This is a genomic window from Flavobacterium sp. CLA17 (assembly GCF_013112255.2).
GTDB lineage: Bacteria > Bacteroidota > Bacteroidia > Flavobacteriales > Flavobacteriaceae > Flavobacterium > Flavobacterium circumlabens.
Genome location: NZ_CP068294.1, coordinates 576,714 through 634,384 on the forward strand (window position 1 = coordinate 576,714; position 57,671 = coordinate 634,384).

At 37.1% G+C, this 57,671-nt stretch carries 48 protein-coding genes and 1 tRNA gene (2 of these 49 cut by a window edge); 23 read left to right on the plus strand and 26 right to left on the minus strand.

Translation table 11 applies throughout. The features are described from left to right. The 4 genes in view from HAV12_RS02430 to HAV12_RS22975 are tightly spaced (at most 54 nt apart) and all read right to left on the minus strand, a layout consistent with a single transcriptional unit that may run on beyond the window. Positions 1 to 1,255 carry the 5' portion of a GntP family permease gene (locus HAV12_RS02430; RefSeq protein WP_171568313.1) on the minus strand. 65 nt of this gene lie to the left of the window's left edge, so 1,255 of the gene's 1,320 nt are visible here — the first part of the coding sequence; its start codon is at positions 1,253 to 1,255; its stop codon lies off the left edge, out of view. A gap of 14 nt (positions 1,256 to 1,269) precedes the next feature. Next, the gene (locus HAV12_RS02435) at positions 1,270 to 2,799 is read right to left on the minus strand and encodes a SusD/RagB family nutrient-binding outer membrane lipoprotein (RefSeq protein WP_171568314.1); all 1,530 of its coding nucleotides are present in this window, start codon (positions 2,797 to 2,799) and stop codon (positions 1,270 to 1,272) included. A gap of 10 nt (positions 2,800 to 2,809) precedes the next feature. Continuing rightward, entirely contained in the window at positions 2,810 to 5,965 is a 3,156-nt protein-coding gene (locus tag HAV12_RS02440; RefSeq protein ID WP_171568315.1) for a SusC/RagA family TonB-linked outer membrane protein, read from the minus strand. Positions 5,966 to 6,019: 54 nt separating this feature from the next. Further along, entirely contained in the window at positions 6,020 to 6,142 is a 123-nt protein-coding gene (locus HAV12_RS22975) for a hypothetical protein (protein ID WP_255539501.1), read from the minus strand. A 56-nt stretch (positions 6,143 to 6,198) separates the two neighbouring features. Here HAV12_RS22975 and HAV12_RS02445 point away from each other — a divergent pair, with 56 nt between their 5' ends. After that, positions 6,199 to 6,969, plus strand: a complete 771-nt coding sequence (locus HAV12_RS02445) for a nitrilase family protein (protein ID WP_171568316.1) — start codon at positions 6,199 to 6,201, stop codon at positions 6,967 to 6,969. Here HAV12_RS02445 and HAV12_RS02450 read toward each other — a convergent pair. Further along, the gene (locus HAV12_RS02450; RefSeq protein ID WP_171568317.1) at positions 6,964 to 7,398 is read right to left on the minus strand and encodes a cytochrome c oxidase assembly factor Coa1 family protein; all 435 of its coding nucleotides are present in this window, start codon (positions 7,396 to 7,398) and stop codon (positions 6,964 to 6,966) included. The genes HAV12_RS02445 and HAV12_RS02450 overlap by 6 nt on opposite strands. A 9-nt stretch (positions 7,399 to 7,407) precedes the next feature. Beyond that, positions 7,408 to 9,096 carry an Ig-like domain-containing protein gene (locus HAV12_RS02455; RefSeq protein WP_171568318.1) on the minus strand — a complete coding sequence of 563 codons (1,689 nt, stop codon included), beginning with the start codon at positions 9,094 to 9,096 and terminating at the stop codon, positions 7,408 to 7,410. Between the two features lie 170 nt (positions 9,097 to 9,266). On the opposite strand from HAV12_RS02455, the gene HAV12_RS02460 reads away from it, so the two are divergent. From HAV12_RS02460 to HAV12_RS02480, 5 genes are all read left to right on the plus strand, one after another. Continuing rightward, the gene (locus tag HAV12_RS02460; RefSeq protein WP_240345224.1) at positions 9,267 to 10,271 is read left to right on the plus strand and encodes a hypothetical protein; all 1,005 of its coding nucleotides are present in this window, start codon (positions 9,267 to 9,269) and stop codon (positions 10,269 to 10,271) included. Further along, entirely contained in the window at positions 10,231 to 12,588 is a 2,358-nt protein-coding gene (locus HAV12_RS02465; protein WP_171568319.1) for a hypothetical protein, read from the plus strand. The genes HAV12_RS02460 and HAV12_RS02465 overlap by 41 nt, the downstream gene beginning before the upstream one ends. Before the next feature lie 20 nt (positions 12,589 to 12,608). Next, positions 12,609 to 13,013 (plus strand): methylmalonyl-CoA epimerase, encoded by a 405-nt coding sequence (gene mce / locus HAV12_RS02470; protein ID WP_171568320.1) that lies wholly within the window; start codon positions 12,609 to 12,611, stop codon positions 13,011 to 13,013. A gap of 146 nt (positions 13,014 to 13,159) precedes the next feature. After that, positions 13,160 to 13,233: transfer RNA gene (locus HAV12_RS02475), tRNA-Ile, on the plus strand. A 401-nt stretch (positions 13,234 to 13,634) separates the two neighbouring features. Continuing rightward, on the plus strand, positions 13,635 to 13,868 hold the full coding sequence (locus tag HAV12_RS02480) for a hypothetical protein (protein WP_171568321.1): 234 nt from the start codon (positions 13,635 to 13,637) through the stop codon (positions 13,866 to 13,868). 33 nt (positions 13,869 to 13,901) lie between these two features. Here the strand turns inward: HAV12_RS02480 and HAV12_RS02485 are convergent, their stop codons facing one another. Continuing rightward, complete coding sequence (locus HAV12_RS02485) at positions 13,902 to 14,492, minus strand: riboflavin synthase (protein WP_132037303.1); 591 nt, start codon at positions 14,490 to 14,492, stop codon at positions 13,902 to 13,904. A 57-nt stretch (positions 14,493 to 14,549) separates the two neighbouring features. On the opposite strand from HAV12_RS02485, the gene pdxA reads away from it, so the two are divergent. From pdxA to HAV12_RS02545, 12 genes are all read left to right on the plus strand, one after another. Next, positions 14,550 to 15,599, plus strand: coding sequence for a 4-hydroxythreonine-4-phosphate dehydrogenase PdxA (gene pdxA / locus HAV12_RS02490; protein WP_171568322.1), 1,050 nt, complete (start codon positions 14,550 to 14,552; stop codon positions 15,597 to 15,599). 106 nt (positions 15,600 to 15,705) lie between these two features. Beyond that, the gene (locus HAV12_RS02495; protein WP_171568323.1) at positions 15,706 to 16,248 is read left to right on the plus strand and encodes a DUF177 domain-containing protein; all 543 of its coding nucleotides are present in this window, start codon (positions 15,706 to 15,708) and stop codon (positions 16,246 to 16,248) included. 9 nt (positions 16,249 to 16,257) lie between these two features. After that, on the plus strand, positions 16,258 to 16,452 hold the full coding sequence (rpmF, locus tag HAV12_RS02500; RefSeq protein ID WP_007137315.1) for a 50S ribosomal protein L32: 195 nt from the start codon (positions 16,258 to 16,260) through the stop codon (positions 16,450 to 16,452). 172 nt (positions 16,453 to 16,624) lie between these two features. Next, positions 16,625 to 17,623 (plus strand): beta-ketoacyl-ACP synthase III, encoded by a 999-nt coding sequence (locus HAV12_RS02505; protein ID WP_132037306.1) that lies wholly within the window; start codon positions 16,625 to 16,627, stop codon positions 17,621 to 17,623. A 22-nt stretch (positions 17,624 to 17,645) separates the two neighbouring features. After that, positions 17,646 to 18,134, plus strand: a complete 489-nt coding sequence (gene accB / locus HAV12_RS02510) for an acetyl-CoA carboxylase biotin carboxyl carrier protein (RefSeq protein WP_132037307.1) — start codon at positions 17,646 to 17,648, stop codon at positions 18,132 to 18,134. Between the two features lie 110 nt (positions 18,135 to 18,244). Next, on the plus strand, positions 18,245 to 19,591 hold the full coding sequence (gene accC, locus HAV12_RS02515) for an acetyl-CoA carboxylase biotin carboxylase subunit (protein ID WP_171568324.1): 1,347 nt from the start codon (positions 18,245 to 18,247) through the stop codon (positions 19,589 to 19,591). 301 nt (positions 19,592 to 19,892) lie between these two features. Then, positions 19,893 to 20,189 (plus strand): hypothetical protein, encoded by a 297-nt coding sequence (locus HAV12_RS02520; RefSeq protein WP_132037309.1) that lies wholly within the window; start codon positions 19,893 to 19,895, stop codon positions 20,187 to 20,189. A 70-nt stretch (positions 20,190 to 20,259) separates the two neighbouring features. Then, the gene (locus HAV12_RS02525) at positions 20,260 to 20,556 is read left to right on the plus strand and encodes a hypothetical protein (protein ID WP_132037310.1); all 297 of its coding nucleotides are present in this window, start codon (positions 20,260 to 20,262) and stop codon (positions 20,554 to 20,556) included. A gap of 26 nt (positions 20,557 to 20,582) precedes the next feature. Next, complete coding sequence (locus HAV12_RS02530; protein WP_132037311.1) at positions 20,583 to 20,873, plus strand: hypothetical protein; 291 nt, start codon at positions 20,583 to 20,585, stop codon at positions 20,871 to 20,873. 32 nt (positions 20,874 to 20,905) lie between these two features. Further along, on the plus strand, positions 20,906 to 21,205 hold the full coding sequence (locus HAV12_RS02535; RefSeq protein ID WP_132037312.1) for a PepSY-like domain-containing protein: 300 nt from the start codon (positions 20,906 to 20,908) through the stop codon (positions 21,203 to 21,205). Between the two features lie 5 nt (positions 21,206 to 21,210). Continuing rightward, complete coding sequence (locus HAV12_RS02540; protein ID WP_171568325.1) at positions 21,211 to 21,507, plus strand: hypothetical protein; 297 nt, start codon at positions 21,211 to 21,213, stop codon at positions 21,505 to 21,507. 129 nt (positions 21,508 to 21,636) lie between these two features. Beyond that, entirely contained in the window at positions 21,637 to 22,980 is a 1,344-nt protein-coding gene (locus HAV12_RS02545; RefSeq protein ID WP_132037314.1) for a sigma-54 dependent transcriptional regulator, read from the plus strand. On the opposite strand, the gene HAV12_RS02550 is transcribed toward HAV12_RS02545, so the two are convergent. Next, the gene (locus HAV12_RS02550) at positions 22,977 to 25,397 is read right to left on the minus strand and encodes an ATP-binding protein (RefSeq protein ID WP_240345225.1); all 2,421 of its coding nucleotides are present in this window, start codon (positions 25,395 to 25,397) and stop codon (positions 22,977 to 22,979) included. The genes HAV12_RS02545 and HAV12_RS02550 overlap by 4 nt on opposite strands. Positions 25,398 to 25,640: 243 nt before the next feature. Continuing rightward, the gene (locus HAV12_RS02555; protein WP_171568327.1) at positions 25,641 to 27,542 is read right to left on the minus strand and encodes a S9 family peptidase; all 1,902 of its coding nucleotides are present in this window, start codon (positions 27,540 to 27,542) and stop codon (positions 25,641 to 25,643) included. Between the two features lie 758 nt (positions 27,543 to 28,300). On the opposite strand from HAV12_RS02555, the gene HAV12_RS02560 reads away from it, so the two are divergent. The 3 genes from HAV12_RS02560 to HAV12_RS02570 are packed head-to-tail and all read left to right on the plus strand — an operon-like array spanning position 28,301 to position 31,123. Next, complete coding sequence (locus HAV12_RS02560) at positions 28,301 to 29,413, plus strand: FAD-binding oxidoreductase (protein ID WP_171568328.1); 1,113 nt, start codon at positions 28,301 to 28,303, stop codon at positions 29,411 to 29,413. After that, the gene (gene mtgA, locus HAV12_RS02565) at positions 29,413 to 30,186 is read left to right on the plus strand and encodes a monofunctional biosynthetic peptidoglycan transglycosylase (protein ID WP_171568329.1); all 774 of its coding nucleotides are present in this window, start codon (positions 29,413 to 29,415) and stop codon (positions 30,184 to 30,186) included. The genes HAV12_RS02560 and mtgA overlap by 1 nt, the downstream gene beginning before the upstream one ends. After that, positions 30,176 to 31,123, plus strand: a complete 948-nt coding sequence (locus HAV12_RS02570) for a lipid A deacylase LpxR family protein (RefSeq protein ID WP_171568330.1) — start codon at positions 30,176 to 30,178, stop codon at positions 31,121 to 31,123. The genes mtgA and HAV12_RS02570 overlap by 11 nt, the downstream gene beginning before the upstream one ends. 27 nt (positions 31,124 to 31,150) lie before the next feature. Here the strand turns inward: HAV12_RS02570 and HAV12_RS02575 are convergent, their stop codons facing one another. The 13 genes from HAV12_RS02575 to HAV12_RS02635 form a co-directional block, all read right to left on the minus strand. Next, positions 31,151 to 31,666 (minus strand): hypothetical protein, encoded by a 516-nt coding sequence (locus HAV12_RS02575; protein WP_171568331.1) that lies wholly within the window; start codon positions 31,664 to 31,666, stop codon positions 31,151 to 31,153. Between the two features lie 7 nt (positions 31,667 to 31,673). Beyond that, complete coding sequence (locus tag HAV12_RS02580) at positions 31,674 to 32,630, minus strand: hypothetical protein (protein WP_171568332.1); 957 nt, start codon at positions 32,628 to 32,630, stop codon at positions 31,674 to 31,676. After that, a complete protein-coding gene (locus tag HAV12_RS02585; RefSeq protein WP_132037321.1) occupies positions 32,614 to 33,138 on the minus strand; it encodes a hypothetical protein in 525 nt (174 codons plus the stop codon). Before HAV12_RS02585 ends, HAV12_RS02580 begins: the two co-directional genes overlap by 17 nt. Beyond that, a complete protein-coding gene (locus HAV12_RS02590) occupies positions 33,131 to 34,318 on the minus strand; it encodes a PilN domain-containing protein (protein WP_171568333.1) in 1,188 nt (395 codons plus the stop codon). Before HAV12_RS02590 ends, HAV12_RS02585 begins: the two co-directional genes overlap by 8 nt. Then, positions 34,318 to 36,222 (minus strand): type II secretion system protein GspD, encoded by a 1,905-nt coding sequence (locus HAV12_RS02595; protein ID WP_171568334.1) that lies wholly within the window; start codon positions 36,220 to 36,222, stop codon positions 34,318 to 34,320. The genes HAV12_RS02590 and HAV12_RS02595 overlap by 1 nt, the downstream gene beginning before the upstream one ends. A 4-nt stretch (positions 36,223 to 36,226) precedes the next feature. Beyond that, positions 36,227 to 37,630: a GspE/PulE family protein gene (locus HAV12_RS02600; RefSeq protein WP_171568335.1), complete on the minus strand. Its 1,404-nt coding sequence runs from the start codon at positions 37,628 to 37,630 to the stop codon at positions 36,227 to 36,229. 3 nt (positions 37,631 to 37,633) lie between these two features. Beyond that, positions 37,634 to 37,963 (minus strand): hypothetical protein, encoded by a 330-nt coding sequence (locus tag HAV12_RS02605; protein WP_205423345.1) that lies wholly within the window; start codon positions 37,961 to 37,963, stop codon positions 37,634 to 37,636. A 152-nt stretch (positions 37,964 to 38,115) separates the two neighbouring features. Further along, complete coding sequence (locus tag HAV12_RS02610) at positions 38,116 to 38,550, minus strand: type IV pilin protein (protein ID WP_171568337.1); 435 nt, start codon at positions 38,548 to 38,550, stop codon at positions 38,116 to 38,118. A gap of 72 nt (positions 38,551 to 38,622) precedes the next feature. Then, positions 38,623 to 39,750 carry a type II secretion system F family protein gene (locus HAV12_RS02615; protein WP_171568338.1) on the minus strand — a complete coding sequence of 376 codons (1,128 nt, stop codon included), beginning with the start codon at positions 39,748 to 39,750 and terminating at the stop codon, positions 38,623 to 38,625. Next, on the minus strand, positions 39,747 to 40,250 hold the full coding sequence (locus HAV12_RS02620; RefSeq protein ID WP_171568339.1) for a type II secretion system protein J: 504 nt from the start codon (positions 40,248 to 40,250) through the stop codon (positions 39,747 to 39,749). The genes HAV12_RS02615 and HAV12_RS02620 overlap by 4 nt, the downstream gene beginning before the upstream one ends. Beyond that, positions 40,231 to 40,575 carry a hypothetical protein gene (locus tag HAV12_RS02625; RefSeq protein ID WP_171568340.1) on the minus strand — a complete coding sequence of 115 codons (345 nt, stop codon included), beginning with the start codon at positions 40,573 to 40,575 and terminating at the stop codon, positions 40,231 to 40,233. Before HAV12_RS02625 ends, HAV12_RS02620 begins: the two co-directional genes overlap by 20 nt. Continuing rightward, entirely contained in the window at positions 40,550 to 41,761 is a 1,212-nt protein-coding gene (locus HAV12_RS02630) for a polymer-forming cytoskeletal protein (RefSeq protein ID WP_171568341.1), read from the minus strand. The genes HAV12_RS02625 and HAV12_RS02630 overlap by 26 nt, the downstream gene beginning before the upstream one ends. A gap of 4 nt (positions 41,762 to 41,765) precedes the next feature. Then, positions 41,766 to 42,560: a toxin-antitoxin system YwqK family antitoxin gene (locus HAV12_RS02635; protein ID WP_171568342.1), complete on the minus strand. Its 795-nt coding sequence runs from the start codon at positions 42,558 to 42,560 to the stop codon at positions 41,766 to 41,768. Positions 42,561 to 42,740: 180 nt separating this feature from the next. On the opposite strand from HAV12_RS02635, the gene HAV12_RS02640 reads away from it, so the two are divergent. Together HAV12_RS02640 and HAV12_RS02645 are read left to right on the plus strand one after the other, a co-directional pair. After that, positions 42,741 to 43,829: an RHS repeat domain-containing protein gene (locus HAV12_RS02640; RefSeq protein ID WP_171568343.1), complete on the plus strand. Its 1,089-nt coding sequence runs from the start codon at positions 42,741 to 42,743 to the stop codon at positions 43,827 to 43,829. 1 nt (position 43,830) lies between these two features. Continuing rightward, the gene (locus HAV12_RS02645; RefSeq protein ID WP_171568344.1) at positions 43,831 to 44,484 is read left to right on the plus strand and encodes a hypothetical protein; all 654 of its coding nucleotides are present in this window, start codon (positions 43,831 to 43,833) and stop codon (positions 44,482 to 44,484) included. A 771-nt stretch (positions 44,485 to 45,255) separates the two neighbouring features. On the opposite strand, the gene HAV12_RS22980 is transcribed toward HAV12_RS02645, so the two are convergent. The 4 genes from HAV12_RS22980 to HAV12_RS02660 form a co-directional block, all read right to left on the minus strand. After that, entirely contained in the window at positions 45,256 to 45,390 is a 135-nt protein-coding gene (locus HAV12_RS22980) for a hypothetical protein (RefSeq protein WP_255539503.1), read from the minus strand. After that, positions 45,356 to 46,402, minus strand: coding sequence for a tyrosine-type recombinase/integrase (locus tag HAV12_RS02650; protein ID WP_171568345.1), 1,047 nt, complete (start codon positions 46,400 to 46,402; stop codon positions 45,356 to 45,358). Before HAV12_RS02650 ends, HAV12_RS22980 begins: the two co-directional genes overlap by 35 nt. A gap of 287 nt (positions 46,403 to 46,689) precedes the next feature. Beyond that, positions 46,690 to 47,151, minus strand: a complete 462-nt coding sequence (locus HAV12_RS02655) for a hypothetical protein (protein ID WP_171568346.1) — start codon at positions 47,149 to 47,151, stop codon at positions 46,690 to 46,692. Between the two features lie 2 nt (positions 47,152 to 47,153). Beyond that, positions 47,154 to 57,671, minus strand: the 3' portion of a protein-coding gene (locus HAV12_RS02660; protein ID WP_171568347.1) for a thrombospondin type 3 repeat-containing protein. Its footprint extends 813 nt past the window's final position; only the last 10,518 of its 11,331 coding nucleotides appear in the window; its start codon lies off the right edge, out of view; its stop codon occupies positions 47,154 to 47,156.

The window sequence follows — 57,671 nt, forward strand, 5'->3', positions numbered from 1 at the left end:
TGACGGTCCATGATTTAAAAGTATCTTTCAGGCTGATATTAAAATATTCTTTAAACATCCAGAAACTCGGATCGTTTACGTGGGAGCACATCAGACTTCCGGCTCCTACAGCTAAAACTAACAGATTGGGGTCGAGTCCGTTAGTTTGTAGTAAAGGTAATAAAACGCTGGCAGTCATTAATCCGGCGGCAGTTGCAGACCCTACACAAACCCGAATTATGGCGGCCATTATCCAGGCCAGTAAATACGGATGAATGCTGGTCTGTGTTAAAGTCGACACAATAGTTTCGTTGACACCGCTGACAATCATGACTTCTTTCAGGCTTCCCGCTCCTCCGACAATCAAAACAATAAGGGCCACGTCTTTAATCGCGACGGCATAATCATCCATAACAGAAGTCAGGCTCCGGTTCATGCGTATGCCTAAAGTATAGGTGCAGATAAGCAGTGAAATCAACATGATCATACTGGGTTCACCAACTGTTTTGCACAGGTTAAGCAGGGTTTCATTATTTGAAATCAGGGGCAATAAGGATGTTAATGTCAAACCAAAAACGGGAAATAAGGCAGAGAATAAGCTAATCGAAAAACTTGGAAGTGTGCCCGGATTAGCGATTTCTTCAACATTTAAAATTTCATGACTGGATTCAGTTTTGATATTTTTAAGCAAATTCGAAAATAATAAACCCGCAATAAAAATTGTCGGTATGGCGATGATAATTCCATAAACCAAAACAAGTCCAATATCGGCATTTAAAATACTGCTCAGTGCCATTGGGGACGGATGCGGAGGCAAAAAACCGTGTGCCACTGAAAGCGACGCCAGCATAGGAATTCCCAAATATACCTTTGATAGTTTAAATTGATGGGCTACTGAAAAGATCAGGGGTACTAACAAAACAAATCCAACACTATAAAACAGTGGTATCCCAACAATAAATCCGGTAATCATCAGGCCTAAGCGAACGTATTTTTTGCCCGTCCATCCCATCACTGTTTTGGCAATAACATTTGCAGCTCCGGACGAAACGGTAAGTTTACCAATGCAGGTTCCGAAAACAATAATTAAAGTAATAGAACCCAGCATTTCGCCCAAACCTTTTTGCACGGTTTGTGACAAAGTGTTTATTAGCAGGCCTAAAAAAAGGCCTGCTAATAAAGCTGTTATGATGAATGCAATAAAAGGATTGATTTTAAACCAGGCTATTTGCAGGATTAAAAAAGCAATGCATGCAGTAAGAATTAAAATGCTCATTTATCTCTTGTGTTTTATTTATCCCACCAGATTTTTGTTGTGAAAGTATCTTCGCCCTGGCGTTTGATCGCTTCAGCTAAGTTAGCGGAATTCACCGAATATTCACTCGTCGGATATTTGAAACGTCTTGGAATTGTGCCGTTTGTAACGTTCCCAGGAAAGTTTACAGGAACCAAAACAGGGTAGCCTGTTCTTCTCCAGTTGGCATACACTTCCTGTTCGTCTACAAATAAAGCAATCCAAATCTGCGTGTGTATCTGATTCATTTTTTGGTCTAATGATCCGGTAGCATTAAAAGGATTTGCCGTTAAATAAGGCGTAGCATCGGCAATGGTATAACCCGCTCCGTAAATTCCCATATTCAGGAAGGATGCTTTTATGCCTTTTTCGTATAAATCTTTATCAGTTTCCGTGGCATACCATCCTCTGGCTGCAGCTTCCGCCAAATAAAGATTGGTTTCCGCATTGCTGATCAGAACCAGAGGCGCATCGTATTTAAAAACGGTACTTTGGTTGGGTTCCGAATACGTAGCCTGCTCCGTTGGAGTAGGCGCTGTTTTAAGTCCGTTCGGGAAACCTTTTTGTACCGCCAGTGTTGTGTTTTGGGCTGTTCCCTGCCAAACTCCTGCATAAACACTAATTCTTGGATCTGCGGTGGCTTGCAATAAATCGATGAAGGTTTTAGCCAGTTTTCCGCCTTCCACATTTTTTTGACCAAATGATCCCTGGGTAAAGTCTTGTCTTCTGGAATCAAGGCCAACCGGATTTCTGTTGAAATCATTCGGACCGTCTGTGTATTTCATGATCGCATTATCGCTTCCGTTTAGGATTACTCCCCCGGCAATCGCTTTGGTTACCCATGTTTTGGAAAGATTAGCATCTACTTTTGATAATCTTAATCCAAGACGAAGCATTAACGAATAGGAGAACTTTTTCCATTTGTTGATGTCACCGTCATAAATAAAATCGGCTTTGCCAAAACTTGGTTTAGAGGCATCAAGTGCAGTTGCAGCTTCATCCAGTTCTTTTAAAAGATCTTTATAAATCGCTTCCTGAGAATCGTATTTCGGAAGAAAAACCTGCGTACTATTTGCTTTCGCAGCTTCAAAATAAGGAATGTCTCCGTACAAATCAGTAATTCGGTGGTACAAATACGCTTTCCAGATTCTGGCAATATTAAGTTTGTTTCTTTCATTCGGACTGTTTTTGAGGGCGTCAATTACAATTTCAACTTCATTTACACCCGTTGGATAAGCCTGATTGAAATAAGCGGAATAATACACTTCATTGCTCAGGTATTTGTCACCGGCGCCCGAAGCTTCTTTGTAGGTTGCATAATGTTGCAGCATTCCGCCGCATTCCAGAATATTGGTAGCAAAATAATTATTGTTTAAACCGTCTAATTGCGATTTGCTGAAAATGAAATTCGGAGTGGGTTTCTCCACAACATTCGGATTCGTGTTTATTTCTTCGAAATCCTTTGTACAGGCGGTCATACTCGCTAAAAGTATTCCTGTTATATATAGTATGGTTCTCTTTTTCATGTCTTTTAATTTAAAATTTAACGTTTAAACTTAAACCAAAACTTCTTGTTTTTGGTACTCCGAATTGTTCTACACCCTGAGCATTTCCGGCACTAAATACAGATTCCGGATCTACGTTTGGTGTTTTCTTGTAAAGAATGAATAAGTTTCTTGCCACAAATGAAACAGAAGCTCCCTGAAGTTTGGATAACCCTCTTATTTTTTCGATTGGCAATTGATAACCAAAAATAACCTGTCTTAATTTTACAAAACTCGCATCATAAACAAAGGTTGACGATATGTTTCTTAATCCGTCATAGTAGGTTCTCAGGTTTTCGGGGGCAATAACCATGTTAACCGGATTTCCGTTCGTATCTACACCGGAAATCGGTAATCCGTTTTCACGACCTTCCAGGGTAAGTTTGGTTAATCCCATACGGGTTCCGTACAAATCGGTTCCGGAATATAAGCTTCCGCCAAATTTTCCGTCAATTAAAAAGCTGAAGGATAAAGCTTTGTATTTAAATTCATTGCTAATACCCGCTGACCACGGGTGAACTCCCTGACCCAATTCCTCAAGAGGACCTTGCGCGATAGTGGCCGATCCGCCGCTTACGTTGTAAACCGTATTGCCATTGGCATCTTTACGGGGTTTGTATCCTTTTATAATACTGTACGGACGACCAACATCACTGGTAATCGTAACGTAACCATTTACAGAAGTTGCCATTGTAATCGAGTTTAGCTGTTCGGTAAGGGCTTCAACCGTATTTTCATTGTAAGATCCGTTGAAGCTGGCTTCCCAGGAGAAATTAGCATTGTTGATTATTTTTCCGCTAAGCAAAAGTTCAATTCCTTTATTTCTCATCTTTCCAAGATTCAATAAAGCTGTGTTTGCCCCTGAAGCGTTAGAGATTGTAGTTTCAACAATGTCATTGGTTGTAGCACGATTGTACCAGGCCACATCAAGATTCAGGCGATTATTGAAAAAGCCTAAATCTGTACCCACTTCAAATGTGGTAGAAGTTAACGGACTTAAAGTCGCATTTGGCACTCTTGAACTTGTTGGTCCCTGTAATTGTTGTCCGTTATGTCCGCCCTGAATCATGGAATAAGACGGGTTCAGGGCATAAGGGTCCGGAGTGGCTCCACCTACCTGAGCCCATGAAGTTCTTAGTTTGGTGAAAGAAACCCATTCCGGCATTTTTATAATATCCGAAAGGATTATACTGGTTCCTACCGAAGGATAAAATACCGTGTTGTTTTCTTTAGATAAAGTAGAAAACCAATCCTGACGGCCTGTCAAATTTAAGAAAACGATGTTTTTATAGTCTAAATCTACGGCACCGTAAACGGAGTTTGTTTTGGTTTTTCCGTAGGGATAAGTGTACGTCAGGGTAGATAAATTGCTTAAGGCATAGAAATCATCTAATACAAAATTCGATCCTTCCACTTTGGTTTCGTCTCTTAAAGTCGTGCGGGAATTGACTCCAACCAGAGCATTTAAAGAGAAATCCTCGTAAATGTTTTTCTTGCTGTAATTAAGAATTGCTTCAGAATTCAGGTTTTGTAATTTTACTTTCGAACCTTGTGCGTATCCAACCGGATTGTTTAAAGTTGTTTTTGGAATATATCCGAAGAAATCATAATTCGTGTAATCCTGTCCGATTCGTCCCTGAAGGAACAAGTCCGGTGTGAAGTTTAGTTTTACGTTCAGCATTCCGATGAAACGGTTTTTGGTATCGCTGTTTTTTATTTTATTGATTACATAATAAGGATTTGTAGCCACTGCAACAGGATTCCATGCCTGTTCAATACCATTTGCATCATAGCCAGGATCAAGATTTCTGATGTCAACGGTATTGGCAATCATATACGTTCCCCAGTTCGGATTGGCTTCTGCATCAGAAACGGTTACCCTGTTGTTTGCTTTATCAATGTTGTACTGCGCCACCACATCAAATTTTAGCCAGTTGGTTAAATTGACATTGGTTGCAATGTTGACACTTTTACGATTAAAATCAGAATTAGGTACTACGCCTTCATTGTCCATGTTCATGAAAGAAAGGCGTCCGGTTGCTTTTTCTGTTCCTCCGGATAAAGCAATAGAGTTTATATAAGTCGTTCCGGTTTGGTAAAAGTTTTTAATATTGTTTTTCTGAGGGGAGTAAGGTCTTGCCACTCCGTCAAACTGAATCACATCTGTTCCATCCATTTTGGCTCCCCAGGACCAACGTCCGGCAGCTATGGCTTCAGCTTGTGTGGTTGGTTTTTGACCTAGTGAGCCTGAACCGTATTCGTACTGCCAGTCCGGTGTAATAGACGGAGTTTCGAAAGTAAAGGAGGAATTATAGTCTACGCCAATACCTTTTTGGGCGGCACCTCTTTTGGTCTGAATCAGAATAACTCCATTGGCGGCACTTGCACCGTAAAGCGCGGCTGCCGTTCCCCCTTTAAGAACCGTAATGGTTTTAATATCATCAGGGTTGATGACAGAAGTTCCGTCACCTCGGTCTACATTGATTCTGGTGGATCCCGCTCCGTTACCAATTCCCGGTAAATTAAGCTGGGTATTGTCTATTGGTAAATCATTAACCACATACATCGGCTGGTTATTTCCATTAAGGGAACCATTACCACGAATCACGACGCGGGTTGATCCGTTTGGACCCGTTGAGGTACTGCTTACATTTACACCGGCAATTTTACCTACCAGCGCATTGGCGATATTGGTTTCTTTCGCCTTTGTAAATTCTGTTCCTTTAAGTTCCGTTACTGCGTATGCAATTGATTTACTGCTTTTTTTAACACCAAGTGCCGTTACTACAACCTGATCCAGAACATTTTCTGCCGGTTTTAGTCTAATCGTTAAACTTGTAGTTTTAATTAAAGCAAATGATAAAGTTTCGTAGCCCATATAGGTTACAATAATGTGGACTTCGTTTTCAGGAACATTTAATTTAAATTTTCCGTTTTCGTCAGAGATTGTTACTAATTTATTATTGCTTTCCGCATAAATAGTAGCTCCGGCAATTGGCATTCCGTCATCCTGGCCTAATACCTGACCTGAAATTTCGACCTGATTGCTTGTTTGTTCAAAAAGAGGCTTTTTAATTGCAGTCTCTTTTGCGCTTGCGGAAAGGATTATCCCTCCCATAAGCACGAATGAAATTAGCTTTGTTTTCATAATTCTTTGGTTTTCATGTTTTTTTGGTTTTTGTTGGCGATCAAATATAAATATTTATTTTTCACGTTTGCGTTTTTTTTGCACAAAATGCATATTTTTTGCAATATTTTTTCCTGAAGTATTTTTAAATTCCAAAAGAAGTACTGTTTTTGAAGGTATTTTGAGATTTTTTTGCATAAAGTGTTTTAGTATTGCAAAAATAAATTTTGGCTGAAAATTCGTATTTTTGAAGTATGAAAATTGCACTTATTCAATCCGATCTTTATTGGGAAGACACTTCTAAGAATAGAAATAACTTCGAATCGAAAATAAATCAACTCGATTCAGAAGTGAATTTAGTGGTGCTTCCTGAAATGTTTTCCACTGGTTTTACCATGAATGCCAGCGAAGTAGCCGAAACCATGCAGGGAGAAACGGTGCTTTGGATGCAGTCTTTGGCAAGGCAGAAAAAAATGGCCATTGCGGGCAGTGTCATTATTTCAGAAAAGGAGAAGTATTACAACCGCATGCTGTTTGTTTTTCCGAATGGACAAATACAACAGTATAATAAACGCCATTTGTTTTCACTGGCCGGAGAAGATAAGTACTACGAGGCCGGAACTCAGAAAGTAATCGTGGAGTATTTAGACTGGAAAATCTGTCTTCAGATTTGTTATGATTTAAGATTTCCTGTTTTTGCAAGAAATGCAGAAAATTATGACTTGCTTTTATACGTAGCCAATTGGCCGAAAGTTCGCACGAATGCCTGGGATGCTTTGCTGAAAGCGCGTGCCATTGAAAACCTGAGTTATGTAGTCGCCGTAAACAGGGTCGGACTGGATGCGAATGAGTATGAGCATATTGGTCATTCGCAGGTTATTGATTTTCTTGGAAATCCGGTTTTGGATCCCCAGGAAAACGAAGGTGTTTTTATAGTTGAAATCGATAAAAAACCAATGCTGGAAACGCGTAAAAAGCTGGATTTTTTAAGTGACAGGGATCAGTTTGAAATTAAAATACTATAAATCAGATTTTAAAACTGTAATTTCTTCTTTTGAGTTTTTGGTACGAACGGTAATTTTTTTGTACTCCCATTCAGTCCCTTTTTTGATAGCGGAAATATTTAATTTCCCTCTGCCTTTTGAACCCTCTATTCTAACAGATAAATCAACAGAATTATTATTGTTGGAATAGGAAGCATTTCCTTCTATAATGGCTAATTTATCAATTGGCTTGATTTCGCCCATAACTTCAAGGATTCTGGTATTTGAGTTTGCCTGATGTATTGCATTTTTATAAAGTGAGTTTTCTGTATAGGCCTGAGCCATATCACTAATCCCTTTTCCGGAATTTACAGATATTGAAACTATAAACAGTACAAAAAGGCATCCCGCTGAAAACCATTTCCAGTTTTTCTTTATCCAGCTTTCTTTTTGAACTACATCATTATCCATTTTTACGGTTTAAAAAGCTTTCCTTTTCTTGGCGTCCTCTTTTTTCTTTTTGTCTTCCAGTTTTTTCTCCACTTCAGGGCTGAAAGGAATGCTTAAATCTACTGTTTCATTTCGGTCCCAATTGGCTCGGACATCAAATTCCTGCTGATAATAGTAAACTTCCTCGGCAAGTCTTTTTTCCAGAAAACTTCCGGGATCGTACATTTTGTTTTTGTTATCATCGTAAATAACGCGAATTGTAAACGCATTAGGCTCTATCAGATTGAATTCAATTTTGGTCTCGCCTTCAGAATAATCCTCCGCCAATATGATATCTCCTTTTTTATTGGTCAATTGTACAATTATAGGAAAACGTTTTACATTTTTCAGATTCAATATTAAATTTCCGTAATCCGCCAGTTCTTTTGTAGTTAGCTTATACGATAACGTATCGTTTGCCTTTTCGTAAAAATCCGTTAAAGCGCCCGGAAAAAAGGTAAAATGATATTTTTCTAAAGGCTCTTTCTTGAAATCAACATACAGTTTTTGGTCAAATTCATCGTACTCTGTTGTGAAATCTACGGCTACGGAATCTTTATTGACTAATTTGATTTTAGATTTATCAAATTTCACCAAAGGCGTTTCGGTCTCTAAAGTGAAACGGTCCCTGAAATTGATAATTCCGTTTTGTACGGCTTTTATGTTTAAGGTGTCTTTTTTCTGGTCTTTAATTTTAACAGTAAACCTCTTTTTATAACTTTCTCTTTCTACTTCTAAAGATAAGGAGTCGGCTTTTAGGGGTTTATACCAAACCTGTAACGAATCTTTTTTCGGAAATTGGGTTACGATAGTCTCGAGAACTTCAGTATTGTTCTTCAGGACAATTTTTGGTTTCGAATTCTTAAAGTTTTGTTTGCCTTCATACGGAAGTAACAATCTGTTACCGGAAGCCTGTATGGGTTTGAAGGTTTTTAACGGAAGGGTTTCCTTAAATAATTCTACCTCAAAAACCGAGTCGTTGGGCACAGTGATGTAACTTTTAAGAAATCCGATTTTATCATCCTTCGGATTAAATTTATTGTTGCTCCCCTTGTCCTTTAAGGCAAGCAAAAGATATTTTCCGGCTTTTAAATTTTCAAATTTAAAAGTTCTCATACTGTCTAAGGTATTCGTAATATATCTCGGGTTTTCTTTGTAAATAACCGAATCTTTAAATTTGTCATTCACCTCATAAAGCATTACCGAAACAAAATTGTCTACATTTTTTTCGTAAGCATCTTTGATTTTTCCGTTAAGGCTAAGCGAGTCGATGTAAGATCCGGTCGAGAAAACATATTTGAACTGGTTGTAGGCGTTTCCTTCATTATTATCTGTGATACCCTGACCAAAGTTCAGGCTGTAGGTCGTGTTCGGCTGTAAAGTGTCTCTCAGTTTGATTGTGATAAATCTGCTGACATTTGTTGGAGTAATCAGCGGCTCATGTTTCATTGGAGGTGAAATAATCAGCTGCTTATTTATATTTTTAAGCTTTATATATTCATCAAATGTCAAAGTGATTTCATCTCCTTTAAAATCAGTACTAAGGTTTTTAGGGGAACTGGAGATCAGAACCGGAGCAAGAGTATCTTTTAATCCACCAGTAATACTGCCCCTCTTGGCGCAGCTCATCATTAGTAACAACAATAAAAATGAAATATATTTCAGTGTGTTTTTCAACATAACAGGTTTTGAATTTTATTCCACAAAATAACAATTATATTTGCTTTAATAGAAATTTTTTATGCCTTTATTAGTATTTACAGTTTTTATCTTTCACGGTTTCTTTGCCTGCAGATCCGAAAATGTGTTATAATTTCTTACTTTTGGTTTTGTTTTTAATTTAACTGGTTTTGAAAAAGAATATTATAGTGGGTTTCGTGTTTTTTTTGCTGCTGTCCTGTAGTAAAAAAGAAGCGCCGGTTGTCTCTTTTTATTATTGGAAAACCATTTTTAAATTATCCGAAACAGAAAAAGAAGTTTTAAAGGACAATGATGTCCGTAAACTTTATATTCGTTATTTCGATATTGGTTTACATCCTCAGAATCAGGAGCCCATTCCGATTTCCCCCATTCGTTTTCAGGAAAATGCGAGCCGTTTTACGGTCGTTCCGGTTGTTTTTATCAAAAATAAAGTCCTGTTAAAACCGAATCTCGATATTGATGATCTGGTTGAAAAAACATTTCGACTGATTGCCGAAATCAATAAAAAAAACAAAATGGATTGTCAGGAAATCCAGATCGATTGTGACTGGACACTTTCGAGTAAAGACAATTATCTGAAATTTATTGAAAAATTAAAAAAGCGTTCACAAAAGAAACTTTCGGCTACGATTCGGCTGCATCAGGTGAAATATTTTAAAAAGACAAAAATTCCAAACGTCGATTCCGGAGTTTTGATGTATTACAACATGGGTTCAATTGCGCCTGATTCGCTAAACTCGGTATACGATCCCAAAATCGCAGCACGATATTTGAAGAGTCTGAAAAACTATCCGCTCCCTCTTGATTTTGCTTTGCCGGTCTATTCCTGGGGCGTTCATATCAGGAATCAAAAGGTAATTGGCCTGCGTTCAAAAATGAATGTGAATGGACTGAAGAACGATAAAAATTTTGAACAAACGAGTGCTGTATTTTTTAAGGCCAAACATTCCAATTATAAAAACGGGATCTTTTACGAAGAAAATGACCTGCTGAAAATTGAGGCAATCACGGCGGAAGACTTAAAACAAATGGGCGAAGAGCTGCAGGAGAACATAGTGCAACAGCCAAAAGAAATTATATTTTACGATTTAGACGAATTCAATTTAAAAAACTATGAAAAGAATATTTTTGAACAAGTTATTTCTTGTTTCTAGTGCCTCTTTACTTTTTGCATACGGAATAATTTATGCCTGTGGAGGCGGAGACGATTGGGATTATTTTGGTTACAATTCGAATTTTACGCCGGAAACATTTGCAGATAAATCCTATACGCCACTTTTTTTATCAGGCGGAATATTTTACGGAATTGATTATGATACACAACATAATTCCCGTTTTAATGAAGATATAAAAACAGACTGGCAAACTTATCTGAAAGGAAAAGCAGCTGCGGCAACGGTAAATTATTTCCTGATTGGTCCGGATCAGCCAACTTCTTATGAAGACAGAGGCAAAACCCCGGAAAATAAACCCGAAATAGAACAGCTTCATGTTTTTTATAAAACTAAAAAAGAAAATAAGACTTCGTTGAAATGGGGTAAAAAAATCAGCCTGAAAGACGATAAAATCAAAAATTTCATTGAATTTCTGTACCTGGCGCAAAAAATAGAAACCGTTTCTATCGGTGATGATTACTGGAGTTATGATCCTGTGGTGGCGAAAACATTCGATGATCCAAAGCTGATTCAGTCTATTGAAAATGTTTATAATACAACCTCCGATCCCTTCCTGAAAAACAGATATTGGTTCCTGACCGTAAAAGCGCGTTTTTACAGTAATGACAAGCAAAAGGCAGTTTTGTTTTTTAATAAAACAGAGGCTTCAGTTCCTAAAAACACCTTGTATTACAGGGCACTTTCGTATGTGGCCGGAATCAATTACAAGCAAAAAAAATATGCAGTTTCCAATTATTTATATGCACAGGTGTTTGATAAATGCCCTGCAATGCGAGTGGTGACTGCGTATAGTTTTCATCCGCAAAACGATGCAGACTGGAATAAATCTCTGGCAATGGCCAAAAACAATAAAGAAAAAGCCGCGCTTTGGGCCATTCACGGCTATTATAAGGATGAGAAACAAGCGATCGAGATGATTTACGAATTAGATCCGAAAAGCGAACATCTGAATTATCTGGTCACACGATTGGTAAACAAACAAGAGCAGGAAATCAACAATTCTTTTCAGCAAAAGGCAGAAGAGAATATTCCGGTGAAACAGCAGACCATTGCAGAGAACAAATCGGAGAACCTGGCTAAGCTGAATAAAAGTGCTTTTGATTTAATTTCGAAAATTTCGGCTGCAGGAAATACAGAGCGTCCGTACGTATGGGATTTAGTGCTGGGATATTTACAGACTTTAAAAGGCGATTATGCAAATGCTGACAAGAATTTTGAAAAAGCCGAAAAAATACTGCCAAAAACAGAATTGGCAGGGTATCAGTTGAGGTTGCTTCGTTTTGTAAATAACCTGAGTAAAATTGACAAACTCACCGATAAAAACGAAAAGACAATCCTGACCGATCTGAACTGGCTGTATTACGAACTTCCAAAAACCTATAAAGGACAGGAATTTCGATACCAAAATGCAGTGTCGTGGAGCAGAAGTTATTTGTCGACCCTTTACCGGGAAAAAGGAAATCCGGTCATGGCTGAGATATTTGGCGAATCCCGCTATAGTTATTGGAACGACGGAAATGCTTTTTATGATAATGAAAAGGTTTTATTGGATATGAAAGCATTTTTAGCCAAACCTAATAAAACGGAAATTGAGAATATTGGTGCAGGAGTCTATAGTCTGAAATTAAAAGATATTAATAATTTTCAGGCGGTTCAGGCGACTTTCAAAAATAAAATTCCGGAAGCAATTGCTTTTTTACAGCAAACAGATTCTGTTCAGTATGCTCAATTTCTGGGGAATCCGTTTAACGGAAGTATAAAAGATTGTCACGATTGTGATCATGTGGCGTATCAGAAAAAGAAATATTCTCAAATTGATTTTCTAACTACCGTAAAGTCCATGCAGGATAAACTCGCTCAGAAAGAGGATGTTTACACCAATAGTTTGCTGCTCGGGAATGCCTTCTATAATATCACTCATTTTGGGAACGGCAGGACTTTTTACGAAACAAGCATTGTAGGTTCTGGTTCCAGTCCGTATACGTTCAGGGACTCCATGAAAAAGATGATCACCAATTGTGATATTCCAAAAATGTATTATCAAAAAGCATTCGAGGCTGCCACAACAAAAGAACAAAAGGCGAAATGTATTTACATGATAGCGAAATGCGAACGCAATGCCTATTATAATAACAAGTACAACAATTTGAAAAATTGGTGGGAAGCTGATGACGATAAAATCAATTTTATTGCCTGGAACGGTTTTAAAACCCTGAAAAAAGAATATTCGGATACTAAATACTATCAGGACGTAATTGCTGAATGTGGTTATTTCAATACGTATGTGAGTCAATAATTATAATTGAATTAGAAAAAATGGTAAATAAAATAGAACATATCGGAATTGCAGTTAAAGACATGGACGACGCCAATGTGCTGTTCGAAAAATTATTAGGCGTTCCGTCTTACAAAATGGAATCGGTCGAAAGTGAAGGAGTCCTGACTTCGTTTTTTCAAACCGGAACCAATAAAATCGAGCTGCTGATGGCAACTAGTCCGGAAAGTCCGATTGCAAAATTTTTAGAGAAAAAAGGAGAAGGAATTCATCACATCGCTTTTGATGTTGAAGATATTCAGGTGGAGATTACCCGCCTGAAAAACGAAGGTTTTGTATTGATAAACGAAGTTCCGAAAAGAGGTGCCGATAACAAACTGGTTGTTTTTTTGCATCCAAAGAATACAAATGGAGTTTTGGTGGAGCTTTGTCAGGAAATTAAATAAAAAAATCCTTTTTCTCACATTAAATAAGGTGTTGAAAATCAATTGGGTTTTTGAAAATACGCCGGCCTATTTGAAATTAAATGAAAATCATACTGTAAAATATTTGCAGTGAATAAAAAATAGTAGTAATATTGCATCCTCAAACCGGTCCTATAGCTCAGCTGGTTAGAGCACCTGACTCATAATCAGGTGGTCCCTGGTTCGAGCCCAGGTGGGACCACAGTCAATTCTTCAGAAGCCTTATAAACATTTTGTTTGTAAGGCTTTTTTATTTTCAGGACGAAAATTTTGGTATCAAGTTATCTTGTACTTTTTAAATTCTGCTGATTTTATTTTCTTTCAATGGAAGCTTTTTCAACCAGATTAAATTTTCATTAAATTTTCCGAAACTGCATTTTTTTTCAAAACCAAATAAGTAAAATTGCCGTATGTTTAACTAATACGATTTCGTTAAAGTGTTTTGTTTTAAAACTTTATTTTTTTTGTTTTAAAACTTGCATTTGAATGAAAATCTTATACATTTGTCAAGAATTTGAGCATAAAGCGTTGTTTTTGTGAGAATTGTAATAAGGAAAATGATTTTAATAATATATTATGCTGTTTTTCAGCAAATTAAAAATTATGAAGATATCAAAAACTATTTTTTTTGTGTTTTTTATAACCTTGATTAGTGTTTCAAGTGTTACTGCAGGTACTAATGCCCCTCCTAAGCCAGTAATGGCTAAATCGGCAGCTACACCAAAACCGCCTGGTGTTCCTATTGATCAGAGCTTAACACTTCTGATAATGGCTGCATTATTATTCGGAACCTATACTTTATACCAATATAATTTAAAAAGAAAAGCTTCAGTTTAAACTGAAGCTTTTCTTTTTAATAGAATTTTGTAACTATTTGTTTATAGAATAGAGTCTGGAAATGTATTTTCCTACGACATCAAATTCTAAATTAATTTTAGTTCCGATTTTAAAATCTTTGAAATTGGTATTTTCAAAAGTATAAGGAATTATAGATACGCTAAATTCATTTGTTTTTGAATTTACGACCGTAAGACTTACTCCGTTTACCGTTATAGATCCTTTTTCTATAGTGATGTTATTTAAGTTTTTGTCGTATTCGAAAGTGTAATTCCAGCTTCCGTTGGCTTCCTGGATGTTACTACAGGTTCCTGTCTGGTCTACGTGGCCTTGTACAATATGTCCGTCAAGACGATCTCCGAGTTTCATTCCTCTTTCCAGATTTACAATATCATTGACTTTCCAGTCGCCTATATTGGTTTTTAGGATCGTTTCATCAATTGCCGTTACGGTATAAAAGTTGTCTTTTATAGCAACAACTGTAAGGCAGATTCCGTTATGTGATACGCTTTGATCAATTTTTAATTCATTAGTGAAAGAAGATTCAACGGTGACATGAAGGTTGCTTTGTTCTTTTTGTATTTCGTGAATCCTTCCTAGGGTTTCTATAATTCCTGTAAACATTGTTGTTTTATTTTACTAAATTTGCACATCAAAATTAGTAATAAATAAACTGAGCACATGAATAAAAAAGCAGAAAATATTATTGTTGGAATTTCAATAGGAGATTTAAACGGTATTGGAAGCGAAGTTATACTGAAAACATTCGAAGATTCCCGCATGTTAGAACTGTGTACTCCGGTTATTTTTGCAAATGCCAAAATACTTTCGTTCGTAAAAAAAAGTGTTACCTCTGCCATTCAGTTTCACGGAGTGGATAAATTAGATCAGGTTGTGCCCGGAAAAGTCAATGTCTTTAATCTTTGGAAAGAAGGTGTTGATGTTAACTTTGGAGTCAATGATGCAAAAACGGGGGAGTATGCCATAAAATCTTTTGTGGCGGCAACCAAAGCCTTAAAAGAGGGACACATTGATGTTTTGGTTACTGCTCCTGTAAATAAGTATAATATTCAGTCTGAAGAATTTAAATTTCCGGGACATACCGATTATCTCGATCAGGAACTGGAAGGAAATGCGCTGATGATGATGGTTCAGGATAATCTTAGGGTGGGTCTGCTTACGGATCATGTGCCTCTGAATGAAGTTTCATCACATTTGACAGAAGAATTGATTACGCGAAAAATAGAAACGGTAAGAAAGTCCCTAATAGAGGATTTTAGTATTGTAAAGCCAAAAATCGCTGTTTTGGGATTAAATCCACATGCAGGAGATGGCGGTGTAATCGGCAAAGAAGATGATTTGATTCTAAAGCCTGTCCTGAAAAAAATATTTGAAAAAGGAACTATGGTTTTTGGTCCATTTCCGGCAGATGGCTTTTTTGGAAGCGGCCAATATGAAAAATATGATGCTGTCATGGCAGCTTATCATGATCAGGGACTTATTCCTTTTAAAACATTATCATTCGGAAAAGGGGTGAATTATACAGCAGGTTTAAACAAGATCAGAACTTCACCGGATCACGGTACAGCCTATGATATTGCTGGGAAAGACATCGCAGATTATAATTCATTTAAGGAGGCCGTTTATCTGGCAATTGATATTTTTCGCTCTCGTAATCTGTATGAGGAGATTAGTCAAAAACCTCTTAAAATAAAAGAAAAACAGTTATAAACAAAAAAAGGTGAATAAGATTATTAGTTTTATAATAATTTTATATCTTTGCACCCCAATTCAGGTATCTGAGTTTTAGATAGCGATTGGACAAATTGATGTTGAAATGAGCAAAACAAAAGAATTTTTAATTCCTTTCGCAGGATTAAAGCTGGGAAAACACCATTTTGAGTATCAAATAAGTAATGCGTTCTTTGAGAACTTTGATTACGACGAATTTCAAAGTTCGGATATCAAAGTAAATTTAGTTTTAGATAAGAAAAGCAACATGATGGAGTTGGATTTCAAACACAAAGGAACAGTAAATGTGCCTTGTGATCTGACAAGCGAAGATTTTGATTTGCCCTTAAAAGGAAAAATGAAATTGATTGTTCGCTTTGGAGATGAATTCAACAATGATAACGAAGAGTTGTTGATTTTGCCACACGGAGAGCATGAAATAGATGTAGCACAATACATTTATGAAATGATTGCACTTTCGGTGCCGCTAAAACGGGTTCATCCAGGAGTAAAAGACGGAAGTTTACAAACCGAAGCCTTGACAAAACTGAACGAACTAACAGTAAAAGAACAAAAACAAGAGAGTAAACAAGAAGAAGATATTGACCCGCGTTGGGACAAATTAAAAAAACTATTAACGGATAAATAATATAGTAAAATGGCACATCCTAAGAGAAAAATCTCGAAAACAAGAAGAGATAAGAGAAGAACACATTATAAAGCTACTGTAGCTCAAATCGCTACATGTCCAATTACTGGAGAAGCACATTTATACCACAGAGCTTACTGGCATGAAGGTAAAATGTATTACAGAGGGCAAGTTGTTATCGATAAATCTGTAGCGGTTGCTTAATACGTTTTTGTAAATAATACTGGAACTCTCACATAGTGAGAGTTTTTTTTGTTGGTTATAACTTTCGTTTTTTAAGAAAACAGATACAAATTCGCTTTGTTTTTTTTTGTAATTTTCAAGTCTTTTAAAAATTTTTCAAATAGAAATATTTGAAAGGAAATAATAGAATATAATGAATACAATCACAGCCGCAATTACCGCTGTTGGAGCTTATGTTCCTGACTTTGTGCTTTCAAACAAAGTATTGGAAACAATGGTTGATACCAATGACGAATGGATTACCACTCGTACCGGAATAAAAGAAAGAAGAATTCTTAAAGATGCTGATAAAGGAACATCTTTTCTTGCCATAAAAGCAGCACAGGATTTAATAGCGAAAGCTAACATTGATCCGTTAGAGATTGATATGGTTATAATGGCAACAGCCACAGCAGATATGCCGGTAGCCTCTACAGGAGTTTTTGTTGCAACAGAAATTGGCGCTACAAATGCATTTGCATACGATTTACAGGCTGCATGTTCCAGTTTTTTATACGGTATGTCTACCGCTGCAGCTTATATACAATCAGGACGTTATAAAAAAGTACTGTTAATTGGTGCTGATAAAATGTCGTCAATTGTAGATTATACAGACAGGGCAACTTGTATTATCTTTGGTGATGGAGGCGGAGCCGTTTTATTCGAACCAAATTATGAAGGTTTAGGTTTACAGGATGAATATTTAAGAAGTGATGGTGTAGGACGCGATTTTCTGAAAATCTCTGCCGGAGGTTCTCTGATCCCGACTACATTAGAAACAGTTCAGAACAAACAGCACAATATCATTCAGGACGGAAAAACTGTTTTTAAATACGCAGTGACTAATATGGCAGATGCCAGCGAATTGATTCTGAAAAGAAACAATTTGACTAATGAAGATGTAAATTGGCTAGTGCCGCATCAGGCTAACAAACGTATTATTGATGCAACGGCAAGCAGAATGGAATTGGAAGATTCTAAAGTATTAATGAATATCGAAAGATATGGTAATACAACTTCAGCTACATTGCCATTAGTATTAAGCGACTTTGAACACTTGTTTAAAAAAGGAGATAATATTATTTTCGCCGCTTTTGGTGGTGGATTCACTTGGGGATCTATTTACCTAAAATGGGCTTACGATAAAAAATAAATTAAACTAAAATCGAATCATTATGGATTTAAAAGAAATTCAAAACCTAATCAAATTTGTTGCAAATTCGGGAGTTGCAGAAGTGAAGTTGGAAATGGATGATGTAAAAATCACTATCAGAACAACATTGGAAACAAATGTAACAGAAGCTACTTACGTGCAACAATTACCTGCTCAGCCTGCATTGCAGCAAGCAGTTGCCCCTCAGCAAACAGCTCCGGTTGTTGTAAATGTTAACACTGAAGCACCAGCTGTGTCAGAGGATTCTAAATATATAACTATAAAATCTCCAATAATTGGAACTTTTTATAGAAAACCTTCTCCGGACAAATCCGTTTTCACTGAAGTGGGAAGTACTATTGCAAAAGGTGATGTTCTATGTGTAATTGAAGCAATGAAATTATTCAACGAAATCGAATCAGAAGTTTCAGGTAAAATTGTAAAAATTCTGGTAGACGATATGTCTCCTGTAGAATTTGACCAGCCTTTATTTTTAGTTGATCCATCATAAATAAATTTAGATTTTAGATTTTAGGTTTTAGAAGGATTCACAATCAAAAATTTGTTAATCATCTAGAATTATCTAATTATCAAATTGTCTAATTATCTAATTAAAATAAGATGTTTAAAAAAATATTAATTGCGAATAGAGGAGAAATTGCACTTCGTGTAATTCGTACATGTAAAGAGATGGGAATTAAAACTGTAGCAGTTTACTCTACAGCCGATGCTGAAAGTCTACATGTTAAGTTTGCTGACGAAGCGGTTTGTATTGGACCTCCTCCAAGTAACTTATCGTATTTGAAAATGTCAAATATCATTGCTGCTGCAGAAATTACCAATGCAGACGCAATACACCCGGGTTATGGATTTCTTTCTGAGAATGCTAAATTCTCAAAAATTTGTCAGGAACACGGAATCAAATTTATTGGTGCTGCACCCGAAATGATTGATAAAATGGGTGATAAAGCTTCTGCAAAGGCTACAATGAAAGCTGCAGGAGTTCCATGTGTACCAGGTTCCGAAGGATTATTAGAATCTTTCGAACAGACACAAAAATTAGCTAAAGAATTCGGTTACCCGGTGATGCTTAAAGCTACTGCCGGTGGTGGTGGAAAAGGAATGCGTGCTGTCTGGAAAGAAGAAGAGCTTTTGAAAGCTTGGGAAAGTGCACGTCAGGAAGCTTCCGCAGCATTTGGAAATGACGGAATGTACATGGAGAAACTTATTGAAGAACCACGTCATATCGAAATTCAGGTGGTTGGAGATTCATACGGAAAAGCATGTCACCTTTCAGAAAGAGACTGCTCGGTACAACGTCGTCACCAAAAACTTACCGAAGAAACACCTTCCCCTTTCATGACCGACGAATTGCGTAATGCAATGGGAGCAGCAGCCGTAAAAGCAGCTGAGTTCATTAAATACGAAGGAGCCGGAACAGTAGAATTTTTGGTTGACAAACACAGAAACTTCTATTTCATGGAAATGAATACCCGTATTCAGGTAGAGCATCCGATTACAGAACAAGTTATTGATTATGATTTGATCCGTGAGCAGATTATGGTAGCAGCCGGAATTCCAATTTCAGGAAAAAACTACTTACCGGAACTACACGCTATTGAATGTCGTATTAATGCTGAAGATCCTTATAACGATTTTCGCCCTTCACCAGGAAAAATTACTACGCTTCATATGCCGGGAGGTCATGGAGTACGTTTAGATACCCACGTTTATTCAGGTTATACGATTCCGCCAAATTACGATTCGATGATTGCGAAGTTAATTACAACAGCACAATCACGTGAAGAAGCCATTAGCAAAATGCGAAGAGCTTTAGATGAATTCGTTATCGAAGGGGTGAAAACTACAATACCTTTCCACAGACAATTAATGGATGATCCGAGATACATTGCAGGAGATTATACCACTGCATTTATGGATACATTTAAAATGAATCCAATAGAATAATAAAAAGGCTGTCGATTTCGACAGCCTTTTTTCGTTTACGACCTATTTTGAACCCGACATGTTTTTAAAACCTGTCGGGTTTCTGGTCTTAAATGCCGAAGTAAACACATTTCGTGTATACTTTTTACACACTATTTCGTAATAGTATACAGTTTTTTACAGTTTTAAATTTTGGCACATTTAGCTTAATGCTTTGTTTTAAAGGGCTTAAGGGGTTTGTTGGGCGATTTTGAAGTTGCGGCACAATAATTTCATTATCTAAAGCGTAAAACAACTATTAAATAATTTAAATATATACATTATGAAAAATTTATTTTTATCAGCCGCAATCGTTTTGGGAGGTTTAACTTCATTTGCTTCAACTTCTCCAATAACTACTACAATCGTAAAAACAATCTCAGTTCAGGATGAATATACTGAAATCAAATTAGAAGAATTGCCAGCTGCAGTTACAGAAGCTTTGAAAAAAGCATACCCGGATGCAGTACTTTCTAAAGCATACAAAAATGCAAAATCAGAATACAAACTGGACGTTACCGTAGGGGACAAAACAGGGAATCTTTTTGCTAATGCAGACGGAACCTGGATTAAAAAATAATTTAGTGTTCCCGTGAAAATTCAAATTAAGAATACTAAGATCAAATTAACAATATTAAAATATAACTACCATGAAAAATTTATTTTTATCAGCCGCAATCGTTTTGGGAGGTTTAACATCATTTGCCTCAACCTCGCCAATCACAAATACAATCGTAAAAACAATCTCGATTCAGGAAGAATATACTGAAATCAAATTAGAGGAAGTTCCGGCAGCAATTACTGATGCTCTTAAAAAAGCATATCCGGATGCAGTACTTTCCAAAGCATATAAAAATGCAAGTTCACAATACAAACTAGACGTTACAGTTGGTGATAAAGTAGGATCTCTTTTTGCAAATGCAGACGGATCCTGGATCAAAAAATAACCAACTTAACTAAAAAACTATAGATTATGAAAAAATTAATTTTATCTGCGGCAATAGTTCTGGGAACTATGTCAATGCAGGCTGGAAACACTTACGTTAAAAGTGCTGTTATTCAGTCAGAAATCACACAGGACGAATATAAAGAAATTGATGCTGTTCCGGCAGCTATTAAAACAGCTTTAGATAATGCTTACCCTGGAGTAAAGCTGGAGAAAGCTTATGTTAACGAAAAGAAAGAATACAAAATTGACATTATTGTAAGAGAAGAAAAATCTACTGTTTACACGGATGCCAAAGGAAATATTCTTAAAAAATAAACTAATTATCAATAACCCACAAAACAATCATTATGAAAAAGTTACTAGTATCAACAGCAATCGTTTTAGGAAGTTTAACTGTTAACGCAGCTACAGCTCCGGTAATAAAAACTTCAGTGAATCAATCGGTAACAATTCAGGATGAGTTTACTGAGGTTAGTGCAGATGCTGTTCCGGCAGCCGTAAAGTCAACAGTTGAAAAATCTTTTCCGGGTACAAAACTTGAAAAAGCCTATGTAAACGAGAAGAAAGAGTATAAACTTGAAATCTCTAAAGGAGATAAAAAATACACCGTATTCACAGATGCTGCAGGAAACATCATTAAAAAATAAATAAGATGAAAAAGATAGTTTTATCAGCAGCAATCGTTTTAGGAAGTTTGTCTATTTACGCCACATCAATGGTACATTCAGAAGAAGTAAAAATTGAGGCAGAGTACCAGACTGAATATACGGAGATCGGAGTAGATACTGTTCCGGTGCCAGTCAAAAAAGCACTGGAGACTGCTTACCCGGGTGCTAAATTGGTTAAAGCTTACGTAAACGATAAAAAAGAATACAAATTAGATATAGCAGTTGGTGACCAAAAGGCTACTGTTTACTCAGATGTCAATGGCAATTGGTTGAAAATATAATTAGGTGAATTAGATTTATGTTTTTGGTGAAAAAGAGATTGTTTAAATAACAATCTCTTTTTTTTTGCAAAATTTTGTGAAAATACAAGTTTAATAGTATTATTTTAGCAAAAAAGTACCAAAAAGCAAATGCCAAAGATATTACTAATAGAAGATGATATTTCATTCTGCAAATTATTAGAGAAGTTTCTGATAAAAAAAGAGTATGAAGTTATTGTTGCTTTTTCAGCAGCAGAAGCCCGGTTAGCAATTAAAAATCAATCTTTTGATTTGATTTTGACGGATCTTCGTTTGCCTGATTCTGATGGCATTGGACTGATGGCTGAATTTAAGGCCTCCAACCCTGAAACTCCTGTAATATTGATGACAGGCTATTCGGATGTAAATACGGCGGTAAAAGCGATCAAAAACGGTGCTGCCGACTATATTTCCAAACCGTTTAATCCGGATGAGGTTTTGCTGGTAATTACAAATGCGTTACAGACTCCGCAGACAGAAGCTCCCGCCAAAGAAAAGAAACCAATTAGGAAACCAAATAATACAAGCGAAAACGAATTTGTAAAAGGAATTTCTATTGCTTCCAAAAAACTATTGGACCACATTCAATTGGTCAGCCCTACCGATATGTCGGTTTTGATTATTGGAGAAAGTGGGACAGGTAAAGAAATCATCGCGAAAAGTATTCATGAGCAGAGTAACAGAAAAAACAATAATTTTATTGCTGTTGATTGTGGTGCCATTCCGAAAGAACTGGCGGCAAGCGAATTTTTCGGACACCTGAAAGGATCTTTTACCGGAGCAATCAGCGATAAAATGGGCTATTTTGAAGCCGCTAACGGAGGAACTCTTTTCCTGGATGAAATAGGGAATCTTTCTTATGAAAATCAGATACAGCTGCTAAGAGCACTTCAGGAAAGAAAGATTAAACCCGTTGGAAGTAATAAAGAAATAAACGTCGATATCAGAATCATTACGGCAACTAATGAAGATTTACGCGAAGCAGTCAAAAATGGTGATTTCCGTGAAGATTTATACCACAGGATTAATGAGTTTTCAATTCAGTCTCCTTCACTGACCGACAGAGGAGAAGATTTGATGGTTTTCGCCGATTATTTTCTGGAGAAAGCCAATCAGCAATTAAATAAGGAAATTATCGGTTTTGCACCTGAAGTAGTCCAGATTTTTCAGAACTACAGCTGGCCCGGAAATTTACGCGAACTTCAGAATTGCGTAAAACGTGCCACTTTATTGTCTCGAGGCGATTTTATTGAAAGTGACGTATTGCCGGCCGAATTTTTTCAGATTCAGAAGCAGCAGACTGCAACAGGGAATTTCTCCTTGTCAGATAACGAGAAAGAAACGATCATTCATGCGTTATCAAAAGCACAGAACAATAAATCCGAAGCTGCAAAAATGCTTAAAATTACCAGAAAAACACTTTACAATAAATTAAAGCAGTACAATATAGATTAAACGATTTCCTGTTTTAAAGAGGTGAACAGGATCTCCGTTTTGGTTTTTAATTTTTCCAAAACACCTTTCAGATCCTCATTTTTATAGTCCTCTTTCTCTAACGCTTTTAGAATATTCGCAATTTCATTCGACTGAATCTGCTTAAACATGGGTGCAATTCTGTGGGCAATAGCGCCAATTTGCGCGGTGTTGTTTTCAATAATAGCGGTGTCTAAATAAACCAGATTTTCTTCTGTACTCTCAATAAAGGAGTTTATAACATCCTTTAAGGATTCATTGTCATTTCCTAAAAACTCTTTCAGGGTTTCTAAGGAATAAAGTTGTGTATAGGAAATTTCTTCAATAGGTTTAATTGCATCCATTGGAAGAGGATTGTGCGCTAAAATTTGATGAATTGTTTCCAATAACACTTTTGGCGAATAGGGTTTTTTAATAACAGTTGTAAACCCGGCATTGCTGTAAACAGAAAAATCCAGATCGGTTCGTCCCGTCAGTGCAATAACCGGTTGGTTTTTGAATGTAGTAGTATTGGTGCTTTTTAATTTTTCAATAAACATAAAGCCATCCATTTCCGGCATCTGAATATCGGTAATGATAAAATCGAAATTGGTAGTAGCAATAGTGTCTAATGCTTTCGATGCCCTGTTGAAAGATAAAACATGATGTTTTTCCTGTTTTAAAACCCCGCTCGTTAAATTCAGTAGATTAATATCATCATCAATTACAATAAAAGTCTGTTTTTTCATCTTAGTGAAAACGGGCTGCTTTTTAATTTCTGAAGGAGTATGGGGGCTATTGTCAAATAATAAGGGAAGTCTGATTTCAAAAGTACTTCCTTCTCCAAAAGTACTTTCAAGGGTTAAACTACCTCCCAGAATAGTTATTATTTTTTGACAGATCGAAAGACCAAGACCGGTTCCTCCATATTTTTTTTCGATGTTTTCGTTGGCCTGGGCAAATTCCTCAAAGACCAGTTGTTGATTTGCTTTTTCAATTCCGATTCCGGTGTCTTCTATGGTAATCACAAAAAAAGCATCATCACTCACATAAGAACTGATTTTTATAAAACCTTCTTCTGTAAATTTATATGCATTTCCCACAAGGTTGGTCAGGATCTGTTTCAGACGAAACGGATCTCCGACAATCTTGCTGTTCAGTTTTTCATCAACATTAATAATAAGATCGATGTTTTTGTTTTTATAGACAGTCTGTATATTTCTGGCCGCATCCTCAATCACTTCCGGTAACACGAAAGGTACTTTTTCGATGCTGATTTTTCCGGCTTCGATTTGAGAAAAATCCAGTAAATCCTGAACTAACTGTGAAATATATTCAGAGGAGTTTTTTATGTTTTTAACGAAATACGATTGTTTGGTATTGACATCCGAATTGCCCAAAAGTTCGGTGTAACCTACAATGGTACTCAAAGGTGTTTTTAAATCATGGCTCACGGTCGAAATTAGCTGTTCCCGGCTTTTAAGCAGGTTTTTGGTTTTGAAGTTGGCAATTTCCAGCTGTTTTTTGTAAAGCTGTGATTTGGAGTAATCACTCACAATTAAGATAGAGAATAATACCGTTAAAAACAGCCCGATAATAGCAGAAACCGTTACAATTTCGTTGACTTTTTTAAGTGATTTTTCTTTTAGTGAATTGTTTTTTATTGAGTTAATGATAATTTCTCTTTCAATAATACGAAGTACTTTTCGGAGTTGTTCTGAGATGGCAATTTCATTTTTAAGCAGTTTGTTTTCTTCGAAATTCAGGGATTCCTTTTTCTTTTCTGCCTTTAGTTTTACGTTGCTCAACAGTTTTTTCGAATTGGCCAGAATAGAGTCAGAGGCTTGTTTGCTCAGCGTATTAGTGCTGTCGTCCGGAATATTCTGATTCAGGTAGTCGACATATTTCTGGAGCACATTTCGTTGGTAACTGCCTAAATCATTCGGATTTTTGTTAAAATCCCGTAGTTCTAATTTACGCAGTTTAAACTCCATTTTAGTAATTTCGTTAATAGCCGTATTCACCGAAACTTCGTCCTCGGCTTTGCTTTTTATGGCTTTTAACTGTTTTATATTATCTGTTTTTTCAGATAAGAAATACGTGACACTATCTAATAATACTTTCTGATATTCGGTAGTGACAATTTGTTTTAAGGTATCTATTCTGGATTTTAAGGAATCCGTTTCGATCAGGTAACTTTTAAAATCATTTTCAGAGTTGGTCTGAATCGTTTTTCGGGCCAGACTTTCCGTTTTGTATACATTCGAAAAAAGCTTACTCACTCGTAGGATTTTCGTTTTTTCCAAGGCGATTTTATCTTCCAGTTTATTGTAAACAGCATTTTCAGAATATAAAAACCATCCAACAGTAACGACTAGTCCCAGCAATGCAATATAACTGAAGAGTACTTTGAACGGCATGTAACTTTTTTTACTCTCCATAAATGATAGCGCGTAGGTGTTGAATGTTTTATTATAATTGAAACTCTCGCAATTTATTTAAATTTTTCCCTTTTTAGAAATATATTTTAGACTAATATTTTATATAATTAAAAGTTGTGGAAAACAAAATAGCTGCAGATTATATAAATCTACAGCTATTTGGATGAAAATACATCTAAATTGTATTATCGTTTAAAATTCAGGGTTTCAATTGAAATCTGACTAAAGGGTTTCTTTTAACCATTTAAAGAATTCACCTTGCCAAACCTGAGCATTCTGAGGTTTTAAAACCCAGTGATTTTCTTCCGGGAAATAAAGCAAACGACTTTTAATTCCTCTTAACTGGGCCGCCTGAAAAGCTTCTTGTCCCTGTCCGATCGGTACACGGAAATCTTTTCCTCCCTGAACAATTAAAATGGGCGTATTCCAGTTTTGTACCAGACTTGCAGGGTTGAAAGTAGTATATGTTTTTTGTGCCACAGCATTGTCTTTTTCCCAGTAAGCACCACCGAAATCCCAGTTGTTAAAGAAAACTTCTTCTGTCGTTCCGAACATACTTTGTGTATTGAAAACACCATCATGCGCAATAAAAGTCTTGAAACGTTTGTTGTGAATTCCGGCTAAATAAAACACAGAATATCCTCCGTAGCTCGCACCGACACAGCCTAAACGGCTTTTGTCAACATAGCTTTCTTTGGCAACATCATCAATGGCAGACAAATAATCGTCCATCACCTGTCCACCCCAGTCTTTACTGATTTGCTCGTTCCATTCTACTCCGTGCCCCGGCATTCCGCGACGGTTGGGAGCCACGACCACATAACCTTTAGCTGCCATTAAGGAAAAATTCCAACGGTACGAATAGGATTGTGTCAATGCAGACTGTGGCCCACCCTGACAATACAATAGGGTTGGATATTTTTTGGTGGCATCAAAATTTGGAGGTAAAATTACCCAAACCAGCATTTTCTTGCCGTCCGTAGTCGTTACATAACGTTTCTCTGTTTTGCTTAAGGTCAGTGTTTTATAAGTTTCTGTATTGACGTTCGACAATTGTTTCCAGGTATTTTTCTTTAAATTATAAGAAAAAATCTCAGCCGCATGATTCATATCCGTTCTGGTAACGATAATATCATCACCGGAAAAACCAACCAAATCATTCACGTCAAAATCACCATTCGTTAACTGACGCACCGTAATGGCAATTCTTGTCAAACCAGGGAAATTAACCGTAAAAAGCTGTTTGGTACCATCAACCGGTGCCACAAAAAATACATTTTTGCCGTCTTTACTCCAGATGAAATGGTCTACAGTGCCATCCCAGTTTGCCGTCAGGTTTGTTTTGATTCCTTTAAAATCGACAATAATATCGTTTTTGTCTGCTTCATAACCATCGCGTTTCATTTGCAGCCAGGTCAGCTTTCCCGTTGGGGAAAATTGCGGAGCCATATCGTAACCTAAGTTGTCCTCGGTTCTGTTGACTGTTTTCTGAGTCTCTAAATTGTACTCGTAAATGTTGGTGTTGGTAGAAATGGCGTAGGCAGTTCCCGCTTTTTTCTTGCACACATACAAAATGCTTTTCCCATCAGCAGACCAGATATAATCTTCGTCGCCGCCAAATGGTTTCTGCGGACTGTCAAAAGTCTCTCCTTTTAAGATATCGATTCCGGCCGCTCCTTCTTTGTTTTCCTTATAAAAAACATGATTGAATTTACCTTCATTCCAGGTGTCCCAGTGACGGTAATCCAAACCGTCGTAAATCTGAGCATCGGATTTGTCAAGGTTTGGATAAAAATCTTTTCCTAAAACTTTATCAATTTTTACTTCTTCATTGTACAACAAAAATTTCCCGTCAGGTGAAATATTTTTGTCTTTCAATACATCTTTAGTGTCTTTGATTTCAGTTGCATTTCCGCCATTTACGGGTAAAGTGTAAAATTTAGAATGCGATTTGTTTTCCTCTATCGAAGGGGTAGTAACCTTAAAAACAACATTTTTTTCGTCTTTCGAAAGGCCAAGCGGTGTCACTCTTCCTAATTTCCATAACAATTCCGGTGACATTACATTCTGTCCGATAGCGTTTAAACTCATCATTATTAAGGTTGTGAATAATACTTTTTTCATAATTGATAATCTGATTTTTGAGGAGCTAAAAGTACGAATTTTAAATTCCAATCTTTTAAATTCCAAATTCCAATTTATTGTTAAACTTTTAATTGTTTTGTCACCCTGACATCTGTTAAAACCATGTAAGTGATATAAGTTCATTTAAGCATGAGGTTTGTTTTGTTTAGTTAGCGAGATTGTCACCATGAGCGTAGTCGAAGGCTTGTGGAAATAAAAGGGTTCGACTGTGCTCAGCCTGACATCTGTTAAAACCATATAAGTGATGTAAGTTCATTTAAGCAGGAGGTTTGTTTGTTTTGTTTAGTTAGCGAGATTGTCACCCTGAGCGTAGTCGAAGGCTTGTGGAAATAAAAGGGCTCGACTGTGCTCAGCCTGACATCTGTTAAAACCATATAAGTGATGTAATTTCATTTAAGTATGAGGTTTGTTTGTTTTGTTTAGTTAGTGAGATTGTCACCCTGAGCGTAGTCGAAGGCTTGTGGAAATAAAAGGGCTCGACTGCGTTCAGCCTGACATCTGTTAAAACCATATAAGTGATGTAAGTTCATTTAAGTATGAGGTTTGTTTGTTTTGTTTAGTTATTGAGATTGTCACCCTGAGCGTAGTCGAAGGCTTGGAAATAAGAGGGGCTTCGACTCCGCTCAGCCTGACATTCGTTAAAAATTAAAATCGTTGCCTTAAAAAAACTCTTAAATGAACTTACATCACTTATATGGTAAAACAAAAAATCTGTACTTTTATAAAAAATTGAGGTCATGGAATTAAGTTACTGGGAGCTTAAAAATTGGTTCACGGATGTAGATTACACTATCGTTGGCAGCGGGATTGTTGGTTTGCATGCAGGCCTGCGCTTACGCGAAAGATTTCCAACAGCAAAAATCCTGGTTTTAGAAAGAGGCATGCTGCCGCAGGGTGCCAGTACAAAAAATGCTGGTTTTGCCTGTTTCGGAAGCCTTTCTGAAATTATGGAGGATCTGAAAACGCATTCAGAAGAAGATGTGGTCCAGCTGGTTGAAAAACGCTGGCAGGGTTTGCAGCTGCTTCGAAAAAGATTGGGAGATGCTGCAATGGATTTTAAGCCACATGGCGGATATGAAATTTTTCTGAAGGAAGATGAAAGAGGTTTCACAGATTGTCTGAGTAAATTGCCCTTTATAAACGAGATACTAAAACCACTTTTTAAAGCGGATGTTTTTAGCAAGGAAGTAGATCGTTTTGGTTTTGAAAACATTCAGGACTATTTGGTTTTTAATCCGTTTGAAGCGCAGCTCGATACCGGAAACATGATGCAGGAATTGCTGAAACAGGCTGTTGCCGCCAATATTCTGATTTTGAATCAGCAAACGGTAACCTCTTATCTCGATACAGGAAGTGGGGTCGAAGTGGTATTGGGTGATTTTAGTTTTACGTCCAAAAAGATACTTTTTGCAACAAATGGGTTCGCCAATACGTTAACAAAAGGAGCCGTGCAACCGGCAAGGGCTCAGGTTTTAATTACAGAGCCTATTCCGAACTTAGATATAAGGGGGACTTTTCATCTGGATCGGGGGTATTATTATTTCAGGAACATCGGCGATCGTATTTTACTGGGAGGAGGGCGCAACCTTGATTTTGAGACCGAAACCACAACCGAATTTGGTCAGACCAAAATTGTGCAAAATAAATTGGAGGATTTACTTAAAAATGTAATTTTACCAAATCAGGAATTTCAGATTGCCCACCGTTGGAGCGGTATTATGGGCGTCGGAAACAGTAAAACGCCTGTGGTTACACAACTGTCTGAAAACGTGTTTTGTGGAGTACGTTTAGGCGGGATGGGGGTAGCAATAGGAAGTTTAATAGGAACAGAATTAGCAGATTTAATATAATGGCAGTCAAAAAACCAGCACCAAAAAAAACAACCGCAAGTAAACCGAAGCCCAGAACAGCTTCAAAGAAATCAAATCGTTCTTTAGGAGAAAAAGTGAAATGGTTTTTTATCAAATTATTTCTATGGTTCTTCGGACTCTCCATTGGGTCGGTCATCTTTTTTAAATATGTACCCGTCCCTTTTACGCCATTGATGGTAATTCGGGCAATCGAAAATAAAATGGGTGGGAAAGAAGTATACTTTGATCATGACTGGGAACCGATTGACAAGATTTCGATGAATTTGCAGAAAGCGGTTATTGCCAGTGAAGACGGCACTTTTTTATACCACAATGGTTTTGACTTTAAGGCACTTCAAAAAGCCTATAAAAGCAATGAGCGCGGCCGCAGGATTCGTGGTGGAAGCACCATCTCACAACAAACGGCCAAAAATGTGTTTTTATGGCAGGGAAAAAGTTATTTCCGTAAAGGTTTAGAAGCTTATTTTACCGTTTTAATAGAAGTCATCTGGGGCAAAGAACGGATCATGGAAGTGTACCTGAACAGTATCGAAATGGGTGATGGGGTTTATGGCGCCTATGCCGCTACGGAACATTGGTACCGACGTGATGCTTCGAGTTTAACACCCATGCAGGCTGCCGGAATTGCAGCTATATTGCCCAATCCAAGAAAATTTAAAGCCACAGGATCGTCCAGTTATATCAACAGACGTAAAGAAAGAATAGTTCGTGAAATGCGCGCCGTTGGAAAAATAAATTACAATGGGAAATAAAAAAGCGCTTATTGTACTGCTGCTATTGACATCGGTATTCACTTTTGGACAGGGAAAAACGAGTGAAATCGGTTTTATCACAGACAATGATTTATATACATCTTCTAAAAATGATATGTATTATACCAATGGTTTAGAGCTGTTTTATCGCTTTTTGTCAAAAAATGAGAATTCGAAAATCAATAAGAAAATAACGGAGTTTCGGGTGGGTCAGTATATTTACAATCCGAGATACATTAATATTGAGGCCCGGAATAATAACAATCGCCCTTTTGCCGGTTATCTTTTTGCCGAGGCCGGCCGGAGTTTTTTCTATAACAGTGAGTCGGTTTTAAAAACAGATTTTCAGTTGGGTTTTGTCGGACAAAATTCGTTAGGGAAGGAAATGCAGGAAGCTTTCCACCATGTCATTGGATATAAAAGAGTTTACGGTTGGGAAAATCAGATTCACAATGCTTTGGGTGTTCAGGTACATGCGCTGTATTCGAAGAAATTATTTCCAAGCCGTCATAACGATTTTGTTGATCTGCATTTTCAGTCGGAAGGAAATCTGGGGACTATTTTTACAGGTGTTTCCACCGGTTTTCTGACCCGGATTGGTTTTAAGAAATTGCTTCCGCTGTATGATTCTAATTTACATGACGCGTCAGTGAGTGCTGTACTGCCCTATAAAGTGAGAGAGTTTTATTTTTATGCAATACCTAGTGTCAATTATCAGTTTTACGATGCTACAATCGAAGGAAGCTTATTCAATAACGAAAGTCCGTTGACTTTTAATTTGGAGCCACTTCGTTTCAATGCTGAGTTTGGCCTGAAATACCGTCACGATAACTTCAATTTTTCGTACTCTTTTATTTACCACGGAAGAGAATTGGACAGCCATGAAATAACAGGCTCTTTTTATGGCTCGATTCGTCTCTCGTATCTGCTGAACTAGCCGTTCTTTTAATATGGGAAAGAGGGATTAAATTTTAAATCGTTTAATTATTTTCTTCTCCTTGTTAAAATCTACCTCCAGGGAATCACTTGATATTTTTTTGATCATCAGTCCGTCCACAAGATCGTTTTTTCTCAGGCGAAACATTTTCGAATCAATTTTCAGGATGACCATTTCTCCACGCGAATCTTTTATATAGCCGTGATATGAGATAGCAGGCCATACGATCAAATGTTTAATTGTTGGTGCGGCTGTCGCTTTTTTGACTAAAGCACCCGAATGGTTAGAATTTGGCACATATTGTCTTTGTGGGCGGGAAACCACTTCCTGAACCTGCTTGTTCAGGAAAGGGTCTCTGTTTACGTTTTCTAAGGCAAAAGTATCTTTATTAATCTGATTGAATTTTACAGTAGCAGATCCCGCCGGGTTGTTAACCGCTAATTCTTTAGAAGTAAAAAACCGGTTGATCGTTTTGTAAAAAACAGAACCCCATAGCCCTAGGACTACGACGATTAAAATTATATTTATCTTTTTCTTGACCATCTCTGTACTAAATTACGGTGAACTTAAAGGGTACGCTGTAGGCACTTACATTTCCGGCAGCATCTGTCGTTTTAATTCTCCAGTAATAATCTCCTAATGTGGTAAAAATACGCTGATACGAGGTACTCGCATTATTAGTGGGAAAAAGAATGGTCGTAAAAGTACTGGTGTTGGAAAATTCTATCGTGTACAAAAGAGGAGACTGGATTGTTCCGGTATCCGTAGGAGAAATCCAGGTAAAAGTAGTCGACACATTATTGGTAATAACAGCATTAACAGCCGGAAGGGAATTGACAGGCACGGCCGGTACAACGGTATCGATGAAGAAATTCCTCGAAGAGAACTGAGCAGTCTGGCTCGTGCTGTTAATTCCTCGTACCTTCCATTGGTAATTGGCGTCTTTGGTTAAATTAGTGCTGTTTAAAACAACGGATGTTCCGGTAGTGCTTTCGGCTTTATAGACCGATTCACTGGTGGTCGTATTAATGACTTCAACAGAATAGCTGGTAGCAGCTGCCAGATTTTGCCATTTGATCGTCAGGTCTGTACTGTTTTTATACACATTGTTGTCCGGACTTGTTAATACAACCTGCTGATTGCTTAAGTCATCGGTTGTGACCATAGAAAAGTTGGAAAGTACCGAATAGTTGGATTCGTACGCAAAGTTTTCCCCTCTTACTTTCCATTGATAACTTCCGGTTAACAAAGGAATATTCAGGCTGGTTTTGGCTACTAAAGAGTCTACAACAATAGTTTCATTGAGGTCCAATACTTGCAAGCGGTATTTTTTGGCTCCGTCAAGTTCATTCCATTGAAAATTAACGACATTACTTTCAATCGTAGTGTCGTCTTTTGGAGATACCACTTCAATGATATCATCTGAAATGTCTTCTTCAAAAACATCTTCGCAGGACACTAGAAGGAGAACGAAAAGGAACGGTATAATTTTATTTAGTGTTTTCATAATTTTGAAAAATCATTTTTAAATGTAAAACTTCAGAAGTGTTGTTTTTTTTAACGGTGTAAAAATTCATGCTGACCATTCTTGAAAAATCAAACTTTTTTTCAAAATCATAGCCTAAGGCCAGCAGCTGGTTGCAATTTCCGGTAACGTCAAGCTGGTTGCTGATGATCCGGTAATTTTCATCAGAAAAAACATGTGTCGGCTGCAAATCATTGATAGAGACCTTAGGGTTTTCGGTAGAAGCAAAACTTATGATGCCCTGCTGTACCATCTCTTTTGTGATCCCTTCTTTTCCGATGACACGATCCAGATACTTGATTTCTTTGGTTAAACCCTCTGTGTTATTGGCTTTTTTGTTGATCTCATTCGTTTTTTCAGACAGAGTCCTGTATTCGGTGATGACCTGAAATAAAGTATGAAATGATCTTTTGTAGGCCGTTATCAGGAGCATCACAAAGACCAGGGCCAGTGCCGTAAATTTCTTTTTATAGGAATATTTCTCAAACATCTTTTATCGTGATTTTTATTTCAAATTGAGATTTATTTTTCTTGTCTTTTTTGAAACTGATGATTTCAAAATTTTTAAGCCAGCTCATCTTTTTTAATTTTTCCATCCAGTTGTTGAACGAAGTTTCATTAAAAGTCTCGCCTTTAATGACGATTGATTTGGCTTCAAAACTAATTTTCTGAGTGGCTTTTACTTCTTTGCTGACCGGAATAATATTCAGACCCGTTAAAGAAATGTCACCCGGAATTCCTTTTATAATTTCATAACTGTAAAAAGACAGAAACTTCGAGGATAAAAATCCCGACTCATTTAACAGCTGTTGTTTGTTTTCTTTTTGTTTTTCCAGATCCAGAATCAGTTGATACGATTGATTGGAATATACGTTCTGAAGATTGAGCTCCGCATTTTTGGAACCATAATATTGGATCAGCAGATAACTCAAAAGCAGACTCGATAAAAAACCGACAAGCATGGTAATCCCCAGGATATGGAATGCTTTTTTATAAATAATTTCCTCTGTGCTTAAAGTTTCGTTAGTTGTTTTCGAAACTTCTTTCTGCTGAATAAAAAAGTGAACGATAATTCCGTAAAGCGGAAGAAATTGATTTGAAATAACTTCTTTTCCAATCGTATAGTTCTGTTTTTGTACCGGTTCTGCCTGTTTGGTAAATTGAACAAGCTTACCATTGTCAAATTCTAACAGTAAATCGTTTGACGTTAGCGTCTCTTTTTTTACCGCATCATACAACAATGCCGCTAAAAAAGAACCGATGTAAATATCCGCTACCTGAAAACCTTTTTTAAGGAATTTATCCGTAATTTCATTGACGATGTTTTTCCTGCAAAAGCTCATGAAATTACTTCCCGAGCCAATGATGCTGGTATGGTAAATCGATTCAAAATCAATGTTTTTGTACCAGTTAACATCACTTTCGGTATTGAAATCTATTTCTTTATTTAAAATACCTTTTCCGTCAAGAGTCAGAAGCACCGGAATCTTAAGATCGATATTTTGGGCAACTTTTTCAAAAGTATCGAAAGAAGTACTGCTTACAATATCTATTTTGTTTCCTTTTTTCTTCACAGTAAGTACATTATAACTTTCCTCATCCTCTTTTTTGATGATTCCAATTACATGTAAGTTGTTTAGCTTTATTATTTTAGATAAAAATGTAATCATTAATATACCACTGTTGGTTTAATAAAAATGTGCAATTTCGAATTGGTTTTTGCTTTTTTCCTGCTGCTGAAAAACCATTTAATAATCGGTATTCTCGATAATAAAGGAGTTCCTGATCCGGCATCTTCTTTTTTCAGTTCATCCAGACCGCCCAATAATATCATTTCGCCATTTTTGACACGAACCAGAGATTCAAATTTCTGTGTTGCTTTTCCGGGAGGTGCTGTTTCTCCGGCTCTTCCAAGGAAAGAACTTTTTTCGACTACAATGGTAAGTGTTACATTTTCGTCTATCGAAACAAAAGGTTTTATGGAAAGACTTAAGTTCGCATCGGTTGATTTCCATGTTCCTGAATTCAGGATATCATTTCCGATGTTGCTGTTGATTAATCGATTGCTTTGTTCGAAATAATAGCTGGTTTCCCCAATAGATAATTTTGCCTCATGACCACTGATCGTCGCGATTTTCGGAGTTGATTCTACTTTTACAATCGAGTTGTTTTCCAGTAATTTCAGATTCAGGTAAAATGCCTCTGTTACTTTTCCGAGTTTAAAAATTCCGAAACCATTAAAGGCCTCGATCAGACTGTTTACCGAAGTTGAATTGACCGTTACATCTGTCGAAGGAAATAAGGTTCCGCCCGTCACTTGTTTGTTGATTTTATCGAGTCCGGCTTTCATTCCGGTCTGTACATCATGCGATTTATTGTATTGTACAATGATCACTTCAATCTGTACCATCGGTACCACTTTGTCAATCTGTTTGATGTAGATCTTTAATTCTTCGAGTATCGATTTCGATCCCGAAGCCACCAGACCATTCAATTCGACAAATTCCTTAATTTCCAGTTTCTCCGAAAATACTTTTGGCAATGAAGCCAGTACCAGTTCGATCGATCTGTTTTCTAATTGAATGATTTCGGTAGCTCTTAATCCTTCGGCACCTTCATCTCCGATTAAATATAAATTATCCTGTTTTTTAAAGGTGTATTTTTTTCCTTTGAAAATATGGAATAACAATTCGTCAAAGGTAATGTTATCGGCAGAAAGCGTTGTTTTTTCGTTATCCGGTTTGTTGTACAGGAAATAATTAACGTGTAGTTTCTCGGCTGCTTCTGTTAATAAATCGGAAGCGTCAGCGATGTAGGCTTTCACAGACAACAGCCCGTTTTTGTTTACGGTTACCTCATAATAACCGGGAACTCCGGCACTCGATTTAGCCTGTTTTGCTTTTTGTGTAGAACCGTTCACGGTAACGGCTCCGTCTTTGTTTTTTTCGATGAAGTAAAATCCGTTTTCGTCTTTGGTCGCAATCAGATCATTCGATTTAGACATCATTTCGATCACCTGATCAAAAGGACGGTTCAGAATATAGGAAGAAACGCGAAGATTTTTTACGTCAGGAGATAAAACTAAATTTTTGCCTGATTTATCAATAATCGCTTTTGCAACTGCCGACAGGGTATCGTTTTCTAATTTAACCGATAAGAAATCGTTTTGGGAGTTGTAGCTGACATCAATAACCTTCGGTACTTTTTTCTCGACGATGATTACCGTTTTCCTTTTTTTGAAAATAATGATATTGTTCGTAAAAGTAACTTCCAGATCGTATTTCTGTACCAGGTGAATGAATACATCTTTTACGGTTACATCAAAAAAGTTGTTGGATACCGGCTGATTTAATTCACTATCAACATCAATATTTAATTGATGTTCTTCGGCTATCGAGGAAATGAAATCGTGTAATGTTAATCCGGAAACGTCTATTTTAATAGATTCATTAAGTCCCTTTTTCTGGATGGAAAGGTCGTCAAATTTCTTGCTTAGTTCGTTGATGTCTTGTTGCGCAATAATACTATTTGTAAAAAACAGTACCATAATTATGTAACCTAATTTTTTAAACATTTATTTATAAGTTAATTAAAATAGAATATATTTCTTCTAAAGCCGTTTCTCCTTCGGCCAAAATATCAAAAGCTTTTTCTGATAGTGATTTATAATTTTCGTCGTTACTGAATAACTTCGTAACGGTATTGTTTTTTATCGCTTCGGTAATGACGGAATCAATCGTCAGGACTTCATAAATAGCGGTTCTTCCTTTGTATCCGGTATGAAAACACTGATTGCAGCCGACCGCTTTGTAATAGGTTTCAATTTCATACGGAAATTTATAGTTCATCGGGAAATCCTTTTTAGTACAAGGAACTTCCTTTTTACAGTGGCTGCAAAGTTTTCGAACCAATCGTTGTGCGACGGAAAGGTTTAAGGTTTCCGCGATCAGATAGGAGGGAACGCCCATGTCTATTAATCTCGAAATGGTACCGATGGCAGAATTGGTATGAATGGTCGATAAGACCAAGTGCCCGGTTAAGGAAGCTCTGATAGCCATTAAAGCCGTTTCGGAATCCCTGATTTCCCCTAACATGATCACATCGGGATCCTGTCTTAAAAAGGATTTTAAGGCAGAAGAAAACGTCAGGCCGATATCTTCCTTAAGCTGAACCTGATTGATTCCTTTCAAGGTATATTCGATCGGATCTTCCACAGTAACTATATTTCTACGGCTATCATTCAGCAATCTTAAGGTAGCGTATAGTGTTGTTGTTTTTCCGGAACCGGTGGGGCCGCTGATCAGGATAATCCCGTTTGGTTTTTTTACCGCTTCCAGATAATGTTCCAGTTCTTCTTCCTGAAGTCCCAGTGTACTTAAATCTATATTAGAGGCATCCTGACCTAATAAACGCATCACGATTTTTTCGCCAAAAAGGGTCGGTAAGATGGAAACCCTAATGTCAAAAGAATCATTGGTAATTCTTCCGTCCTGAGGTAATCTTTTTTCGGTAATGTTCAGTTTTGCCTTGATCTTGATTTTGTTGACCAGCTCCAGATAATTTTCGCGTTCTACTTTATAACGTTCAATTAACTGTCCGTCAATCCTGAATCGGATTCGGGCAGAATTTTCGTACACTTCAAAATGAATATCACTGCATTTAAGAGATTTGGCTTCTTCCAGTAAACTTTCGAGGAAATCTCCTTTGTCGAAATTTAAAGATTTGTTGGAACTCGTAACTCTTTCTTTTCTGTAATATATAGAAAGTGCTTTTTCAATCTCATACGATTCAATCGGGCTGAAAATAATGTTTTTGCCTAAAAAAAGTTCCAGTTCTTCTTTGGCATCGCTGTTATGATACGATTCATCCACATACAATTCCAGGGTGTTTTCTGAAACGGATTTGGGTAATATTCGATATTGGTTGGCAAGATCGCCGGATACGATATGCTGATTTTCGGAGTGAACGATGATATCCTGCATAATTTAGATCAGTGTAAGTTTTGGATAAAAAGAACAGTAATCTCTGATCAGGACGATACCTAAAAACAGTGCCGAAAAACCAGCTAAGGGAACGGTATGCTCCGTAATGACTTTTTTGAATACCAGTTGTACAACCAGGGCGAAAACCATGGAAAGTATAAAAAACACAATAAAGTTCGGAAGTACAAAAAGAGGCGTGACCGCGATATAAAAAAGCAAATCACCCAACCCGAAATAATGTTCAAAAGGATTAAGGAACTTCTTGCTTTTGATGCTCATATAAAGTACCAGTATGCTTAAGGTAATCAGAAAAAAGGCTGTGTTTAACAGCATGTTTCTGAACGAAAGAGACTTCAGACAAAGGAGGTACAGGGAAAACAGGAATATAGCGAAAGGCAACAGGACATGAATGCGCCTGTATTTCCAATCCTGAAAAAACACAAATAATAAAACCGCTAACAAAAAAAGTAAAGGTGTTTCCAAATTTATTCTTTTGTTACTTCAGTTAACATTTTCTTGCTGTCGATTTCCCAGGTATTAAAACTTCCGTCCCCATCTAAATCAGAGGTTGCTGTGGCTCTGGCTACAAAAGAATCGTTGGAGGCCTCGATGATTTCGATTTTGTACACTGCTTGTCCGCCTTCGTCGACTGTCTGCTCTTGTTCAAAACCTAATTCCTCTAAGCTGCTGGAGTATTTTGAATGTCTGTAAAAATGACTTTTCTGTAAACCGTAAACCTGATTGAGCATGGCTTGTGCCTCAATGGCTTTGGCCTGACCAATTACAGAAGTCTGATTGGGTAAAACCATCAGCAATAAGATTCCGATGATGCACAGTACAATTAAAATTTCTGTTAAAGAATATGCTTTAATTGTAGCTTTTTTACTATTTTTTAATAATTTTTTAATCCTTTTTAACATTTGTATGCATTTATTTATTAAAATATGTTAAATACTTTGGCGGCAAAAATACAAATTGTAATGAAACTATTACTATTTATTTATAATTTTACTCAAATCAAACATTGGGGCGTACATAGACACCATAATGACCCCGACAATCACTCCGATAACGATGATAATCATGGGTTCCAGAATCACTCCGATCATTTTCGTCTGATGGCTAATTTCCTCATTATATTGCTCCGTAAGCCTTTCAAACATGGTCTCCAGCTGATTCACCTGTTCGGCTACTTCGACCATCGAAACCATTTTATTTTCAAATACGTCATGCTTTTTTAAACTTTCATTTAAAGAAGCGCCGCGCGTGATATCATCTTTGATTTCTTGAATCGCCATTTCGATAGGGTAGAAGCCTATCATTTTGGCCGTAAGGGACAGGGAATTGATCAAGGTGGTCTTAGACGTAATCAGTAAATTCATGGCCTGGCAAAAACGCGAGATGTAAATTTTCCGGATGAGGTTTCCGAAATAGGGTATTTTTAAAATCATTTTTGTGGTTACGGCCCTGTAGAAATCTTTTTCTTTCAGCAAAGCGTGCATCACGATTAATCCAATGATAATGGCCAGTACAATCGTAAAAATGGTTCCCGAATGATTCGATATTTTGATAATGATCTGCGTGCTTTTCGGTAGTTCACTGCCGAATTGCTTGAACACGGAACTAAACATCGGAACTACTTTGTTCAGCATAAAATAAAGCACCAGCACCGTTACGATCATGACAATCGCCGGATACGTCAGAACTGAAACAATCTGTCTTTTCATCTGGATTTTACGGTTGAAGTATTTCTGTAGTTCGGCGAGTACTTCTTCCAGTTTTCTGGTTTCTTCCCCAATCTGAATACTGTAGTATTCGTAAGCCGAAAACTGATTGGTTTCCCGCATCGATTCGTAAATACTTCTGCCTTCAATAACCTTGTCTTTGATCTGATGGATAATGGCTTTCTCAAAATTATTACTGGACTGATTGCTCATGATCTCCAGCGCTTTTTTAAAATCAACACCCGATTTGAGCAGCATGCCCAATTCGCGGTAAAAGATTTCTTTTTTCTTGTCCGAAAGCTTTTTGGAGAATTGAAACGAAGCAGCACCTGACGGTAACTTAAAATTCGTTTTTTCAGCCTTTGGGGCTTTGTAAGTACTTAGATCAAGACTCATGGTTTCGGTGTTTTTTGTAATAATTCATTCGCGTACACTCTTTTGTAAAAGCTTAGGGAAGATTCCTTTTCATTAATGGTTACATTAAGTTTCAGTTTCAGAAACAACAATTGCTTTGATTTGCTTTTGACGGTATCTATCACAATCTGTTTGAGCTGAATCTTAAAAGTGTCTATAAAGGTTTCATTCGTCCGGATCGTATAGTCTTCCTGAAAATTATAATGAACCTGTTCTCCGGCGTATCCCTTAAAAGAGAGTTCATTGTCAGTCCGGTCCATTTTTTCTTTTTCGAAAATGTCTTTGTTCAGGCTGTAGGTCAGTCGGTTTAAATCGTTAACAAGCTGATTCTGATTTCTGAAATCAATCATTCTTTCGGTTATAATAGAAAATATGGCGAACAGAATTCCCATGATAATGGCAGTAATGGCCATTCCGACAAGCGTTTCTACAATCGAAAACGCCGGAACCGAATTATTGCGATTAAGGATTGCTTTCGACATAAAAACTTTTTTCAAACTTAAATTGCGAGCTGTCTTTATATTGGACAGAGATTTTTTTCAGGCGGTCGTTGATCGCTTCTTCTTCAATCAGCAGGTTTTCATCCTGACTTTCATATTGTAACGAATCATTTTTTAATTGCGATAAAAAAAACAATTCATTGACCTTATTCTGGGTGCTGTAAAATTTAGCCGAGGTTCGTGGCGTAAAAACAGCAGCAAAAATCAAAATAGCAAAATACAGACAGATCGAAATGATCGTCAGAGCAATAACCGACTCCAGTATGGAGTTTGCTTTTACGCTACAATACTTTTTTAAGAATACCATAGCTGGTTTTTTGAGTGGTGAATAATGGGATCGAAATAAAATAACTCGGACGTTTCTCTGCGTTGATTTCAAGATCAGCAATCGTGTTGTCGTAGGTGGTAGCTCCGGTTTGTATAAAAAAGCGGTTCGTGTAAACAGAACCGTAAACCGTGCTTCTCAAAAATAATTTTCCGGTACAGTAAATATCGCCAAAGATCAATCCTTCTTCGGCTATCTCCATGCTGTTTTTGTCTAATTCTTCTATCGAATTGCCAAATAATACCACAGCACCGCTTACGATGCTTTCTTTCTTTATTTTTATTTTGCTTTCTTCTTCGTTGGCATTGTACACACAAATAACTGACGGATAATTTAAAATTACTTTTTCTTCAAGTTCAATTCCTTTGGTGGCAAATGCCTGAACGGTTCCTTTAAATCCCGCTTCGAAGGTAATTTTAGGCGCGATGAGGATTACATCTTCCAACACGGCATTTTTTTGTATGCGGATGGAGTCTTTTGATCTCAGAATGAAATTGCCTTTGAAGATGACGTTCGAAAGTCTCGAACTCACCTCAATTTCTTTGGTTTCGTTTGTAAAAGAATTATAGTACAGCGAATCTTTGGGTCTGTCGATATCTTTTAAAGCGGTTCTCCGGCCTTGTGTCTGCGCGAATATTTTTTTGAAATCGGGATTGATCTCGGGAAGTGCAAGATCCGAAACGGTCACTTTTCCGTTATTGGTGATTTTGTTGGCACCGCTGGTAATGTACGAAGTTTCAATAAACGTGGAAGGCAGCTGACTGTCTCCTGTTAGTTTTAGCGTACCGGAATACGAAAGCGGTTTGGAGATATTGGTCAGGTAAATGGCGGTTTTGTCGGTGCTGAAACTGCCTACGAAATGTGCTGAGGTCACCGTGTCATTTCCAACAGAAGATTCGGCCAGTAACAGCGTAAGCAAACCGTACGATCTGGTTTTGTAATTTCCTTCAATACCGGAGTTTTCGTCTTTTTGAATTTCTTCCGGAAGGATTTTATTCCCCAAAGCAAAATTAACCACCGATTGATTCTGAATGTATAATTCCTCCTGCAGGTTATAATATAAATTAAGCTGATTGTACAAATTGGCAAAATACAAAAGCGCACCGCATATAATAGATACGATTAAACAAATGTAAATGGCGTACAATAAACTATGAGCCTTAACCATTCGCTTATTGCTTTTTTGTAAATATGTTTTTGAAGAATGTTTTGGTTTTAGAGTCTTTCTGCGAATCTTTATCAGCGGCTTTCTTTTGTTTTTCAGCGGCTTTTTCTTTTTCTCGCTCTTTTTTCTTCTGTTCTTTTTCCGCTTTCTCTTTTTCTTTTGAAGCAGCTTTATAAGAAGCCAATGTATTCAGGTCAGAAGTGCTTTCCAGCTCCTGCGCCTGTTTTTTAGACACTTCGAGTTTCGTCTGTTCTTCTTTTAATTTGTATTGCTGCGATTTGGAGATCTTTTGTTTTTTAATTACCAGAGTTCCTTTTTTGTACACCAGGGTATCTTTCTTCTCGTAATTAATCCATACTCCGGTTTTTACCCCTTTTTTGTATTTTCCGGTTTCGGCAAGAATGCCCTTATCGTCATATCGCAAATAGTCTCCGGATCTTAAACCTTTTTTCCAGTTCTCGGTGGCTTCAATGATACCATTGGTATGCCAGGTTTTCCATAAGCCTACTTTTAGGCCTTCCTTAAACTGACCTTGTTCGGCCAATTGGTTGCTGTGGTACATTTTTACGAACTTATCGTCAAGCAGCGTTCCGGCAATTCCGGCTTCAGCGCTGTGAATCGCACCGCCCTTGAACCAAAAGTATACTTTATGGTCTTTTATTTTTATTTTTTTGTCGGTAGTATAAAATTCATATCTGAAGTTGGCATCAGAAATACGTTTGATAGCATAAGGATCCGAAAAAGAAATCAGAAACAAACTAAAAAAAAACAATAAAAAGCCGGGTAATACTCTTGTTTTCAATGTGGTATTTTTTTTAATAAAACTGGGGCAAGATAAACTTTTAAAATTCTTTTACAAATAAATAATGTAGGTTTTTTAATGATAAAGATATGTTACAAAATGAGGATTTAAATTGTATTCTATACCTTGCTGAAATCAGGTTTTATTTTAGTTATTTTTCTATCTTTGAAAGGCTGAAAAATGCCTTTTAATGCAGTTTTGAAGATTTTATATTATAGCTTGAGTTCTTGTCTTTATTGGTCTGGTGGTATTTTAGATTACTATCCTTTTGGAATGCTGGTACCAAACCGTCATGCCGACACCGAAGAATACCGTTACGGATTCCAGGGGCAGGAGAAAGACAAGGAACTCAAAGGAGAAGGAAATTCGCTTAACTATACTTTTAGGATGCATGATCCGAGGATTGGGCGTTTCTTTACGAGGGATCCACTTTTCGTTAAATATCCATATTATAGTCCCTATATTTTTAGTGGGAATAGAGTCATAGATTCTAGGGAATTAGAGGGAGCAGAACCTGGCTTAGCAATAGGAAGCGAAAGACAAGTGGTTGCCATTAATCAATTTAATAATGATATTCCTAAGGCTAGCCAAAATTGGGCGGCATTTCAGTTAACTAGCATTAAACAAGCATTAACTGACATCCAATCTCATAAAAAGTTAGGTAATAAAATTAAGGTTTTATTACTTCAAGCTCATGCAAATTCAGGTAACATGTATATATTTGAAGGTAGCGATGGTATTCTAAACACAAAAGCAGTTAGGGTAGGTGAAACCTATTTAACAGATGATAAACCTTTAACGGAATTTCAACTAAATCAATTTTATATTCCCGAATTAGAAAGAATTAATAAAATAAAATCTAAAAAGGAAAAGGCAAAAGAAATGACTGAATTTAGAAGTAATGCTGAAACTCAAAAAATTGATTCTTTCTTAGCGTTAGTTAATGAAATTGAAGATGGTGGAACTTTAATATTAAATGGATGTCACGTTTTTTCTGAAGATATAGGAAAGCAGTTGAGTGAGGGTATACTAAAATTAACAAATAAAAAAATCAATATTTTAGGACCACAAGATTATGTCAGTGACTTAAATGCGAAGTCTGGTGGAAAATCTGCTTTTGGTGGAGGTATGATTCCTTATATTTACGAAGAAAAAGGCTATTTGCAAAATTCGGAACCTACTAATTCAAATCTACAATTAAATGCAACAGGCGATAAATTATATGAGCTAATTCCTATAATCCCAGATGCTAACAAAAAGAAAGAATAATATGCTGTATAGAAAAATATTACAAACATTTTTAATTGTTTTTTTTACCGGCTTTCTATACGCTAAAGAAAACAGTAAAATAATTAAGTACTTCCAAGAAAAAAAATATGTTATAAAAGAAGTAAATGATTTTGAATCATTAAAAAAACAAGTGAATGAAAATAACTTTTGTAATCAAGTGATATATATAAATACAGGTCAGAATATTTTCGGCTTTTTATTTGATAAAGATCAATATTTGATTAATGTTTTTATAGAAAGTGAAAAATATAGAAAATTATTTTTTTATCTCCCATATGCTGAACTTGATTTATTAGATAAAAATGTATTTGATTTGACATTGAATAATCTTTATTCTTTTTATTTTGTCGACTATGAAAAAATACAAGTAATTAATTTTGTTCTTAAAAACAATATTACAAGTGGTCGTTTTTTTGCTTTTAAAAGTCATAAATACAAAGAATATAAAGTAGATGTCAAAAAAAACATAAATTATCCTGTATTCAATAATATTACTTCAATTAATAATCATTCTTTTGAATTAAAATTTGTAAAAAGGAAAAAGGTTGTATCAGACACTATAAGTAAAATAAAACCTCGTTTAATGAAGAATTTATTAAGCATCGTTAATGTTCAAACAGGCTCAGATAAGTAAACCCAGCTGTGCGAAGAGTGCTTTAAAAATAATAAATTTATTGCGTGTGCTGTGCGAATGTCTCCTGACTTCGCACCCGCAAAGATGATCAGCAAAGAGCATAGATTAAAAACAAGAAAACCTAATACCAGATATTTTCTGGTATTAGGTTTTTGCTTTTTAAACTCTTTTATAACTCTCTCTTTAAGTATTCAGTAAGGAAAACTCATACTAAAAATTATATCGAAGAATAACGACAGATCCCGATTCTCAACCTTAATCTGCCAGTTTGACATTGCGTTTTTTTAGGTCGTTTCTCCGTCACCGCTCCGTCAATCCTATACGGAAACTTCGTTTGCGAATTTTAGAGTATTTACTCTTTTCAGTCAGATTGTCAGACAAATTAGTAGTCTGAATTGTGATTTTACACCAGCTCTCCGAAGAGTTCTTTACAAATAATAAATTTATCGCTTGTGCTGTGCGAACGTCTCCTGACTTCGCACCCGCAACGATGATCAGCAAAGAGCATCTATTAAAACAAGAAAACCTGATACCAGATGTTACTCTAGTATCAGGTTTTCTTGTTTTAACTCTTTTTATGATCCCTCCTTCAATCTTCATCAAAAGAAAAACGCATCCTAAAAGTGATAGCGAAGCAGAACGACAAATCCCGATTTTTAATGGTAATTCTGCCAGTTTGACATTATTTTCGTACCCGTCACTTCTCCGTCACCGTACCGTCACTCTTCCGTCACTCCTCCGTCCAAACTTTTTTTGGGATTTTTAGAGCATTTACTCTTTTTCAGTCAGATTGTCAGGCAATTCAGTAGCCTGAATGTTGATTTTATCCCAGGCTAAATCGGCATTTTCTTTAGTAGCAGTATAGATCCAATTAATAACTTTCCAGTTTACTATGTACTTTTTCAATCTCTTTATCCATATACGCCTGTGCATAATGCACGTAGCGATTAAAAGAAGTACTGGCATGACTGTGTCCGCTAATCTTGCGAACCAAATGTTCCGGCATACCCAAAATTAATAAGGTGGTAATCGCTGTTCGCCGCATCATATGGGAACTCATTTTATCACAAAACCGATTTTTGGCGAGATCTGTTTTTTTTGTAATGCGTTGTGTTTTGCCTTGTTTTTCACGCGAAACTTCTATTGGGGCTGTAAAGCCGGCAAGCTCCCCAATTTGTTTGAGGTTTTTGTTAAAATTGAACAAACTGATAGTACCAAAAAGCGGTGTTTTATTGTTGGTCGTTGCATAACGCTGGAAAATAGTTATGGCATAAGCAGAAAGTTTGATAAAACTAAAGGTCTTGGTTTTTTTGGATTTGAGTTTCAGGTACCAATCGTCTTCCATTTTTTCGAAGTTTTTAGTGGTCAGTAAAAAAATATCGGAATACCGTAAACCGGTCGTACAACCAAACACAAAGATATCTTTGATTCGTTTGTAACTCGGAATAAGGGTTTGTTCGAATTCTTTGTCGTGAATTAAAAACTTAAGTTGTTCCGGTGATAATACAAAGATTTCGATTTCCTCTTTTCTTACATAAAACAAGCGCTGAAAGTCACCCGTATTTAAATCCTTATCATTTTTCAGGTAATTAAAAAAGACCCGGATCACTTTAATATTAGCCCCTACATAATTGTCGTGACAGCCCTTTTTATAAAGGAAATCGGTAAACTTCTGATAGAATTTTTTCCAATAGCTTTTCTCGGAAGTTAGTTCCCTTTTATCTAGTTTTCCGGCATCACAAATACGCAGTTCAAACTTATTATCACTCGAAAACTGAATTAGATTTTGTAAGACATATTTATAATTGTCTATCGAACTGGATTTTATTTTTTCACCATTTTTTTTGAGTCGCTTACCCGTTTCCGTTTCTCTAATAAACTGTTTGAATAAAGGTATGATAGGACTCGTTTTTTTCATGGTTGTGGTTTTGTGGTTTTTGCCAAAAATACAATTTTAGGTAAAAGTGAAACTATGTATATGAATAAATAAAAAAACTACAACTTTTTTAGGGTTGTAGCTTTTTTAATTTTCTTGTTTAATCGACGCTCTTTGCGGATTATCGTTGCGAGTGCGAAGTCAGGAGACGTTTCCACAGCATATGAGATAAATTTATTACTTGTAAAGAATTCTTCCTAGAGCCCGTCTTTGAACATGCACATTTTTTTTATAAAGAATTTTTAATTATGTTTTTCTCCAAAACCGAATTATTCTTTAATGTTAAGTATTGCATAAATTTCTTGTTTAAGTGATGCTTCACAAGCAAATATAGAATCATTTCCTGAAGTACCAATATCTCTTTTTGTAAAGCCAGCTTTCAAAATTTGTGCAGTGTCTGTCACTTCTCGATCAAAAAAAGCTTCTAAAGATCCTTTAAATTTTTCAGAATAACGAATCTTGTAGAATTTTCCAACATTCTCAGAAGAACCTACTGAAGAACCTCCTTCTCCTTTATATCTTATCCCGTCAATATTGTAAATCAAATAATCAAATTTAGCTCTTTTATATTGAGAGTGCGAAATACATTTTCCAACTGTAACTTTACCATTTAATTTAATATCTTTTCTTATGAGAGATCCCTCAAAAAGTAAAAATAAAAAAAATAAAAAAAACGAGATTATAGAAATTATAGAAATTACACCAATTATTTTAATGCCTATTTTTTTCATAATTATTCTTCATTTATTTTTTCATCTACTGCATTAATTATCTCATCTCCATCAATGTTTGTAGTAGTTTCAACTTGAAATTTAAAAAATTCACTAACAAACCATCCCCCTTTTTCACCTTCTAAAAAATTATCTGTTTTATCACCAAAATAGCCGCTGAATAACCCACCTCCAATTGAAACTAGTGCACTACCGCTAGTAAAATCATATTTTATACCTTCATTTTTTTTATTCCAAGTAAAAGTAAGACCTTCTCCCAGAACTGTAGATACTTTTCCTGGTATTGCAGAAAAGCCAGCTTCAATCCAGTTCACCTTTCCCCATTCCTGTCCGTTTGCTGAATACTGAGATAATGAATTATTTCCAATCCCATATGCTGCGAGCAATCCTGTAGCCAGGGGTTTAGCTCTAGCAGCAGCCCATAGTGCCTGATAGCCAGCCCACTCGTTTGCCACAAGGCTGGTTCCGTGAGCCCAGAGATAACTTCCAGCTCCCACTTCTCCTAGAGCACCAAATATAAAAGGACTACCGCCAATTGCAATAGTTACATATGTTGCATTTTGAACTACTTTAGTTGCATTTTGGGTTCTATGCAAGGCTTCTTTCTTCTTAATCATTATTTTATTAGCCTCTTCTCCATTTTTTGCGTCATCAGTACTAAGTTTTAGACCGTCTAATCCTGAAAAATTTAAAAGCCCATTAATCATTCCATCAATTGGCCCCTGTATTGCAGGACGTTTTTCCAGCCCCTCTAATTCAACGTGAGAAATAACATCATTTTCACTAAATGCATATGGTGAATTCGATGGATAATGATGTGTTAACGGGTCAATCGCAAAGAACCTACCAATCCTAGGATCGTGCATTCTGAAGGTATAGTTAATTGAATTCCCTTCCCCTTTAAGTTCCTTGTCTTTCTCCTGCCCCTGAAACCCATAACGGTATTCTTCGGTGTCAGCATGACGGTTCGGCACCAGCATTCCAAAAGGATAGTAATCTGAGTAACTCAATACGTCCGGTACAAAGCCTGTAAAAGCAACTGTGTTTTCGGTTGATTCTACACTTGTGACCACATTGTCTATCGAGAAAGTATCTACAACATTGTCTTTGGCTCTGGTGCGTATCCACTCGATTATAGTAACAGTACCTGCTGCCGTAAATGTCAGACTTTGTCTGCCTGAAACATTGTCTGCCTTTTTAATAATTAGATTTGTTGCATTCGATGCTTTAACCGTTATTTCAGGTGACGCTATTAAATCTAAATCATACGATACCGTATACTTTTTACCAGCAGTTGTATTCATAGCGTAAATTACTCCTTTACCCGGGCCATCAGCAGTGATAACTGCTTTATCCGTATTGGTAGTAACTGCCTGACTATATGTAGTATTCCAATTGCTGTTGGCTCTAATGGTTGCCCATCCTGTAAAGTCAAACTCCTCTAGTTTTTCCTGGGTTGGTTCATTAAGCGTTCGTACCAGTTTTCTGTCTGTAATAACACTTAAGACGTTTCCTAAATGGTTCGACAACTCATAATTTTTATCCCCAACAAAACGGTAGGAGGTAAGGGGTGTTCCGGCAACAGTGTCGCTTCCTTCTCCCTGATCCTCTCCTTCACAGGCATCTCCAATACCATTAGCATTGCTGTCTTCCTGTCCCGGATTTGGTTTTATTCTGCAATTGTCACAAACATCACCATAACCATCTTTGTCGGTATCCACCTGATCAAAGTTAGGTTTTAATTTACAATTATCACAGGCATCACCAACACCATCGTTATCAGCATCGAGTTGATTTGTATTTGCTATTATTTTACAGTTGTCACAAATATCACCTACACCATCTTTATCTTCATCTTCCTGTTTAGGGTTGAAAGTAAAAGGACAGTTGTCTTTTGTATTTATATAACCATCTCCGTCTGTATCTTCATCAGGATTCCCGCAATAGGTTTTTTCAAAACTAGTTCCTGAAGCAGGAGGTAAAAGGGTCATAGTAATCTTAGTGTCAGATAATGCTGTAGTACCCACTCCCTCGTCAAGTTCAAATTTATTTACTTTAATATCTTCCGGATCTTCTCCGTTATTGATACTATAAGTAAAATCACAAATCTGTGAGACAGCGGCTGGGTAGTTTTGTTTTACACCCGGTTGAAACTCCAGTTCTGTTCTACCAAGCGTATTGGAAGGTACGGTGATTCTAAGCCCCTGATCACCACTGTCGAATCCTACATTTTCCTGCCCGTTTAAGGGTTGGCTTGTTTTGGCAACTGTCGTATAGATGTTTCCATTAATATTCAGTACAATATCATAATTTGATGTTGCATTGTTCAATTTAATATCGGCTTTGAAATCCCATTCTTTTTCCGGAATCGAAATACCCTGATCTTCGGCTCTTTCGATTGGTTTCATGGTATATTCTGTGACCGTTTCATAACTTCTGAAAGAGTAACGGGTACGTTTCTTCAGTTTGATCACTTTTTTGTATTTGTTATGGTTACGACGGTATTTGATTAACGTGATTACCGGCGTATATCCTGTGCCGTCTTTTTTGACACCCACAACAATTGAACTTCTGTACCCAAACGTATTATCACCAGGGAAGTTGTTTCCTCCTTCTCTGTACGATCCGTGAAGTGCAGCAATAGTAGTCGTGCCTGTATTAGAAGGATCAATTTTAAAGTGTGAACTTAGCGATACCGATTCTGTTTTAGCTGTTTTATTATCGAATAAATTTATCGAATTCTTCGCGTCTACAGGCCAGGTCGCAGACCCTGAGTTTAGCGTAAATCCTATTCCCGATTTTGTTTTTACATCTGCTGCCACTTTTGCTATGATAGCATTTTTGGCATCTGCAGTAATTACGTTGGAATTTTTAAGGGCTGAAGAAACATCTTTTGTGATTTCTCTTTTGCCTTTTTCTACTCCTAAACGGCTGCTGCCATAAATATCCTGTTCTACCAGATAGTATTTGGTAACGGCACCTTCTTTTACCATTTCGTACGTACTCAGTGTATTTCCTTGTGCATCACGCTCATAATAGGTAGTAGTTGCCGTTGTACCGCTGCTTACCGTTTTGGCAGTTCGGTTTCCTAAACCATCGTACTCAAAGCTTATGATGACCTGATTGGAAAGTCCTTTGCTTTTGGTAACAGAGGCTACTTTACCGTCTACACGCCATTTTATTTCATCCAGATTTTCTTTGGCATCTTTGATTAACTGACCGATTTCATCGTATTCATAGTTTTTAGCACTTTGGCTATCGATATCAAACGAAGTATCATCCGGTTTATCAATAAAATTGGTAAAGGCATTGTTCGGAACAACATCCGTAACATGGTCCAGTTTGTTGGTACCGGCAAGATAATTATACGTAAGCTGATCCATTTGGGTTGTATTCAACGCCCCGTTGGCTAAAGGTGCCCAACTGTTCAGATAGGTAATGTTACCGTTTCTGTCATACTTGTAATCACTTTTGAATCCATTTACAGGAGAACCGGACAGACCATTGGTATAAGCAATCGCTTTAGAGTCCATGCTCTTGATACGGTTCAGCTGATCGTATTTGTAATAATTAAACTGTGTTGGAATAGGTTCGTTATTAGTGCCTGACAAGGAAGTGATCATCTCTTTGATGTTTCCATTGTACAGGTTCGAAGTCCCTTCCAGTTTTTCCCCTTTGCTGTAACTAAAAATAGTATTATCAGGCGTATTAAATCTTGATTTGTAATCTCCTTTATAATAATTCAAAGCAAAACCAAAAGCATCTTTGGCAACACTTAATCCGTCTTTACCGGCATCATAACCGACACCCAGTCTTTCGGAGTTCACTCCTTTTAACCAGCCCTGTAGTGTATAAATGTAATCTAAGCCCTGTACTTTTTTGTCTCCAATTTCCACACGGGCCAACGGACCATGTTCGTAATACAAATAGTTGGCTTCTTTTTCCCAGATTACATTGTCTTTACTGGTATATACTTGTTTGATTCTGTTATCAGCATCATATTCATAACGGTGTATGAACTGATCCTGTTCTTTATTCGGTTGGTACGTAACCTGATTTACGTTTCCGCTTATCAAATCATAATCATACACCACTTTTTTACGGTCCAGACCTAACTTAGTTAGTTCTGTGTTGTTATTGGTGTGGTGGATCAGTTCTTTTACATTTCCGTGTACATCATAATCATACAATATGGCATTGTCATATTTGTCATATGCTTTTATTTCGGTTACTTCTGCAGCTAGTTTGTTATAATAAAGCACCGCCGTCACTCTTTTATGATTGTTATCAGCCGCATAAGCCGTAAACCAATGGCTTGTATTTTCTACCGGAACGTCATACAACGTTTTGGTGATCTGCTCAAAACTTGCTCCCTGGTTGTAAGGGAATAAATCTGAAACCGCATCAACAGGAACTAAGTCGGTAGTGTTTCCGAAAACCAGTCTTCCGTTTTCATTAATCGTAAGCGTAACGCCGGCTTTCACTTCAAACTGACCTGCTTCCATAATTCGGCCCAATCCGTCATAACGGGTATAGCTGAAAAGCGGTTTTGTTTTGATCTGATTCGCATTTTGAGAAGCGATAATTCTTCCTAACGCATCATAAGCAAATCGCGTTTCTCCTCCATCCGGTGTTTTTTGCCATACCAGTTGGTTTAAGGAATTGTAACGGTATTGTGTTTGCATTTTATGTGCCGGAGCAACTGCCACTCCATTTACGAGAGCGGTATCTGTTTTTTCCGGGTTATTGGCTCTGACATCTTTTATGGCTTCATCTGAAGTTGGCTCTAATCTTTGTACTCCTTCAGGTGGAACGGTCTGTGTTAGATTTCCTGCCTGGTCATAGTAGTATAAAGTATATTGGTATTCTTTGTCTTTAGCAGTCTGAGTCAGCGTTTCTGTTACGCCTTCTAAGGCAGCAGCAAGATAGTTTTCTTTGAATTCTTCTTTTTTGTTGGCAAAGAAAGCCGCTTCAATTTCTTGTTTATTGGCTGCTTTTACAGAAGCCGCGTATAGTTCACAAGGTGTTTTGGTGATGGTTTCATCCGGAATTTCCAGGCTAAAAGTCGGAACCATTACAGGAGGTGCACAAATTTTATTGGCAACCACATAGCGGTCCGCAAACTGCCCCCATACCAATGATTCTTCGGTAGGGTTTACTTTTTGTCCTTCGATATAGGTGTAATATTCATTGATAACAGCACTTGTTGCTGTATTTCCATATCTTAATTTGGTAGAACCAAATTCACTGATGGTTACAAACAATGGATTCTTAACACTTGTAACTTCCATTTTGGCCAGGTACTGTAAATAATCGGTACTGATATAGCCAAAGTTTGCGTTACAGAAGTAATATGGATCTTTGTCCATGTTTTCCGTTAATTTATAATCGGGAACCTGCATGCTGATTACGGAGGCGAAGGTACGCCACTTGTCACCACACACTACAGGAGCAACTACACTGGTAATACATAAATCCGAACATTTGAAAGTTGGAACTTCCGCTTCAATGGACTGAACTGCTTTACTTCTCCCTGTTTTTGACGATAACGCCATTTTGTTATTTTGAAATTCAACCTCCCCATCTTTAGAAATCGTAACATACAAATCGTCTGCACTGTCCGCTTTTTTACTGGCGGTTTTAGGCGGATAGGTTTCTGAAACGAAAGGACAGAAGGCTACGGCAGGAGCTTTAGCTTCTGAACTTGTTATTTTGGTAAAGGTATAATGCGAAATTTTACCTCCTTTTTGTGTGATGGTTCTGTTCTGACTGTCCACAAAGTTAATGACAAAAGATAAATCACTTGTCACATCGATGTAGTTGATACGTCTGGCATTTTTTAAATTGATATCATAAAAATTGATGAAATTCTTGTTGTAAACCGAACCTGAATTTTCATCAAAAGTGATGCTAACTAAAGTATTTTCAGCAATAATAGAATATTTATCGATCACTACCGGACGGAAATTATTTTCCGTATAGCGGGTTCTTTCTTTTTGAAAGTGGGATACTAATTTGGAGTCTCTTACAAAAGTATTCACCAAACTGTTGCCTGATACGCTGCCGGCTTTGTAGAAATCTCCTTCAGCATTAATTTCGTGGTTTCTTGAGATTAAGAAATCGTTCAATAGGTTTTTTACATTCGTTTCATAAGCAAGCTCTTCAACGGCTACCACATTACACGATATAACAGGAGTGTAGTTGTTACAAGGTTCCTGATTCGGGTTGGGTGTATTGACACAGTTGTCGCAATTATCATAAATTCCGTCACCATCGGTATCGATGGTACCACAATTTCCACCACCGCCACAGGCATCTCCCAAACCGTCTCCATTGTAATCCCATTCCCCACAAGGCGAACAACAGGTTAAATAAAGTGGTCTGTTCGTATTTCCGGAAGTGATTCTTCCCGTTACTTGTCTGCTTGAAAAGAAAAGACCTCTTCGGGTTGTGATCCTTACCAGGTTATAACCTCCCTGTAAATTTCCAATTGAAATATTGGTAATACGGTCTGTTCCTAAAGTGTAGCTTCCTGTATTAAGCGCAACACGTTTATCGTCATTGACAAAAAGGGAAATACCTTCTGAAGTATTTCTCCATGTTACGACATCATTTTCCTTAACGCCTAAATACGTATACAGATAACCTTCTGTAAAAACAGGATTTTTCGTAATGTCTAAACTGGTATTTCTGATTGTTCCTGTTGCCTGAAGATTAAGTACTAATTTTCTAAAAGATTCATCGAATTTATCTTTTTTATCACAAGGTGCTGTTGCCAGGTAAGAACATTCTCCAACGTTTGCTTTAGTAGTACCTTCAATAATTACTTCCTCAGGAGATTTACAATCAGAAGTAGTTCCGCTTCTTTTTACAAGCGCTATAATCTGGAACCTGTAGGTTTTATCTACATTATCATAAGATCCCGGGATGTAATAAACCGTTTTAAAGCCAACGATATCCTGCCATCTTGGTGCATTTACACTGTTTCCACAGGCATCGTGATAATCAGATGTGTTGTTGGTAAAACGCAATTCGATTGGTGTTGCAATATCATTGCCTAAATAGGTAAAACCGATATTTAAAGTGCCCGAAGCATCTTCGAAAGCTTTTATTTTCGGAGTTTCTGAAGCGGTCTGTAAATTAAAGCTTGGGTTAATTTGTGCATTGAATAAATTTTTGCTCAAATAAGGCATGCTTGTCGTTTTGAAACCATTGATCAACAGTCCCTGACTTTGTATCGTAGGGTTTACTAATCCTTGCAGGAAATATTCCATTTCAAATGCCATTGGGCATTTTCCGGTTTCCATAAACATAGCGGCTTCCGTGCTGGCTTTAATGTCTGCAATAGTCTGTGCATCAGAAAGGGCAGAGTCGTATCCGTAATCTGCCGGTACAAATCTTTTTTCTTTGGTTTTGTACAAAGCAGAAGTCTCTTCGGAACACGCCCATTCAATTCCGTCACTTCCTGCAGGTTTAGCAGGTTCATCAGAAATCGTATCGATTAATTTGGTAAGCCTTACAAAATTATTGTCCGGGTTTCCAACAGTTGTATATTTTTTGAATAACGTAACAAAGGTATCCGAGCTTTCAGGATTACCGATGCAATCATTGTAATTGTTGTTTTTACTCGCAAAAATATGAGAGAAAACGGTTCTTGTTTTTTGTTTTAAAGCAATATAATTGGTTTTAAAATTGCTCCATACCTGTTCTTTGATCGGATCTGAAAGCGTAGTATTAATCTTGTTCAGTAATTGATCCTGAGTCAGGTTTACGAAATCTTCGTAAACGGATTCCGGAGCAATTCCGTTCGTATAAACAGCAAAGTAGTAAGAAGCCTGAAGCATGTTCAGTCTCTTTCCGTTGCTCATAACGATACCGTCAAAATTGGTCGTTAAGGCTTCTCTCATTAAATCTTTACGAAGCGTAAAGTCGGCATCCGATTCTAAATTGTTTTTAGAAATATAATAAGGATCGCTATTATCATTTACAACATCAACTTTTGTTAGCAGTGAATTGATTATTCCTGTCGGTGTAAAGATGCTATTGTCTTTAACCGTATTGTTCTCACTGTCGTAGTAATTGATGTCTCTTATTTTTTCATCAAATCCATCTGAGTTATCTCCAATAGTATTGAATTTTTCGCATATGGCTTTATTGTAAACATAGTATTGATATTCCGGGTGATAAGGCAATAAGGCATTGGCCCAGTCCGGTTTCCATAAAGGCACAAAATTAGCCACATAGCGCAGGTATTGCGGCTCTACCAAGAATACATCCGGATCGTCACTGTCCGGATCGCGGTCTGCTTCTGTTACAACAGCAGCATCTACCAATTCCGGACTATACAGGTTTTCTCCCACCAATTTTACGCGGATTTTAGATATAGTCTCGTCTTCTCCATGCCTGTAATGACCTCCAACAGGTTTTCTCCAGTTGTAATTGGAAACTTTAATTTCTACTACTTCCTTCGTATCCGGAACGGTATCCATGGCAGTTGTATAACCCCCATATAAAAATTGGTTCTGATCGTTGAAGATACTTAACGGATCTGTTATTTTGCTTTTTGACGGATCGTTGATTTCGTCGTCTTCAGATTCTAAACCATCCACGGAACCGTATTGACCATGCGGACTCACATCTCCTAATAAATTTTGAAGGTTAAGGTTACACACATTCACCGGTTGTGCACATAATTCACGACAGCCTGACAATAAACTTCTGAATTCAAGTTTAAAGGCGTTTGCTTTAGTCGTGATCTGTGTTTGGGTAATAGTTGAATTAACGTTAGAATCTGCATACTGAGACCCATTATACTTAATAGTGCTTATCGCAAATTCGGCATTTAAGTTTTTAAGAATGTATTGTTTTTCGGCATCCACAATATAGGATTCTCTTTCGCTGGTTTTTCCAAGGGAAGAAGGATCAGTTGAAAGTTTTAGCTTAAAAGCATCACATTGCTCCTTGGTAAGATTGTCACATACCAGTGATTCTTCACAGCTTTTGCAGGTTACGTTACAATCTTCTTCTTTAATATCCGGTTCTAATCCCGAATAGTCCGGAAGACATTTTTTATCGAGTACCAATTGGGCGATATAATCATTGGCATATCTGTTTAAGACATCATGATCTACTCTTAGGTCTTTGCTTAAAGGATAGGTTCCCACTTTTAAGAATTGGCCATTATTTAATCCTTTGTATTCTCTTTTTGCAATCGTTAAGGCCACCGGGGCAAAAGTACTGATACTCTCTGTCCCGAATTTTGCATTCAAGGGATCAGATCCTACAAGTAATTCGTCTGCACAGTCGTTTTTCATTCCAATAGACCAGTCATACACAAACGGATATTGTTTTCCGGTCAGGCATAAATCAGTATAAGAACCAACGGTTTTGTTTAGGGTGTAGGCAAATGTAATTTCACCTTCTTTCACTACCGAAACAGGAACGTTTAATCGAATCCCGTCTTCTTCTATACCGGCAACACCGGACGAATATTTATCGTTGTTCGATAATAAATTGGTTGTGGTGATTAGATGTAAACTGTCATTGGTTTCATCGTCTAAAGACACCAGATTTCCTTTATTGTCTCCAATAAGGGCAGTCGCCACTGTTCTTCCCTGTGGATCCAGATAGCTCACACTGGCCTGGCTGTTCGGGTCGATCACAATATTCTTTTTGTAGCGTGAAAAATTACCTACTTTGTAACCAAAAAGACGGTTTAGTTCTTCTTGTTTTGGCTGACCGTAGAAATATAACATTTCATGGCCGCTTCCAATCTGGTGATCTAATCCTACGCCCCCTTTTCTTTTGATTCTTCCGGTATTATCAGGCGTATATTCTACCTGCGAGAACGGATATCCGTTTGCATTAGGAACCAAATCCTGAAAGTTATCAGCAACAGCATTATTTTCTGAATAATAATTACCTGCTCCATTTGCATTTGACATTTTGGAAGCCGGTACCGGAGTACAGTCCAGAACACTCGGGTTATCCCAGTCAAAGTCATTGTGGGAATAAATCGTATTTTCCAGGTTTTTATTCAGGTCATTGTAATAATGAATTCCTGATGAATTTACTGGCGCTGGCAGGATCTCTACAGCAGGTCTTCCCTGTGTATCGTAGATCACCTCTCCAACAATAGCTTTTCCCTGAGTATCGACTACTTGTCCACCGGAAAGTTCTTTTCCTTCTGTATTGGTTTTGGTTACGGTCTGACGGTTACGTAAACTTCCGTCAAAATAACTTACAACTTCTTTCTTTTTTCCGTCTTCGGCAAAAGAAGCCTGGTATTGCCAGTTCTTTTTACCCAATTCATGCGCCTGGTCTATTTCGACCATGTGCGGCCAATGACTTATGTTTGTAAAGGTGTCGGTCAAACCCGAAGACCACATTCCGTAATAGTTTTTAGCAATATTATCCAGAAAGCGTCCAACAGGTCTTACCCTGTATACCAGGTAACCATTAGAGTAGACCAACGGGATTCTGTACCCCAGTTCTTTGGTCTGGATTCGGGTACTGTTTTG

Excerpts from the sequence above, each read along its gene's own strand:
- HAV12_RS02435 (WP_171568314.1), bottom strand. The coding sequence starts at position 2,799 with ATGAAAAAGAGAACCATACTATATATAACAGGAATACTTTTAGCGAGT.
- HAV12_RS02440 (WP_171568315.1), bottom strand. The coding sequence starts at position 5,965 with ATGAAAACAAAGCTAATTTCATTCGTGCTTATGGGAGGGATAATCCTT.
- HAV12_RS22975 (WP_255539501.1), bottom strand. The coding sequence starts at position 6,142 with ATGCAAAAAAATCTCAAAATACCTTCAAAAACAGTACTTCTTTTGGAA.
- HAV12_RS02445 (WP_171568316.1), top strand. The coding sequence starts at position 6,199 with ATGAAAATTGCACTTATTCAATCCGATCTTTATTGGGAAGACACTTCT.
- HAV12_RS02450 (WP_171568317.1), bottom strand. The coding sequence starts at position 7,398 with ATGGATAATGATGTAGTTCAAAAAGAAAGCTGGATAAAGAAAAACTGG.
- HAV12_RS02455 (WP_171568318.1), bottom strand. The coding sequence starts at position 9,096 with ATGTTGAAAAACACACTGAAATATATTTCATTTTTATTGTTGTTACTA.
- HAV12_RS02465 (WP_171568319.1), top strand. The coding sequence starts at position 10,231 with ATGAAAAGAATATTTTTGAACAAGTTATTTCTTGTTTCTAGTGCCTCT.
- mce (WP_171568320.1), top strand. The coding sequence starts at position 12,609 with ATGGTAAATAAAATAGAACATATCGGAATTGCAGTTAAAGACATGGAC.
- HAV12_RS02480 (WP_171568321.1), top strand. The coding sequence starts at position 13,635 with ATGAAGATATCAAAAACTATTTTTTTTGTGTTTTTTATAACCTTGATT.
- HAV12_RS02485 (WP_132037303.1), bottom strand. The coding sequence starts at position 14,492 with ATGTTTACAGGAATTATAGAAACCCTAGGAAGGATTCACGAAATACAA.
- pdxA (WP_171568322.1), top strand. The coding sequence starts at position 14,550 with ATGAATAAAAAAGCAGAAAATATTATTGTTGGAATTTCAATAGGAGAT.
- HAV12_RS02495 (WP_171568323.1), top strand. The coding sequence starts at position 15,706 with ATGAGCAAAACAAAAGAATTTTTAATTCCTTTCGCAGGATTAAAGCTG.
- rpmF (WP_007137315.1), top strand. The coding sequence starts at position 16,258 with ATGGCACATCCTAAGAGAAAAATCTCGAAAACAAGAAGAGATAAGAGA.
- HAV12_RS02505 (WP_132037306.1), top strand. The coding sequence starts at position 16,625 with ATGAATACAATCACAGCCGCAATTACCGCTGTTGGAGCTTATGTTCCT.
- accB (WP_132037307.1), top strand. The coding sequence starts at position 17,646 with ATGGATTTAAAAGAAATTCAAAACCTAATCAAATTTGTTGCAAATTCG.
- accC (WP_171568324.1), top strand. The coding sequence starts at position 18,245 with ATGTTTAAAAAAATATTAATTGCGAATAGAGGAGAAATTGCACTTCGT.
- HAV12_RS02520 (WP_132037309.1), top strand. The coding sequence starts at position 19,893 with ATGAAAAATTTATTTTTATCAGCCGCAATCGTTTTGGGAGGTTTAACT.
- HAV12_RS02525 (WP_132037310.1), top strand. The coding sequence starts at position 20,260 with ATGAAAAATTTATTTTTATCAGCCGCAATCGTTTTGGGAGGTTTAACA.
- HAV12_RS02530 (WP_132037311.1), top strand. The coding sequence starts at position 20,583 with ATGAAAAAATTAATTTTATCTGCGGCAATAGTTCTGGGAACTATGTCA.
- HAV12_RS02535 (WP_132037312.1), top strand. The coding sequence starts at position 20,906 with ATGAAAAAGTTACTAGTATCAACAGCAATCGTTTTAGGAAGTTTAACT.
- HAV12_RS02540 (WP_171568325.1), top strand. The coding sequence starts at position 21,211 with ATGAAAAAGATAGTTTTATCAGCAGCAATCGTTTTAGGAAGTTTGTCT.
- HAV12_RS02545 (WP_132037314.1), top strand. The coding sequence starts at position 21,637 with ATGCCAAAGATATTACTAATAGAAGATGATATTTCATTCTGCAAATTA.
- HAV12_RS02550 (WP_240345225.1), bottom strand. The coding sequence starts at position 25,397 with ATGCCGTTCAAAGTACTCTTCAGTTATATTGCATTGCTGGGACTAGTC.
- HAV12_RS02555 (WP_171568327.1), bottom strand. The coding sequence starts at position 27,542 with ATGAAAAAAGTATTATTCACAACCTTAATAATGATGAGTTTAAACGCT.
- HAV12_RS02560 (WP_171568328.1), top strand. The coding sequence starts at position 28,301 with ATGGAATTAAGTTACTGGGAGCTTAAAAATTGGTTCACGGATGTAGAT.
- mtgA (WP_171568329.1), top strand. The coding sequence starts at position 29,413 with ATGGCAGTCAAAAAACCAGCACCAAAAAAAACAACCGCAAGTAAACCG.
- HAV12_RS02570 (WP_171568330.1), top strand. The coding sequence starts at position 30,176 with ATGGGAAATAAAAAAGCGCTTATTGTACTGCTGCTATTGACATCGGTA.
- HAV12_RS02575 (WP_171568331.1), bottom strand. The coding sequence starts at position 31,666 with ATGGTCAAGAAAAAGATAAATATAATTTTAATCGTCGTAGTCCTAGGG.
- HAV12_RS02580 (WP_171568332.1), bottom strand. The coding sequence starts at position 32,630 with ATGAAAACACTAAATAAAATTATACCGTTCCTTTTCGTTCTCCTTCTA.
- HAV12_RS02585 (WP_132037321.1), bottom strand. The coding sequence starts at position 33,138 with ATGTTTGAGAAATATTCCTATAAAAAGAAATTTACGGCACTGGCCCTG.
- HAV12_RS02590 (WP_171568333.1), bottom strand. The coding sequence starts at position 34,318 with ATGATTACATTTTTATCTAAAATAATAAAGCTAAACAACTTACATGTA.
- HAV12_RS02595 (WP_171568334.1), bottom strand. The coding sequence starts at position 36,222 with ATGTTTAAAAAATTAGGTTACATAATTATGGTACTGTTTTTTACAAAT.
- HAV12_RS02600 (WP_171568335.1), bottom strand. The coding sequence starts at position 37,630 with ATGCAGGATATCATCGTTCACTCCGAAAATCAGCATATCGTATCCGGC.
- HAV12_RS02605 (WP_205423345.1), bottom strand. The coding sequence starts at position 37,963 with ATGCTGTTAAACACAGCCTTTTTTCTGATTACCTTAAGCATACTGGTA.
- HAV12_RS02610 (WP_171568337.1), bottom strand. The coding sequence starts at position 38,550 with ATGTTAAAAAGGATTAAAAAATTATTAAAAAATAGTAAAAAAGCTACA.
- HAV12_RS02615 (WP_171568338.1), bottom strand. The coding sequence starts at position 39,750 with ATGAGTCTTGATCTAAGTACTTACAAAGCCCCAAAGGCTGAAAAAACG.
- HAV12_RS02620 (WP_171568339.1), bottom strand. The coding sequence starts at position 40,250 with ATGTCGAAAGCAATCCTTAATCGCAATAATTCGGTTCCGGCGTTTTCG.
- HAV12_RS02625 (WP_171568340.1), bottom strand. The coding sequence starts at position 40,575 with ATGGTATTCTTAAAAAAGTATTGTAGCGTAAAAGCAAACTCCATACTG.
- HAV12_RS02630 (WP_171568341.1), bottom strand. The coding sequence starts at position 41,761 with ATGGTTAAGGCTCATAGTTTATTGTACGCCATTTACATTTGTTTAATC.
- HAV12_RS02640 (WP_171568343.1), top strand. The coding sequence starts at position 42,741 with ATGCCTTTTAATGCAGTTTTGAAGATTTTATATTATAGCTTGAGTTCT.
- HAV12_RS02645 (WP_171568344.1), top strand. The coding sequence starts at position 43,831 with ATGCTGTATAGAAAAATATTACAAACATTTTTAATTGTTTTTTTTACC.
- HAV12_RS02650 (WP_171568345.1), bottom strand. The coding sequence starts at position 46,402 with ATGAAAAAAACGAGTCCTATCATACCTTTATTCAAACAGTTTATTAGA.
- HAV12_RS02655 (WP_171568346.1), bottom strand. The coding sequence starts at position 47,151 with ATGAAAAAAATAGGCATTAAAATAATTGGTGTAATTTCTATAATTTCT.